Origin of the sequence: Faunimonas pinastri, from assembly GCF_900110915.1 — a bacterium.
Lineage (GTDB): Bacteria > Pseudomonadota > Alphaproteobacteria > Rhizobiales > Afifellaceae > Faunimonas > Faunimonas pinastri.
Map to the genome: position 1 here is coordinate 166,578 of NZ_FOFG01000006.1, position 43,143 is coordinate 209,720.

A 43,143-nucleotide genomic window follows, 5' to 3' on the forward strand; every position below is an offset into this window, starting at 1 on the left:
CCGAGCGCGGCGGCCAGACCGACCATGAAGAGCAGGAACGGGAATATGGCGAAGACGAGCGAGTAGGCGATGGCGCTGGCGACCATCAGCCCGTCATGCTTGTTCAGCCCCTCGTAGGATTCGTAGCCCACATCCCAGACAGGCTTGATGAAGCGCCAGGCCTGGCGGAGAAGGCCGCGCCCACCGGTACGATGATCAGGCTGGACGTCGGACGTGCTCATGCGGGGCTAACGACTCATCGAAGCGGCCGGTTCCGGGATCCGCCCTCTCATCGCCGTGATGTCATCACAGTCCCGCCGGAGAGGTAAACGTCGGCCCTCGCCCGAAATCGGCCATTGACCGCCGCCGGTGATGCGCCCCTCGATCCTTGGCCCCTCGACCCTTTGCCTGTCAACCATTGGCCCCGTCACCCATTCGCCATGTACTGCCCGCCATTGACGGAGAGCACCGCGCCGGTCACGAACGAAGCCTGATCGGAGGCGAGATAGGCGACGAGGGAAGCGACCTCATCGGCGGTGCCCAGCCGCCCGGTCGGGATCGTGCTGAGGATCTGCTCCAGCGCCCGCTCCGGCACGCCGGCCACCATCTCGGTCTCGATATAGCCGGGACAGATGCAGTTGACCGTGACCCCGTTGCGCGCGCTTTCCAGCGCCAGCGCCTTGGTAAAGCCGATCATGCCCGCCTTGGACGCCGCATAATGGGCCTGTCCGATCTGCCCCTTCTGGCCGTTGATGGAGGAGATGTTGACGATCCGTCCGAAGCCCCGGTCGCGCATGCCCTGGATCACCGGTCGCGTCATGGCGAAGACGGAATCGAGATTGGTGCGCATCACCTCAGACCAGGTTTCCGCGCTCATCTTGTGGAACCAGCCGTCGCGGCTCACCCCGGCATTGTTGACCAGGATCTCCACCGGCCCGAGATCCGCCTCCACTTCCGCTATGCCGCGGGCGGACGCCTCGAAATCGGCGGCGTCCCAGCGATAGACCGGGATGCCGGTTTCGGCGTGGAAGGCCCCGGCCCGCTCGGCATTGCCGACATAGGTCGCCGCCGTCCGGTGTCCCGCCGCCTGCAGGGCCATGGCGATCGCCGCGCCGATCCCCCGCGTGCCGCCGCTCACCAGTGCAACCTTCGTCATCTTGTCATCCGGCGGTCCGCGCCGCCGGTCCTCCCTGCTCAGGCCGAAGCGCTTCTTCTATCCTCGTGCGACGCACATTGCGATGCCCATGCCGCCGCCGATGCAGAGGGTAGCCATGCCTTTTCCGGCATCGCGCCGCTTCATCTCGTAGAGCAGCGTCGTCAGGATACGGGCTCCGGATGCGCCGATCGGATGGCCGATGGCGATCGCCCCGCCATTGACGTTGACCCGCTCCGGGTCCAGCGCCAGCTCCCGGCTGACGGCGCAGGCCTGGGCGGCAAAAGCCTCGTTGGCCTCCACGAGGTCGAGATCGCCGACGTTCCAGCCCGCCTTCGCGAGCGCCCGCCGCGCGGCCGGGATCGGCCCCGTTCCCATCAGCGCGGGATCGACGCCGGCCGTGGCCCACGACGCGATGCGGGCCAGCGGCTCCAGCCCGCGCCGCGACGCCTCCCCCGCCTCCATCAGCACCAGCGCGGCCGCGCCGTCATTGATGCCGGACGCATTGGCCGCCGTCACCGTCCCGTCGGGATCGAAAGCGGGGCGAAGCTTCGCCACGCCTTCCAGCGTGGAACCCGGGCGGATATGCTCGTCCTCGATGACTCTCTGCTCGCTTTTCCGGCTCGTCACCAAGATCTCGACGATCTCGTCGCGGAAGCGCCCGGCGGCGCGCGCGGCACCCGCCTTGGCGTGCGAGGCCACGGCGAAGGCATCCTGCTCCTCCCGCCCGATCCGCCACTTGCGCGCGACGTTCTCCGCCGTCACGCCCATGTGGTAGCCGTTGAAGGCGTCGATCAGCCCGTCCTTCAGCATCGTGTCGACCATGGTGAAGTCGCCCATGCGGTGGCCGGTGCGAAGCTGCGCCGCATGGGGAGCCCGCGACATGGATTCCTGCCCGCCCGCCACGATCACCGAAGCATCGCCGGCGGCGATCTGCTGCATGCCGACAGCGACGGCGCGAAGTCCCGAGCCGCACATCTGGTTGAGGCTCCAGGCGGTCCGTTCCGCCGGAATGCCGGCCGCCATGGCCGCCTGCCGCGCCGGGTTCTGTCCCTGCGCCGCCGTCAGCACCTGGCCGAGGATCACCTCGTCCACCTCGCCCGGTTCGATCCCGGCGCGCACGAGCGCCGCCTCGATCGCGGCGGCGCCCAGACGATGCGCCGCAACGGACGACAGGGCGCCTCCGAACGAGCCCACCGGCGTGCGGGCGGCGCTGACGATTACGATCTCGGCCAAGAGGGGCTCCGTGCAGCATCGAGCGGTCGTTTCGCGCCGGAAAAGGTTTTCAGCGGCGTCGGACTTTTGCGTCCGCTCAATTCCATGATGGTCCAAAACATAGGCATCTGCAAAAATGCTGGCCAGCCGGTCCGGTTCTTCCTATCCTCCGGCGATCTTGCTCTTCTGGTGGGCGGGAGGGTGGAGTCTGGCTGCCAATGCCGAGCGACAATCCTATAATCATCAAGAAATATGCGAACCGCCGCCTCTATCATACAGGAACCTCGGCCTATGTGACCCTGGAAGATCTGGCCCGGCTGGTTAAGAACGGGGAAGACTTTCTCGTTCAGGACGCCAAGACCGGCGAGGACATCACGCGCTCGGTGCTTGGGCAGATCATCTTCGAGCACGAGAACCGCGGCAACAACGGCAGTCTCCTGCCCATCGCCTTTCTCCGGCAGCTGATCCAGTTCTACGGCGACAGCATGCAGGCGATCCTGCCGAGCTATCTGGAAAGCTCGCTGGCCACCTTCACCCGCGACCAGGAGAAGCTTCGCGAGCATCTTTCCAAGTCGCTGCAGGAAAACCCGCTTGGCCTCATGGAAGAGCAGGCGCGCCGAAACATGGAGCTTTTCTCCGAGGCCATGCGGATGTGGATGCCTTTCCCGCCCAAGCCCGAGGGTTCGCGCCCCGGCACCTCCGAGCGAAACGGCAAGGATGGCGGGAAGACCCAGCGCGCGGATACGGAAAAGCGCGAGGCCGAGCGCGACGGCGAGATCGAGGCGCTGAAGAAGCAGCTCCAGGATATCCAGAAGACCCTTGAAGGCATCGCCGGCCGGCAGAAGGCCTGACCCGCTCCCCTCAGAGTTCGCGATCATCGACGGAGCCGTGCCCACCCTGAGCGCCGCCCAGAGCGGTCACCGGAGCGGCCAGGGACGCGGCCGCCGGTGCGGCCACGGGCCTGCCGGTGTGGAACCCCTGGAGATAGTCGATCCCGAGTTCTGTGAGTTCGCGAGCGCTGGCCGCGTCCTCCACCATCTCCGCCACCGTTTCCAGGTCGAGGCTGCGCGCCAGTTCGTGCAGCATCTTGACGAAAAGGCGGTCCTTTTCCGTGCTCGCCAGCTGGCGGATGAAGCTGCCGTCGATCTTCAGGATATTGACGGGGAGCAGCTTGAGATTGCGGAACGAGGTATAGCCCGCGCCGAAATCGTCGATCGCCACCCGGCAGCCGAGACGGCGCACGCGCAACACGAAATCGCGCACCGCATCGATATCCTCGATCAGGCTGGTTTCCGTGATCTCGATGATGATGCGGTCGGCCAGTTCCGGCGAGCGCTGCAGGTTCTGCTCGAAGGCGGCGACCCAGCCGGGCTGGCGCGTGCTTTCGGCCGAAAGGTTGAAGGACAGCGTCGTCCCGCGCTCCCGGCGCAGGATCTCGAAGACCATGTCCTGCACGCGGAAATCAATCATCCGCATCAGGCCCAGCGATTCCGCCACCGCGATGGCGTCGCCCATGGGAATCAGCGTGCCCTCCTCGTCCACCAGCCGAAGCAGGCATTCCTCGAAGGCGATGCTGCGGTCGCGCGAGCGCACGACGGGCTGGCGCACAAGGGTGAGGGTGTTCTCGTGCAGCGCCTTGGACAGCAGGCGCGCGATCGCCGCCTGCCCCAGTTTTTTCCGATGCTGGCTCTGCCGTTCGGTGTGGATCACGAAGTGGCCGGAGCCCTTCAGCTTGGCGCCCCGCTGGGCCTCGCGCACCAGCGACAGCGCCTCGTCGACGCTGCGCGCGGCCGTCGGGATCATCACCGCGCCGGTGGAAATGCGCGGGCTCGCGGGACCGGCAGCCGTCGCGAAATTCTGCTGCGCCAGGATCGTGGTGATACGACCGATCGCGGCATTCGCCTCCGGCTCGTTGGCGACGCGCAGGACCAGGCCGAGCTCGCCGTCGGAAATCCAGCCCGCGACATCGCCACTGCGCAGTGACGCGGTGAGCGCACGCGCCAGCGCGGCCTCCACCTCCTCCTCCGCATCGGCATCATAGACCTCGGAGATGGAGGTCAGGTTGTCGATGGACAGAAGCGCGAAGACGTAGAGCGAATGATAGTGGTGGGCGACCGCAAGCGTGCCTTCCAGGAGCTTCAGGAACTCGCGGCGTCGCGGCAATGCGGCGCCGGACTTGGGCAGGATCAGAGCCGGACGGTTGCGCTCGGTGCGGATCACCCCGCGCGCCAGATAGGGCGTGCCCTGCGCATCGCCGTACCAGATGCCGCGATCGTTCACCCAGACGGTACGCTGGTCGGAATTGGAGGGAAGGCGAAGGCCGTAATCGATATCGAAAGCGACGCCGCGACCGTAATCGACGCCGAGGCCGTTGCGCACGGCCTGGTTTCGGTCGGTCAGGCTCTGCGGATCGACGCAGGCCTCGAAGCCCGCGCCGGTTTCGAGCGGGGCGATATCCGGCAGTCCGAAGATGTCGGCGGCATTGGCGGCCCAGCGGATGCGGTCCGTCTCCAGATCCCACTCGTACATGGTCTCGCCGACCGCGCTGAGGATCGTGAAGGCGCTGGCGCCCGGCTGCTCGGCGCGCTCCGACCGGTCGCCGGCAGCGAGAACCGGCGTCAGATCCGGGACGTAATCCTCTTCGGGCACGGGTGACACGGCCGACGCCTCAATCAAGTTCCCAGGCCCCTCTTTGCATGAGCCCTTTGCGAATCGCTCGCCTTCTAGGTTCTCCCACCAGTCATGAAAGCAATCTTAACGTCGCCCAGAAATGGCCGGAAGCGTTAACGGCTCAGAACGAGTGATGGCTGACCGAGACGTCGCGGGTCGCGGAACGGAGCGAGACGGCGACGCCGCAGCAGACGTCCAGGAGCGCGATGATCGTGAGGATCAGGAACGTGCCCGTGGCTGCCGCCGGCACCAGCAGGAATTCCACGACATAGGCGAGGAAGACCAGCATGGAGAGAATCTGGTCCACGATGGTCGCGGCGCCGAGACGGGTCGATTTCACGATTTCCACGAAGAGGAAGACGAGCGCCAGGACGACGAGCAGCGCGCCGATCGTCAGCGTGAAGCTCGCGCCCGACACCATGGGAACGCTGAACACCGTGGACTGACCGAACTCCGCCCCCGAGCTGAGGATCAGGAACGCGAAGACATCGTAGATGACGAAGGGGATGATCAGAAACGGGATGTTGCGCATGGGTCGCCTCGCCGAGAACCGGGACGGCGATCCGTATCAGCGAAACGCCGGAAACGAAAAGGCCGGCTCAGCGGCCGGCCTCAATTCGAAAAGAGGAAACGGTCAGACCGTCTCCTTCGGCTCCAGAATCTGGCGACCGCGATACTTGCCGCTCTTCAGGTCGACGTGGTGCGGGCGGCGAAGCTCGCCGGAATCCTTGTCTTCCACGTAGGTCGGCTGCTTCAGGGCGTCGGCGGAACGACGGAAGCCGCGCTTCATCGGCGAAGTTTTTCTTTTAGGGACTGGCATCTCAAGCTCCAACGGGTACACAGTCGCGGGCATAGCCCGTCGCGTCCGCCGCTTGGAGCAGCAGACCTTTCGCGCGGCATATAGCCCTTTCTGACAGCCTTGGCCAGTGCGAAGTGGGAAATCGGCGTCGGACTACTTCAGGACGCAGCCGACATAGGGCTGCATGGTGGCCGCCCGACGGGCGATCTTGTTGGCCATGCCGCGCATCCGACGGCTGGGATGGGCGGGATTGCGGGCGAGCGGATTGGGCAGCGTCGCGGCCAGTCCCGCCGCCTGCGCGGCCGAAAGCTTCGCTGCCGCGACGCGGAAATAGCCCTGCGACGCCGCCTCCGCACCGTAGATCCCCTCGTCCCATTCAACGATGTTGAGATAGATCTCCATGATCCGCCGCTTGGAAAGGACAAGGTCGGCATAGAGGGCCAGAGGGAACTGCATTCCCTTCAGCAGCCACGATCGGCTGGTGGAGAGAAAAAGATTCTTCACGACCTGCATGGTGATGGTGCTGGCGCCGCGCATCCGGCCATGGCGGTCGGCGGTGTCCAGCGCGTTCTGCATCTCCGTCCAGTCGATACCGTTATGGCTGCAGAAGCGCTGGTCTTCCGAGCCGATCACCGCGCGAACGAGATTGGGCGAGATGTGGGAGAGGTCGCGCCATTCCTTGTGGATGCCGTTGCCGCCCACCGCCTTGAACAGCATCACGGTGGTCACCGGCGGGTTCACGAAGCCGTAGAGCGGCAGCAGCACCAGCGGCAGAAGGAGCAGGACGGCGGCGACGAGCAGGACCGGCCGGATCAGGCCCGCCACCGGCAGACGTCGCGCAAGCTTCATGGACTTCCCCGCCTCCCCGGCTCCGCATCACGAGGCCGGAACCCGATTGCGCCCGAAACCTGCGGGAATGCTGATACCACGAGACACCGCCCAGCCGCCATTGTCTCGGGCCCGCCTCAAACCCGCCGAAGAAGGATGGCGCGGAAATCGTTGACATTGGTCAGCGTCGGACCGGTCACCACCAGTCGGCTGAGCGCCGCGAAGGCGGTATAGGCGTCGTTGGAGGCGAGCGCCGCCGCGAGATCGACGCCCCGTCCCCGCGCCTCGGCAAGCAGGCCGGCATCGAACCACGCCCCGGCATTGTCCTCCGAGCCGTCGATGCCGTCGGTATCGCAGGCGATCGCCGAGATGCCCGACCTGCCGCCCACGGCCAGAGCAAGCGCCAACAGGAACTCCGCGTTGCGCCCCCCGCGCCCCTTGCCCCGCACGGTCACGGTCGTCTCGCCGCCCGACAGCAGCACGCACGGGGGTGCGACGGGGACGCCATGCTCGGCGGTGGAACGGGCGATGCCGGCCATCGCCTTGGCAACCTCCCGCGCTTCGCCCTCGATGGCATCGCCGAGGACCAGCGGCGTCAGGCCGAATTCCCGCGCTTTGTCGGCCGCCGCGTCCAGCGCCATTTTCGGCGTGGCGAGCATTTGGATTTCCGGCGCGGGCACGTCGGCGGGGATGACGTTGGCGCGGATCGCCGCTTCCACATGGGCGGGAACGGCGATCCCATAGGCGCGCAGGATCGCCAGCGCCGCCTCCGGTCGCGCGGCTTCGGGAATGGTCGGACCGGAGCCGATGACGCCGGGATCGTCTCCCGGCACGTCGGAGATCAGATAGGTGACGACGCGGGCGGGCGACGAGGCTGCCGCGAGCCGCCCGCCCTTGATGGCGGAAAGCGCCTTGCGAACCACGTTCATCTCGCCGATGGGCGCACCGGACTTCAGGAGAGCGCGATTGACCTCCTGCTTATCGCGAAGCGTCAGCCCCGGCGCGGGCAGCGTCAGGAGCGACGAGGCGCCGCCGGAGATGAGCGCGATCACGAGGTCGTTGGGACCGGCGGATCGCGCCAGCTTCAGGATACGTTCCGCCGCCGCCATGCCGGCTTCGTCCGGCACGGGATGCGCGGCTTCCACCACCTCGATCGATCGCGTCGGCGCACCGTGGCCGTAGCGGGTGACCAGGAGGCCTTCGCAGGGATGCGGCCACGCCGCCTCGAAGGCCCCGGCCATCCGGGCCGAAGCCTTGCCGGCGCCCAGCACGATCGTCCGGCCGCCAGGCGCGGGAGGCGGCGGCAGCCGCCCCCCGAATTTTCCATCGGGCAAGGCGGCCACGAGCGCCGACTGAAACAGCGCCCGGAGAATGGCCTCCTCGGTCATGGCGACGGCCCTGCCGATCGGAGCAGCCTCAACCCTGGATAAAGGTCTGCTGCTGCTCGCCGAGGCCCTCGATGCCGAGCCGCACGACGTCGTTCGCCTTCAGGAAGACCGGCGGCTTCTGGCCGAGACCGACGCCCGGCGGCGTGCCGGTGGAGATGACGTCGCCCGGCTGCAGGCTCATGAACTGCGAAAGGTAGGAGACGAGGAACCTGACGCCGTAGACCATGGTCGCCGTCGTGCCGTCCTGATAGCGGTGGCCGTTGACCTCCAGCCACATCTTGAGGTTCTGCGGGTCGGCGACCTCGTCGCGCGTCACCAGCCAGGGGCCGAGCGGCCCGAAGGTGTCGCAGCTCTTGCCCTTCGTCCACTGGCCGTGCCGCTCCTGCTGGAAGGCGCGCTCGGACACGTCGTTGGTCAGGCAATAGCCCGCCACGTAATCCATCGCCTCGTCTTCCGAAACGTATTTCGCGGGCTTGCCGATGACGACGCCGAGTTCGACTTCCCAGTCTGTCTTCTCGGACCCGCGCGGGATCTCGACATTGTCGTTCGGGCCGACGATGGCCGACGTCGCCTTCATGAAGATGATCGGTTCCGGCGGCACGGTGGCGCCCGTTTCGGCGGCGTGGTCGGAATAGTTGAGGCCAATGCAGATGATCTTGCCGGTGCCGGCGACGCAGGGGCCGAGGCGCGGGTTGCCATCCACAACCGCGAGGCTTTCCGGATCGATCGCCGCGATGCGCCGCAGCCCTTCGGGATAAAGAACCTCGCCCCGGATGTCCTCGACATGGGCGGAGAGATCCCGGATACGGCCCTGGGCATCGAGAAGGCCGGGCTTTTCCTGGCCCTTCGGACCGTAACGCAGAAGTTTCATACCGTTTCACTCCCTGAGATTTCTGTGAGCCGCATTCTCGTTCCGGGCTCTCAAATCGGGCGAGGACGGTAAGGAGTGCTGACCGTTTGTCAATCAGCGCCGGCATCGGCTAGGGATATGCCGCGCGGACGCGAGACGCGCCCGAGAGCAGGGACCGAAAGCCGTGACCGCCACCGACAGCATCGAGATCATCCGCCCGGACGACTGGCACCTCCACCTGCGGGACGGCGCCATGCTGAAATCCGTGCTGCCGGCGACCTCCGCCGTGTTCGCCCGCGCCATCATCATGCCGAACCTGAAGCCGCCGGTGCGCACGCTGGCCGATCTCCGGGCCTATCGCGAGCGCATCCTCGCGGTGCTGCCGGAGGGCCATGACTTCACCCCGCTGATGACGCTTTATCTCACCGAGGGAACCGACCCGGAGGAGATCCGCGAGGGCAAGCGCTCCGGCGAGGCGACGGCGGTGAAGCTCTATCCCGCCGGCGCCACCACCAATTCCGATGCGGGCGTCAGCCACATAGACCGCGTGAGCCACGTCTTCGAGGCGATGCAGGAGGTCGACCTGCCGCTCCTGATCCACGGCGAGGTGACCGACCCGGCCGTGGATATCTTCGACCGCGAGGCCGTCTTCATAGAGCGCGTGCTGCAGCCGATCCGCCACCGCTTCCCGGAACTTCGCATCGTGATGGAGCACATCACCACGAAGAACGCCGCCGACTACGTGCGCGCGGGCGATCGCTTCCTGGGCGCGACGATCACCCCGCACCACCTGACCGTGAACCGCAACGCCCTCTTCCGCGGCGGCATCCGTCCGCACATGTACTGCCTGCCCATCGTCAAGCGCGAGGAGCACCGACAGGCGCTGGTCGAGGCCGCGACGTCCGGCGACAACCACTTCTTCCTGGGCACGGATTCCGCGCCGCACCGCATCCACGACAAGGAAGCGGAATGCGGCTGCGCCGGCATGTTCAACGCGCCGACCACCCTCTCCTGTCTGGCGCAGGTCTTCGAGGATGCAGGGGCACTCGACCAGTTGGAAGCCTTCACCTCCCGCCACGGCCCGGCCTTCTACAAGCTGCCGGTGAACACCGACAGTATCCGGCTGAAGCGCGAGGCGCCCGTGGTGCCGGACAGCCTCGCCATCGAAGGCGAAGAGGAATCGGTGAAGGTCTTCCGCCCGGATGTCGATCTCCGCTGGTCCATCTGTTAAGCAGCAGCCCGCAACCCCCGACAAAGGCAGGACCAGTGGCAGACTTTCCCGACAAGGCCGTGATCGCGGATCTCACGGCCCGCGCGCTTCTGGAGGTGAAGGCCATCCATTTCCGCGCCGACGAGCCGTTCAAGCTCACCTCCGGCCGCATGAGCCCGGTCTATATCGACTGCCGCAAGCTGATCTCGTTTCCGCGCCTGCGCAACACGCTGATGGATTTCGCGGCCTCCACGATCCTTCGCGACATCGGCTTTGAATCGCTGGACGGCGTGGTCGGCGGCGAGACGGCGGGCATCCCATTCGCCGCCTGGATCGCCGACCGCCTGTCGCTGCCGATGCAATATGTGCGCAAAAAGCCGAAGGGCTTCGGCCGCAATGCGCAAATAGAGGGCCACTTCCGCGACGGCGACCGCGTCATCCTCGTGGAGGATCTGGCTACCGACGGCGGCAGCAAGCTCACCTTCTGCGAGGCGCTGCGCAGCGCCGGCCTGCAGGTGAACCACACCTTCGTGGTGTTCTATTACGACATCTTCCCCGAGACCAAGCAGGTGCTGACCGATGCAGGCGTCCAGCTCCACGCGCTGGCGACGTGGTGGGACGTGCTGAAGTTTGCGCGCACCAACAATTACTTCGACACGAAGACGCTGGATGCCGTGGAGGCCTTCCTCCACAATCCCAAGCAATGGTCGCTCGACCATGGCGGCGTCGAAACGCCGAAGGCGTAACCGCTACCCGGCAGCCGCCCGGCTCGGCGCGGCTGCCCGGTTCTCCGCCAGAGCCAGATCTCGAAAGCGAGTAAGCACGGCGGCGGCTTCCGGCGTCCGCTGGAGCGAGGCCCGCGCCGCTTCCACGTCGGCGCCGGCATCCGCCAGCGGCCCGTGAATTTCCTCGATGATCAGGCCGACCATCTCCGGGTCGAATTCCGGGTGAAACTGCACACCCCAGGTGCTCGGCCCGAAGCGCAGCGCCTGAATGCCGGAGGCGCCTTCCGCCAGCACGGTCGCGCCTTCCGGTGCAACGGTCGCGGTCTGGAAGTGGGCGGACTGCGCCTTGAAGGTCTTGCCGGCCGGGCCGGCCGGGCCGAGCAGCGGATCGTCGTCGGCCGCCTCGGTGCTGCGGATCTCGACCGTCCCGTATTCCGGTCCGATGGCGTTGGGCGCCACCGTGCCGCCAAGGGCGTGCGTCAGGAGTTGATGACCGAAGCAGATGCCGAGGAGAGGCACGCCTGAAGCATGTGCCTGCCGCAGCCATTCGGCCGTCTGGGCAATCCAGGGCAGCGGATCGCCTACCATCGCCGCCGCGCCCGTGACGATCGCACCGGCGATCTCGCGCGGGTCCGGCAACGCCTCGCCGGAACAGACGCGCACCACCTTCAGCCTGTCTTCCCCAAGCGCCAGCGCGCCCCGAAAAATGCCGTCCATCTCGCCCGTGCGGGCGCAGATCAGCGGCGATGCTTCCGCGAAAATCTCGCACTGGATCAGCAAGAGCGGTCGGGGAGCTTGAATTTCGGGAGATTCGGGCAAGTGCGGGATCCTCGACGGGCTCGCGCATTGTTCACGCCCTCGCCTTCCCCGGCAAGAGCGGCCGGCGCATCTCAGGGACGCGCCGGCCAAAAGCTTAAAACATCAGTGCCCTAAAGCATGGGCCGCCCGCCGGTGACCGGCACCATGGCACCCGTGATGTAGCTCGCGTCGGCCGAGGCGAGGAAAACATAGGCCGGGGCGAGTTCCGCCGGCTGGCCGGCGCGGCCGAGCGGCGTGTTTTCGCCAAAGGTCTTCACCGCATCTTCCGGCATGGTGGAGGGGATCAGCGGCGTCCAGATCGGCCCCCGGCGCGACGCAGTTCACGCGGATGCCCTTGTCGGCCACGAGCTGGGCAAGGCCGGCTGTGAAGTTGGCGATCGCGCCCTTGGTGGTGGCATAGGCCAGCAGCTTCGGGCTCGGGTTCTTGGCATTGATCGACGTCGTGTTCACGATGGCGCTGCCCGGCTTCATCTTCGGCACGGCCGCCTTGCAGAGATAGAACTGGCTGTAGATGTTGGTGCGGAAGGTGACGTCCCATTCTTCCGCGCTGATGTCCTCGATGCTCTCGAAGGTCTTCTGGTGCGCGGCGTTGTTGACGAGGATGTCAATACCGCCGAGTTCCTTCACGGCGCGCTCGACGAGGTCGCGGCAATGGGCTTCTTCCTTGATGTCACCGGCCACCGCCAGCGCGCGCCGGCCGGCCTTCTCGACCCACTTCACCGTTTCCTTCGCGTCCTCGTGCTCGTTGTAATAGGAGATGAGTACGTCCGCGCCTTCCCGCGCGAACGCGATTGCGACCGCACGGCCGATGCCGGAATCGCCACCGGTGATCAGCGCCACCCGACCCTCCAGCTTGCCGCTGCCCTTGTAGCTTTGCTCGCCATGGTCGGGCTTCGGATGCATCTCGGCTGTCGTGCCCGGAGGCTCCTGCTGCTGGGCGGGCTGCGGCGGCGCGGGATATTCGGTCTTGGGATCAGACATGGGTCCTCCGATGAACTCGTTAACCACTGCCGCAGCAACGGAGGGGACGGGCTCGAGTTCCGCCGGATCGAGCCCGTCGGGAGGGTCAAAGGCCCAGCATGGCGATGGTCTCCCCGCGTTGGCGGATTGTCTCGGCATAGCTCGCGCGGACCTGTTCCAGCACCCCGGCCGGCGCGGTTTCCGGCGAGCCGGCATCGAAGGGCGGAGCGGGGGCGTATTCGATACCGAGCTGGATCGCTTCCGCCTGCGCCCGGTCGGTCAGTTCCGCCACCACCGCCAGCGCGAAGTCGATGCCGGCGGTCACGCCGCCGCCGGTGATGAGGTTGCCGTCCCGCACGATGCGCTCCTTCACCGGGACCGCGCCGAGCAACGGCAGCAGATGATGCGAGGCCCAATGGGTCGTCGCGCGACGGCCCTTCAGGAGCCCGGCCGCGCCCAGCACCAGCGAACCCGTGCAGACGGAGGTGACATAGCGGGCCTTGGCCGCCGTCTCGCGCACGAAGGCGAGGACCTCGGCATCCTGCATCAGCGCACTCACGCCGGAGCCGCCTGGAATGCAGAGCACGTCGAGCTCGGGGCAGTCCTCGAAGCTGGTGTCCGGCGTCAGCCACATGCCGGAGGAGGAAGCGACCGGCTCGCGCGACTTCCAGATCAGATGCAGTTCGCGATCCGGCAGTGAGCCGAACACGTCGTAGGGACCGGTGAGGTCGAGTTGCTGCACGCGTGGAAAAACAAGAAAGCCAATTCTGATCGTCATTGCGCCTCTCCCAAGCTGGACAGGCCTATTCTAGCCCGGCATTGTCTGGCGGATATGACAAATAGCCCTCGCATTCCGCCATTCACTCCGCGCCGGATCGAGATCCTGGCCTTTCCACGGGCGCAGCTTCTCGACATCGCGGGACCGTTGCAGGTCTTCGCCACGGCCAACGCACTGGCCGGCGACGAAACCGCGCCATACGAGACGCGGGTGATCGCCAAGGAGCCCGGCAGCATCACCGTGTCCGCCGGGTTGACGCTTGCGACCGAGCCGCTTCCCTCGGTCGGGACGCCGGCCGACACGCTGATCGTCGCCGGCGGCAAAGGCGTCCATGACGCGGCGACGGATGCCGCGCTCGCCGATTGGCTGCGCCAGCGCGCCGGCCATGTCCGCCGCCTCGCCTCCGTCTGCACCGGCGCTTTCCTGCTCGGCGCCGTCGGACTTCTCGACGGAAAACGTGTCGCGACGCATTGGGACAGCTGCGCGCGGCTGGCCGAGGCCTATCCGGCCGCGAAGGTGGAGCCGGAGCCGATCTTCATCGAGGATGGAGCGCTCTGGACCTCGGCGGGCGTCACCGCCGGGATCGACCTCGCGCTCGCCATGGTGGAACGCGATCTCGGCCGCGCGCCTGCGCTGGCCATCGCGCGCGATCTGGTCGTCTTCCTGAAACGGCCCGGCGGTCAGGCGCAGTTCAGCACGGCACTTGCCTTGCAGCACGCGGAAGGCCGCTTCGGCGACCTCCATGCCTGGATGATCGACAATCCCGATGCGAACCTGACCGTCCCCGCACTCGCCGGGCGCGCCGGCATGAGCGAGCGGACCTTCCTCAGGCGTTACCGGGAAGAAACCGGCGCCACGCCGGCACGCGCCGTGGAGCAGCTGCGTATAGAGGCCGCGCGCCGGCTGCTGGAGGATACGGCGACACCGGTCAAGCGGGTTGCCGCGCAATGCGGCTTCGGCTCGGAGGAAACGCTGCGCCGGACCTTTCTTCGCCACCTCGCCGTATCGCCGCAGGCGTACCGCGAGCGCTTCGCTGACGCCGGTCAGTGATCGCGGCGCTGCAGGAGGCCGCGATAGATTTCCTCGTCGTCGCAGAGGCCGGCGAGGCGGCCGAGTCCGTCCACCAGCAGGATCGGATGATTGGTCTGCCGCTTCAGCGCGATCGCGGTGCGGAGCTTGAGGTCGACCGGTGCGACGATGACGTCGCAGTCGCCGTCCACCGTGCCCTCTTCCTCGTCGCAGACGCCGAGCTTGCCGCCGCCGCCATTGATGCGCACGCCAACCGGGCAGCCCGCCTTGTCGAGGTCGAGCCGGATCTGCCCGGCCTGATCGAGCAGCACCGCGCCCTGATCGCGTCGCAGCGCCGCGACGGGTCGCATGACGCTGCTGCCGCGCAGGACGTTCAGCGGGTTCATGTGCTTGACGAATTCCGCGACATAGGGCGTCGCCGGGTTCAGCACGATGTCCTCGCCCGTGCCCTCCTGCACGATACGGCCGTCCTGCATGATGGCGATCTTGTTGCCGAGCTTCATCGCCTCGTCGAGATCGTGGCTGACGAAGAGGATGGTCTTCTGGATCGACTTCTGCAGGTCGAGGAGCTCGTCCTGCAGCTTGGAGCGGATCAGCGGATCGAGCGCGGAAAACGGCTCGTCCATCAAGAGGATATCGGCGTCGGTCGCGAAGGCGCGGGCAAGGCCGACGCGCTGCTGCATTCCGCCGGAGAGCTCGTGGGCGTATTTGTCGGCCCATTTGGAAAGCCCGACCATCGCGAGCTTCTCGTCCACGATCCGGCGCCGCTCTTCCTTCTTCATGCCCTGCAATTCCAGGCCGAAGCCGACATTCTCGCGAACGGTGCGCCAGGGGAGTAGGCCGAACTGCTGGAAGACCATGGAAACGGTGTGGGTGCGAAGGTCGCGGAGCGTACCGTCGTCGCAGCTCGCCACGTCGACCGGCTTGCCCTTGTGCTGGACGAGGACCTCGCCCCGCGCGACCTCGTTCAGCCGGTTCACCGCCCGCATGATGGTCGACTTGCCGGAGCCGGAGAGCCCCATCAGCACGCAGATCTCGCCGGGTTCGACGGTGAGGTTCACCCCCGCCGCCCCCAGCACCGAATCCGTTTCGGCAAGGATCTCGTCGCGCGTCCGCCCCTCGTCGATCATGGCCAGCGCCCGCTTCTGCCGGTCACCGAAGACGATGTCGACGTTCCTGAACTCGACTGCGGTCATGGCTCAGCTCCGTTTGCTACGCCTTGGCTCGGGACTTTTGCAGACCCGATCCAGGATGATGGCGAGGACAACGATGGCCAGCCCGGCTTCAAACCCCATGCCGACATTCATCGAGCTGAGGGCGCGCAGGATGGGAGTACCGAGACCCTCCGCCCCAACCAAGGCAGCGATAACCACCATGGAAAGGCTCAGCATGATGCACTGGGTCACGCCGGCCATGATCGTCGGCAGTGCGTGCGGAAGCTCGACCTTGTAGAGGAGTTGACGTTTGGTAGCGCCGAAGGCCTCGCCGGCTTCATGAAGCTGTTTCGGTACTGAGGAGATGCCGAGGTAGGTGAGCCGGATCGGTGCGGGGATTGCGAACACCACTGTCGAGATAAGGCCCGGCACGGCACCAAGGCCGAAGAGCACCAGCGTCGGGATCAGATAGACGAAGGTCGGAATCGTCTGCATCAGGTCGAGGAACGGCCGGAGTGTCTGGTAGAACCAGGGTCGGTGCGCGGCCGCCACGCCGATCGGCACGCCAAGCAGAACAGAAGCAAACGTTGCCCAGAAGACGAGAGAGAGTGTCTGCATGGTCGCTTCCCAGTAGCCCAGGTTGATGACCAGAAGCAGCGAGGCGACGATGAAGACGACTAGGCTGATGGAGCGGTGAAGAAAGTAGGCCCCGATCGCTACGGCCGCGACCAGGAGAAGCGGCGGGCACCAGATCAGGCCGGAAGTGAAACCGTCCACGAGCGACGCAATGACCGAGGAGACGAAGTCAAAGAAACCCTTGTGACCGTTCAGCCGGTCAGTGAAGAGAGTGATCCATCTCCCCAAAGGGATCTTGTGTTCCGTCAGCCAGTCGTACATGGCGCAGCCCTTGCAGGATCGGATATGCTTTGGAGTGAACCCGGCCGGCCTCAAGGCCGGTTCCGGCGATTCAGCGAGTGGGCTAGAGGCCCAGGCTCGCTTTCACGGCAGGCATGGCAGGCTTGCCATCAAAGGTCGTCACACCGTCCAGCCATGGCGTCCAGACCTCAGGATTCGCCTTGAGCCACTTCTGCGCAGCGGCCTTCGGCTCCATCCCATCATCCAGGATGTACCCCATGACCGTGTTCTCCATATCGAGGGAGAACTTCAGGTTGCTGATGAACTTTCCTGCATTCGGGCATTCCGTGTCATAGCCCGTCCGCTCGTTCGTAAAAACGGTAGCGCCGCCGAAGTTCGGCCCGAAGACATCGTCGCCGCCCTTCAAGTATTCCATGTTGTACTTGGTGTTCATGGGATGGGGCGCCCAGCCGAGGAAGACCACGGCTTCCTTTCTGGAGGTAGCACGCTGGACCTGCGCCAGCATGCCCTGTTCGCTCGATTCCACCAGCTGGAATCCGCCAAGGCCCATCGTGTTGTTCTTGATCATGTCGAGGACGTGCCGATTGCCGTCATTGCCCGGTTCGATTCCGTAGATCTTGCCGTCCAGCTTGTCCTTGAACTTGGCAATATCCTGAAAATTCTGCAGGCCGGCATCGTAGAGGTATTTCGGCACGGCCAAAGTGTATTTGGCGCCATCCAGATTAGCCCGCACGACCTTCACGGAGCCATCATCCACAAACCGTTTGCGGTCGCCCTCCTGACTCGGCATCCAGTTGCCGAGGAAGACGTCGATGTCCTTGTTCTTCATCGAGGCATAGGTCACCGGCAGCGCCAGCAGCTTCGTGGAAGGCGTGTAGCCGAACCCCTCAAGCAGGCGAGAAGCGACCGCAGTCGTCGATGTGATGTCGGTCCAGCCGACATCGGCGAAACGCACCGTCTTGCACGCGGCCGGGTCGGCGGCCTGCGCGGCCCCGATGCCGCCCGCGATCGCCAGCACGGCTGCCAGCAACGTTTTCTGAAAGCTTGTCTTTCCGGACATCAATCTCGTTCCCCTCGTTGAGATCAACCCATCGGCGCGGCAGTAGAGATGCGCGCGCCATCTTGCTTGACGGATCGCATCTTCCCCTCGCCCCATACAAGTCTTCGGCCTTTTCGGCCCTTTATTGAACGACCATTCAATTCCAATGATCAAGAATTGTCATGCGCAATCTTTGATCACAACTGAGGAATTTTCGCGCCAAGCGCGCTCTTGCCGGGATCGTGCCGGTTGAAGCATCATCGCCGCGGCAAATCGGCGGTCGATCTCCGAAGATCAGCGGCCATACTTGATTGAACGCTCAATCAAGTACGCCTAGTCTGGAGGCGGATTGAACGCGTGAAAAGGATAAGGCCCGATGCGGGAACCGGCGAGGCTCAGGACGGTAGGCGAGGACGATCGGCGGCGTCAGCTCATCGAGGCGACGATCTCGTGCCTGGCCGAGATCGGCTTCAACGCTTCCACCCTGGCGCAGATCGCCAAGCGGGCCACGGTTTCGCCGGGGCTGGTCGCGCATTATTTCGGCGACAAGGACGGCCTTCTGGAGGCGACGCTGCGCCATCTCTATGGCCGCGTCGCCGGGGCCGTGTCGCGCCGGCTCGCCCGCTCCCACACCCCGCGCCAGCGCATCCAGGCGGTGATCGACGCCAATCTCGCGCCGGAGGAATTCGATGCGGAAACCTGCACCGTCTGGCTCGCCTTCTGGGGTCAGGTGCTGCATTCCGCCCGGCTGAAGCGCATCCAGAACATTTACCAGCGGCGGATGCTCTCCAACCTCCGCCATGATCTGAAGCACCTGTTGCAGCCCGCCGATGCGGAACGGCTGGCGATCGCCGTGGCCGCGCTCATCGATGGCCTGTGGCTGCGTTCCACGCTTTCCGGCACGGGCGAGACGGACAGCCACGCCGCCCGCGAGATCGCCACCGCCTTCATGGACGCCCAGCTTGCGGCCGGCGCTCCGCTGGGTGCCGCACCCGGCGCACCCGGCGCACCTGGACGGATTTCCCGCAGCGTCGTGGGCAACCATATCGGCGGCGCGTCGGGCTCCGGCTCGGGCCGCGACACCTTCACCACGATCAATCCCGCGACCGGCGAGGTGCTGGCCGAGATCGCGATCTCCGACGAATCCGACATCGATCGCGCGGTGGATGCCGCCCGCACGGGACAGGCGGAATGGGCGGCGATGACCGGGGCGCAGCGCGGTCGCGTGCTGAAGCGCGTCGCCGACATCCTGCGCGAGCGAAACGACGAACTGGCCCGGCTGGAGACGCAGGACACCGGCAAGCCGATCCAGGAAACCTCCGTGGTCGACGTGATCTCCGGCGCAGAATGCCTGGAATATTTCGCCGGTATCGCGGCGGGGATCACGGGCGAGCATGTGGATCTTGGCCCCGGCGCCTTCGGCTATACGCGCCGCGAGCCGCTGGGCATCGTCGCCGGCATCGGCGCCTGGAACTACCCGATCCAGATCGCCTGCTGGAAATCCGCCCCAGCGCTTGCCTGCGGCAACGCGATGATCTTCAAGCCGGCGGAGCTGACGCCGCTGACCGCCGTCAAGCTGGCGGAGATCATGACGGAAGCCGGCCTTCCCGACGGCGTCTTCAACGTCGTGCAGGGCTTCGGCGAGACCGGCCGGATGCTGACGCGCCATCCCGAGATCCGCAAGATCTCGCTGACCGGCGAGGTCGGCACCGGCAAGAAGGTGATGGCTGATGCGGCCGGCACGCTGAAGCAGGTGACGCTGGAGCTCGGCGGCAAGTCGCCGCTGATCGTCTTCGAGGATGCCAATCTCGACGACGCGGTATCCGGCGCTCTGCTCGCCAATTTCTATTCCGCCGGCGAGGTCTGCTCCAACGGCACCCGCGTCTTCGTCCACCGCGCGGTGAAGGACGCCTTCGTGGAGAAGCTCGCGGAGCGCACGTCGCGCATGGTGATCGGCGATCCCATGGACCCGGCGACCCAGGTCGGCGCGCTGATCTCCGAGGATCACATGAACAAGGTGCTCGGCTATATCGACGCCGGCAGGCGAGAAGGCGCGCGCGCCATCACCGGCGGCGGCCGGGTTACGGACGGCCTGCTGGGCAAGGGTTTCTTCGTGGCGCCCACCGTCTTCGACGGTTGCTCGGACGAGATGACCATCGTGCGCGAGGAGATCTTCGGCCCGGTCATGACCGTGCTCGCCTTCGACGACGAGGACGAGGTGATCGCGCGGGCCAACGACACGGATTTCGGCCTCGCCGCCGGGCTCTTCACCCGCGATCTCGCGCGCGGCCACCGCGTCATCGCGCGGCTGCAGGCCGGCACCTGCTGGATCAACCATTACAATATCACGCCGATCGAGCTGCCCTTCGGCGGGGTGAAGCAATCCGGCCTCGGCCGCGAGAACAGCCGCGCCGCCATCGAGCACTACACGCAGCTGAAAAGCGTCTACGTCAATCTCGGCCCCGTCGAAGCGCCTTATTGAGGGAACCGGCCATGGCGCGCGAGGCAGGGGAATTCGACTATGTGATCGTCGGCGCGGGCTCCGCCGGCTCGGTGCTGGCCGACCGCCTGACCGAAGACGGCCGGAACAGCGTCCTCGTGCTGGAATATGGCGGCTCCGATCGCTCGGTGCTGATCCAGATGCCGAGCGCGCTTTCCATCCCGATGAACATGCGGAAGTACAATTGGGGCTTCGAATCCGAGCCCGAGCCGCATCTGGGCGGTCGCCGCATGAACACGCCGCGCGGCAAGGTGCTGGGCGGCTCCTCCTCCATCAACGGCCTCGTCTATGTGCGCGGAAATCCCGGCGATTTCGACCGCTGGGAAGAGGAAGGGGCTGACGGCTGGGCCTATCGCGACGTCCTCCCCTATTTCCGCCGCGCCGAGACGCGGCAGGAAGGTGCCGACGATTATCGCGGCGGCGAGGGGAAGCTCCACACCCGCTACGGCACGCTGTCCAACCCGCTCTATCGCGCCTTCGTGGAAGCCGCCCGGCAGGCGGGCTATCCCGTGACCGACGACATCAACGGCCGCCAGCAGGAAGGCTTCGGCCGCATGGACATGACCGTCCATAACGGCCGGCGCTGGTCCACCGCCAACGCCTATCTCCGGCCCGCGATGCGGCGGCCGAACCTGCGGATCGAGATCCACTCGCTCGCATCCCGCATCGTCCTGGAAGGACGCCGCGCGGTCGGGGTCGTCTTTTCCCGCGGCGGCGCGGAGCAGATCGCCCGCGCCCGCCGCGAGGTGATCGTTGCCAGCGGCCCGATCAATTCGCCGAAGCTCCTGAAGCTGTCCGGCATCGGCCCGGCGGCGGAACTGAAGTCTCACGGCATCGAAGTCGTGCACGATCTGAAGGGCGTCGGCGAGAACCTGCAGGATCATCTGGAGTTCTATTTCCAGGTCGCCAGCAAGGAGCCGATCACGCTCTATTCGTCGATGCGGCCCCTCGCCAAGGCGCGGATCGGCATGCAGTGGGTGACGACGAAGGGCGGCCTCGGCGCGACCAATCATTTCGAGAGCTGCGGCTTCATCCGCTCGCGGCCGGGCGTGCCGTTCCCGGACATCCAGTACCACTTCCTGCCGCTCGCCGTGACCTACGACGGCAAGGGATTGGCCTCCGAGCATGGCTTCCAGGCGCATGTCGGACCGATGCGCTCGAAATCGCGCGGCTGGGTAAGGCTCGCTTCCGCCGATCCGCAGGACGCGCCGAAGATCACCTTCAACTATATGAGCCAACCCGACGACTGGACGGAAATGCGAGCCTGCGTGCGGCTGACACGCGAGATCTTCGCGCAAGGGGCCTTCGACCGCTATCGCGGCCGCGAGATGCAGCCGGGCGCCGATGTCGTCACCGACGAAGAAATCGACGCCTTCGTGCGCCAGCATGTGGAAAGCGCCTATCATCCGTCCTGCACCTGCAAGATGGGCTCGCCGGACGATCCGATGGCCGTGGTCGATGCCGATACGCGGGTGATCGGCATGGAGGGCCTGCGCGTCGTCGACAGCTCTATCATGCCGTCGATCACCACGGGCAACCTCAACGCCCCGACCATCATGATCGGGGAGAAGGCCGCCGACCACATTCTCGGCAAGCCGCGCCTCGCCGCCGCCGATGCCGATTACTACCGCGCGGAAAACTGGCGAACGGCGCAGCGCTGAGCTAGCGCGGCGCCGGCCCAAGAGCGCCGATGCGGCGGAGGTAATCCACGACGGCGCGCGCGGCCTCGTCGGGCGAGGGATCGACCAGCACGTCGCCGCCGGCCTTGGCCGTCTCCGTCGCGGCCTTCAGGCGCTCCGCCGCGCTGCCGCCGCCCTGCCCGATGATCCTGGCGCGGGGTCGATGCGGGCGCTCCTCCAGATCGCGGGGAGCGACTGGCGCGGCAATACCGGGCCTCTCATCGGCCCGTCCGCGACGCATGGCGGCGAAGACGAAGGGCAGCGGCGGCGGTGCGGCGGAATGCACGGAAACAAGCGCCGGGAGGCCGATGGCCGAGCGGCGTCGGACGCCTTTCGGCAGTGCCTGATCCACCACGATCCGGAAGCCCTGCCGCATGAGCCCGGCGGCATCGGCGGCAAGGGGCAGGCCGAGATCGCGGGCGACCTGATACGGTACGAGCCCAGTCTCATCCGCACCCTGGCTGCGGCGCCCGGCGAGAACCAGATCCGGCGCGAGATCGGCCAGCGCCGCGCTCAGGCTGGGCACAGGATCGTCGCCGTCGGCGATCCGGCAGCAGATCATCCGGTCCAGCCCGTAGCCGAAAGCGTCCGCGACGCGCGAAGGATCGGGACCGGCATGGAGGCCGAGGATTTCATCGCCCGCATCGTCCATCAGGCTGCGGCCGAGGCGGATAGCCTGCGCTTCCAGCCTCTGCAGGACCGTGCGTCCGGAGACCGGATGCAGGCCCGCGGAGAGCAGGACGACGATCCTCATGCCTGCCGCTCCTCTTCCGCCAAGAGCCGGAGGATCGCCGGCATCACCGCCTGCGCGTCGGCGACGATCGCCAACTCGGCGCGCTCGATCATCGCGGCATGGAGGTCGGTGTTGACGGCCACGACATGGCGGCAGCCGGCGATACCCTGCAGATGCTGCGGCGCGCCGGCGATCCCCAGCGCGAGGTAGCAATCGGCGGACAGCACCGTGCCGGACGCGCCGACCTGCGCGGCGCGCGGCATCAGGCCGGCGTCGCAGACCATGCGGCTGGCTCCGGGCGTCGCGCCGAGCGCGGCCACGAGCGATCGGAACGCCTCGAGATCGCTGATCCCGTTGCCGACGGCGGCCACGAAATCCGCTTCCGCCAGGGACAGGCTCGCGGCATCAGGACGGATGCGTTCGGCAGGAGTGACCATCGCCCCGGGCCAGCGGACATCGACCTCCAGCGGCCGCGCCTCATGCGCGATGCCGGAATGCGGGGCGACCATGTCCGGCTCGACGGTGACGATGCGCGGCGGCATGGCACGCTGGTCCACCTGCCGTCCCCGAACCCTTCGGACGAGGCCGCGCGGGGAAACCTGCTCCGCCCCGGCGAAGAGCGGCTCTCCCAGCCGCACGGCCAGCCGCCGCGCCAGATCGCCGCCATCGGCCGTTTCCGGCAGGATGACATGGCGCGGCTGCAGGAGGCCGACCAGTTCTTCGAGCGCGACCGCCCGTGTCTCCGGGTCGCTGAGCCCGGCGGGGGCGGTGATCAGCCGGTCGGCTCCCGCCCTGCCAGCGACCTCGGTCAGGGCTTCCGCACAGAGGACGACCCCGCCTTCTCCGCCCGCCAGCGCCCGTGCCGCGCCGAGCGCCTGCCGATCAACCGCCGACAGCGTGCCGTTCTCGATGGGGTCCGCGATGACGAGGACAAGAAAAACCGGGTTTTCGATGATCCGCACCGAGGGCGCAGCGGCTGCCGCTTCCCGTTGAGGCAAAGGCTGGGCCATGCCGGAGGGTCGCGCCCGGTCGAGTCGCATGCGGCCCGCGTCGGCTACCATCAGCTCCGCCCGCTCCCGCCGGGGATCGCGACGCGGGCGCCGGCTCACTCCCACCGGCTTGGCCGCGAGGTCGAAGCGCGAGCGGCCGACCGAAATGACCCTGTGCGCTTCACGCGCCTGGCGCGGATCGATGCGAGGCCGCGTCATGCCGCGCCCTCCACCGCGCGCAGCAGGAGTTCGGCGACATCGAGCACCTCCGGCCGCTCGCCGGTGACGCCTTCCAGCATGCCGGTGCAGGTCGGGCAGGCCACCGCGACGATTTTCGCCCCCGTGGCGCGGGCCTGCGCCATGCGGATATCCGGAATGCGCCGCTCGCCGGGAATATCGCTGACGGGCGCGCCGCCGCCACCGCCGCAGCACATGGAGCGTCTGCCGTGCCGCTCCATTTCGACGCGCGCCAAGCCGAGCCGGTCGAGCAGCCGGCGCGGGGCCTCCGTCTCGCCGTTGTAGCGGCCGAGATAGCAGGGGTCGTGATAGGTGACGCTTGCCCCTGCGGCGATCGGGGCAGCGGCCAGCTTGAGCCGCCCCGCCGCCACGAGTTCGTCGAGGAAGGCGGTGTGGTGGATCACCTCGTAGCTGCCGCCGAAGGCCGGATATTCGTTCCGAAGCGCGTGCAACACATGCGGGTCGGCGGTCAGAATACGACGAAAGCGATGACGGCCGAGCGTCGCGATGTTGTCGCGGGCGAGCCGCTGGAACGTCGCCTCGTCGCCAAGCCGGCGCGCGAGATCGCCGGTGTCGCGCTCCTTTGCCCCGAGCACGGCGAAATCCACCCCCGCGAGGGTCAAGAGCTTCACCAGCGCGCGCAGCGTGCGGCCGACGCGGAGGTCGTAGGCCCCTTCGCCCAGCCAGAGCAGCACGTCCGTCTCGCCGTCTTCGGACAGAACCGGCAGATCCATGCCGGCGGCGAAGTCAGTGCGGCGGGCAAGCGCGCGGCCGCCCGGCTCGTCCGCTCCGCGCAGGTCGGAAAGCGGCAGTTCGGCCTTTTCCGGCACCGCGCCGCGCTCCAGCGTCTGGAAACGCCGCAGGCCCATGATCGCGTCGACATGCTCGATGGTCATCGGGCATTCCTCGACGCAGGCGCGGCAGGTCGTGCAGGACCACAGCGTGTCCGGATGGATCATCGCGTCCGCTCCGATGATCGCGCCATGCGGCGAGCCCACACCCGCCACATCAGGCGCGTTCGGGTAGCCACGTCCGGCATAGGCGGCATCGTTTCCGGGCGCGAGCGCGGCGGCGAGATCCTGGATCAGCTTCTTCGGATTGAGCGGCTGGCCGGCGGCGAAGGCGGGACAGGCGACCTCGCAGCGCCCGCACTGGATGCAGGCATCGAAGGAAAGCAGCCGGTTCCAGCCGAAATCGGCCGGCGTCTCGATCCCGAGCTTCGGTTCGTTGAGGTTCAACGGCGCGAGCGCCGTCTCCCGTTTTCCCTCGAAGCGGCCGGGACGCGGATGGGCGACGAGATGCAGCGCGCCCGTCACGGCATGGCGCATCGGCCCCTGCCCCAGTTGCAAAGCGAGGCCGAAGCCCCCCACGGCAGCCAGAACGAGCCCGGCCCAGCCGAGAGCCGGCAACGGACCGATCGCGGCTGAGAGAGCCACGAGGAAAGCGCCGAGCGCGTAGCCCGTCAGCAGGAAAGGCAGCCGCTGGAACGTGCCGCCGGACAATCTCGGCGGCTTCACCGGATAACGCCGCCGGCCCACGAGAAAGCCGCCGGCTAGCATGATGGCGAAGATGAGCGCCACGAGCGCCCAGTAGAACCGCGCGTGGCCGAGCGGCGGAACGATCCCGAGCGCCGCGAGGGCCGATCCCGCGACGAGGCCCCCGGCCACCAGCATGTGCATGCGCGAGGCCTGCCGGTCGCGCGCCACGATGTGGTGCACGTCGACGAGATATCGCCGGGGCAGCGCCTTGAAGCCGCTCGCCCAGTCCACCGGCACTGGCTGACCGACCGTCCAGAGCCGCGCGCGGTTGAGGATCAGGATCGCCGCGGCGATGAGCGAGAGCCAGACCACCAGCGCGAGGGCGACTGTCGCGCTCATGGCGGACCGGTCCGCTCAGGCCGCGCCATCAGAGATCCTTGCAGAGACGGAGCGAGTCGTAGAGCGCGGCGTGGATGTTGCGCCCGGCCAGCGCGTCGCCCACCCGGTAGAGCGCGAAGCCGTCGCCATCCGGCCAGGGTTGCGGCCGGCCGGCGACGATCGCGTCCTGATCGACCTGCCCGCCATTGACCGAGCGCGCCTTCAGGGACGTGTAGAGCGCATCGACCGGCAGCGTGCCGCGTTCCACGATCACGCGGTCGACGACGCGTTCCTCCTCCGCGTCCGTATAGGTGTTGCGGAGCGCCACGATCAGGCGGTTGCCCTCGGGGTAGATCTCGATGAGGTCCATGTTCGGCGTCATCACCACGCCGAGCTTATAGAGTTCGCGGAGATGGATCGGCTGGTTGGTCGTGCCGATCTCCTCGCCCACCATGCGGTCATGCGTCACGATCTCCACGAGGCAGCCGCGCTTGGCGAGCGTTTCCGCCGTGGAGGCGGCATTGTGCTGGCCCATCTCGTCGAAGAGCAGCACGGACCCGGTGGGCTCGACGGTGCCGGTCAGGACGTCCCAGGTGCTGATCGCGTGTTCCGCGCCCTTGGCATGGCCGAGGCTGGGCAGGCCGCCGGTGGCGACGATCACCACGTCCGGCGCCTCGGCCATGATCGCCCCCTCCGTCGCCTCCGTGCCGAGCCGGAGATCGGCGCCATTCTTCGCCGCCTGCGCGTGCAGCCAGCGCGGAATGCCGGAAAGCGCCTCTCGCCACGTCGCTTTTGCAGCGATGTTGATCTGCCCGCCGGCGAGCCGCTCCTTCTCGAAGAGCACGACGGAATGACCGCGAGCGGCGGCGACCCGCGCCGCTTCCAGTCCGCCGGGACCGCCGCCGACCACCACGACCTTGCGCGGCTTTTCGGCCCTGGCGATCACATGCGGCATCGTCGCCTCGCGGCCCGTCGCGGCGTTCTGGATGCAGAGCGCGTCGCCGCCGACATAGATGCGATCGATGCAATAGCCTGCCCCGATGCATTGCCTGATATCGTCGGCGCGGCCTTCCTGCAGCTTCCGCACGAGATGCGGATCGGCGATATGGGCGCGCGTCATGGCGATCATGTCGACATGGCCCTCGGTGACGGCGCGGGCGGCGGTGGCGAGATCGGTGACGCGCTGGGCGTGAAAGACCGGCACGTCCACCTCGCGCTTGATGGCGCTCGGCAGATAGAGAAACGGCGCGACCGGGAAAGCCATGTTGGGCAGCGAGATCGCATGGGCGATGTGGTCGCGCGCATGCCCGCCCAGCACATTGATGAAATCGACGAGCCCGCGCCGGGAATACTCCACCGCGATGGCGATCTGGTCTTCCTGCGTCAACCCGTCGGCGATCAGTTCATCGCCCGACATGCGCATGCCGATGACGTAATCGTCACCGACTTCCGCGCGCATGGCCTCCAGCACCTCGATGCCGAAGCGCATGCGGTTTTCCAGCGAGCCGCCGTATCTGTCGGTGCGCGCGTTGACCGAGGGCGACCAGAACTGATCCAGCAGATGCCCGTGCGCGCCGGAAATCTCGCAGCCGTCGAGCCCGCCCTCCTTGCAGCGCCGCACCGCCTGCGCGAAGCCCGCGACGATACGGGCGATGTCCTCGTCTTCCGCTTCCTTGGGGATGGTGCGGGACGCGGGTTCGCGGCGCGGCGAGGGCGCAACCGTCGGAAACCAGTTCTCCGTGTCCCACTTGGTGCGCCGGCCCATATGGGTCAGCTGGATCATCAGCTTGGCGCCGTGGCGATGAATGCGATCGGAGAACTCGCGAAAGAACGGAACGACGCTGTCGTCGGCGACCGAGATCTGGTTCCACGGCGCGGCCGGGCTGTCGAGCGCGACGGAGGACGAGCCGCCGAACATCGTGAGGCCGATGCCACCCTTGGCCTTTTCCTCGTGGTAAAGCTGGTAGCGCTCCTGCGGCTTGCCGTCCTTGCCATAGCCCGGCGCGTGGCTCGTGGACATCACGCGGTTGCGGATCGTCAGGCCCTTGATGGTGAGCGGCTTCAGGAGAGCTTCGGCATTGGCGATCATGGCGTGTCCTGGGCTGATCCTGAGGGCCGCGACGCTTACGGGATGCTCGGAGATACGGATGAAGCGCCCGTCTCGGAGGGCGCGCCCTTGCCGTTCCGCTCCGCGCGCGGCGAATGACCGAAGCGGCGGCGATAGGCGGCGGAGAAATGGGCGGCGGACTGGAAGCCGCAGGCGAGCCCTATATCGGTAACGGAAAGCTCGGAGAGGCGCAGCAGCTCGCGCGCCCGGTCGAGCCTCAGCGTCACGTAGAACTCTCCCGGCGACGTCGCGAGATGCAGCTTGAAGAGCCGCTCCAGCTGGCGCGGCGAGAGACCGATGCGCTGCGCCACAACCGTCACGGACAACGGCGCGTCGATGGTCCGGCGCATCAGGCCGGCCGCGCGCTCCAGTTCGGGATGGGTGACGGCGAAGCGGCTGCGGGCCGGTGGATGCTGCGGCTCTCCGGCATGGCGCACCCGGTCCACGATGAACTGGTCGGACATGCGGACGACCGCGTCGCGGCCAAGCCGCGCTTCCACGAAGACCGCCATCATGTCGAGCGGGGCGATGCCGCCGGTGCAGGTGAAGCGGTCGCGGTCGATCACGAAGAGGTCCTCGGTGAACTGGACATCCTCGAATTCCTCCCGGATGGAATGGAGGTTTTCCCAATGGATGGCGCAGCGATAGCCGTCGAGGAGATCGGCTTCCGCCAGCGCGAAGGTGCCGGTGCAGAGCGCGCCCAGCGCGATGCCGCGCCGGTCGAGGCGGCGGAGTTCGTCCTTCAGGCGCCGGTCAACCGCGTGCCGCACATTGATGCCGCCGCAGACGAAAACCACGTCGAGCGGACCGGCATCGCCAAGCACCACGGTGGGTGACAGCGCGAAGCCGCTGGAGGACGGCGCCGGCATGCCGTCCAGCGTCAGCGCCGTCCAGGAGTAGACGGCCTCGCCCGCGATATAGTTCGCCATGCGGCAGGCCTCGATCGCCGCCGAGCAGGCGATCATGGAATAATTGGGCAGGGTCAGGAAGCCGAACCGCGTCAGCGAACCGGGATCAATGGAGCGGGTGCCGGTGGAGCGGGCCCCTGCGGGGTGGGTCACTGTGGAGCGGGTCACGGTGGGGGCCATTGCTACCGGTCGATCACCAGGTCGGAGAGCGGCTTGGCGCAGCAGATCAGGATCATGCCCTGATCCACCTCGCGCTGGCGGATGCCGCCCTGATGCGTCATCGCCACCTCGCCGGACAGCTTCTTCGACTTGCAGGTGCCGCACATGCCCTTGGTGCAGGAGGACGGCAGCCGCATCCCCGCCGTGCGGGCCGCCGTCAGGATCGGCACGTCGGCGGGGCATTCGACCACCCGCTTCGATTTGGCGAACTCGACCCGGAAGGTCTTCGTCGCGGGCGCTTCCTGCTCCAGCACCTCTTCCACGACCGCCGGTGACAGGTCCTCGAAGGAGAAGCTTTCCTCGTGGTAGCGGGCCATGTCGAAGCCCGCCTGCCCCAGCATCGCGCGGACGGCGGCCATGTAGGGCGCGGGCCCGCAGGTGAAGATCGTGCGCTCCGCGAAATCCGGCGCGATCAGGCGCAGCATGTCGAGGCCGAGGCGGCCGTGCAGCCCATGCCAGCGCTCGCCTGACCCGTCCGTCTCGCAGACGGGCGCGAAGCGGAAGGACGGCGCGTTCTTCGCGATCAGCTCCAGTTCCTGGCGAAAGATGATGTCGGCCGGCGACCGCGCATTGTGAACGAAGACGATGTCGCGCGGCTCGGCCAGATCATGGAAGGTGCGCGCCATCGACATCAGCGGGGTGATGCCGCTTCCACCGGACAGGAACAGGTATTTCGGCGCGGGATGGTCGAGGCAGGTGAACTCGCCCATCGGCCCGACGGCCCGCACCATGTCGCCGGCCCTGAGATTGTCGTGCAGCCAGTTCGACGCCGGGCCGCCGGGCACGCGCTTCACCGTGATCGACACGGTGCCCGGCCGGGTGGGCGCGGAGGAGATCGTATAGCAGCGGTTCACGATCTCGCCGCCGATCTCCAGATCGAGCGTCAGGAACTGGCCGGGAAAATAACGGAAAAGCGACGGCGATCGCGACTGGAAGACGAACGTCTTCACGTCATGCGTCTCGACGCGCACCTGCCGGCAGACGAGGAGGTCCTCGCAATCGGCATCCCAGAGCGGAAGATCGCCGAGGAAGCGGGCCGCCGGTTCGTCCAGCAGGGCGACGGCCGGCGCGTTCAAGGCTGCACCAGCCCCGTCTCGGCCGCCATCCGGCCAATGTACCAGTTGCAGAACTTCTCCACGAGGAACTCGGTATAGGGCGAATACGGCCCGATCTGGTAGGCCGGGCTCGTCGCGCCCTGCTGGCAATAGGCGACGAGATCGCCGTCCTGCTGGTTGGTCGCCGTCCAGACGCCCGTCAGGTTTTCCAGATCATAGTCGACGCCTTCCACCGCATCCTTGTGAACCAGCCACTTGGTGCGCAGCAGCGTGCGGTCCGGCCCGAGCGGGATCGCCGCGAAGGTCACGACGTGGTCGCTCATGAAGTGGTGCCAGGAATTCGGCTGCGTCCAGAAGGACAGCGCGCCGTGGCGGGCATGGGTGAACTTGCCGAGAAGCTTGCGGCAGGCGGCCTTGGTGTCCATCGTGTGCGCCTCGCCCGCCCCGTCCAGCGGCAGGCGCTGCGTGCGGAAACCGGTGGCGCGGTCGTCGAGATGATCGATCTCACGGGAGGGGATCCCCTCCTTCTCCCATTCCAGGCTGGAATCGTCGACCAGACAGGAATAACGCGCCGCCTGCTCGCGGTCCTGCTCGTCCAGCTGCTCGGGCGAAAAGCCGAAGCCATAGGCGAAGAGCGGCACGGTCAGCTCCGGATGGTTGCCGGCGCAATGGTAGCACTCGCGATTGTTCTCCATCGTGAGCTTCCAGTTGCCGCGCTCGATCAGGTCGCTTTCATAGGCGACCTTGCAGTTCCTGAGATCGTGCGGGGCAAGGTAGGGCGCCATGGTGGCGGCCATGTCTTCGAAGTCGGCCGGCGGTTCGTCGGCGAGGCAGATGAAGAGCAGCCCTTCCAGCGAGCGGAGATGCACCGGCTTCAGCCCGTGGCAGCCGGGATCGAAACTCTCGCCCATATGGTCGGCGTGAATGAGCTGGCCATCCGTGTTGTAGGTCCAGGCATGGTAGCGGCAGACGATGTTGCCGACCGTGGCCTTGGGTTCCAGCACCAGCCGCGCGCCACGGTGGCGGCAGACATTGTGGAAGGCCTTCACCGCGTTGTCGTCGTCGCGCACGATCAGCACGGAGTTGCGGCCGATATCGATCGTCATCGTGTCGCCCGGCTCCGGCACGTCGGGCTCCACGCCGACGAAGATCCAGTGCCGCTCGAAGATCGCTTCCATGTCGGCGTCGAAGATCTCTTGGCTCGTGTAGAACGGCGCCTCGAGGCTGTAGCCGGGCAGGCGGCGGCGGAGCAGGGACGACAGCGGCGTTTCGACACGGTGGAGCATCTGATGTCCTCCCGCCCACACTGTCACGTGGGCGTCATGACCGAAGTGTCGAATGGTTCAAAAGTAGAAACTTATTTGCAAGCGACATTTACTTCGCTTTTCGCGACATGGCTGAAGAAACAGCGTCGCGACTGCTTTTTAGTCAAAGACCCGGCCGCCCGCGAGCTGGTGCCGCGATGGCGGTTCGGGCCTCTCACGGGCCACAGCGATGGCGCGCCGCGCGAGACCGCGAACATCGGACGGTGACACGCCGTGGGCGGCCTTGAAGTGGCGCGAGAAGTGCGCGCAATCGGCGAAGCCCGCGTCGAGCGCGATCTCAGTCACCGGGCGATCCGTCGTGTCGAGCAGGAAGGCCGCGTAGCGCAGGCGCAAGCTGCGGTAGAGCTCCGCCGGCCGTTGCCCCAGCACGGAAGCGAACAGCCGTTCCAGCTGGCGGGTGGAAAGGCCGAGCCGCGCCGCGATCGCGGCGATCGGCACGGGTTCGGCGAGGTTCTGCTCCATGACGATCAGCGCGCGGCGCACCCGGTCGTCCGCCACGGCCGGGGCGAGCGGCGGATGCGGCTGCGATTGCGATCCCTCGCGCGCCCGCTCCAGGAGCAGGACATGGCGGCTCTTCTGAGCGGCGGAGCGACCGATATGCTTCTCGATCAGCGTCGTCGCGAGATCGGCGACCCCGCCGCCGCCGGCGCAGGTGATGCGATCGCCGTCGATCAGGAAGAGCCGGTCGGAGACGCAGTCATGACCGGGAAAGGCCTCGGCGAAATCGGCGTGGTGGTACCAGCTGACGCAGCAGCGCCGCCCCCGCATCAACCCGGCGCGGGCAAGCACGAAGCTGCCGGTGCAGAGCCCGACCAGCGCCACGCCCGACGCTGCGGCATGGCGGAGATATTCGACGGTGGCGTCGTCCACCGGCCGTTCGCCGCCGAGAAGGCCGCCGACGACGACGATGTAGTCGAAGTCGCGGGGATCGCGCAGCGAAGCCGTCGGCTGGATGGCGATGCCGCAACTCGCCTGCACCGGCCGGGCGGTCGAAGCCATGATCTCCCATTGCGCGAGGATCGGCCGGCTGAGATCGCCCTCGTCCGCGGCAAGGCGAAGCTGGTCCACGAAGAGGGAAAAGGCGGAGAGCGTGAACCGGTCGGCGAGGACGAAGCCGACGCGCAGGCTCGCAGTCTGCGCCATCGCCCTGGCCGTGTTCCCCTTGACGCTCATCCCACGCTCCCCCGCCCGAACGGGGAGCCTAGCAAGGCGCGTGCCGGTCGTCCCCTGCGAAATCCCGAGGGCGCGGCCTACAGGAACTCCCGCCGGGCCTCTTCGAGGAACTGCCAGACGTAAGCCGCGAAGGAGCGCCAGGCATCGACGACGAAGCGGGTTTCGACGGTGCGACGGAGCACGATCTCGCTCTTGGCGAGCACGGTGCGCGTGCACATGCCGACCGGAAAAGCCTGAAGCGAAAGATCGAGCGGGCAGCCGGCATTCAGCACCGCTGCCGCCTCGGGTCCCTCGACCGTGAAGGCGACACTGCGATGGCTGACATCGACGAGCGAGTGCGGCAGGTCCGTCAGCGCCCCTTCCAGCGTGGCGAAGAGCGTATCCGGATCGCCGGAGGCGAGGAGCATCCACTCGTCCGGCCCCAGCCAGAGCGCCGCTCGTCCCCCACCGGAAGAGAACCGGCAGGCTTCACGCGGCAACGCAACGCCGAAGCCCTCGGCGGCGCGGGCAATGGCCGCTTCGTCGCGGGCGCGGAAGGAAAGCCGCACGCCCGGCGGCACCAGGGCCATGCGCACGGCGGGACGGGCGCGGGCATGGGATGCCCGCTGGTCCAGCGGACCGATCGGGCGGGCGGGTGGGAAGGCGACGGTCTCAACCATGAATGCGCTCCCCTTCCTTGTCGAAAAATACCGGCTCCACCACGTCCACCGCGATCGCGCCGCCCGGCATCGGCACATGCAGCGTTTCGCCGATGCGCCCCCGCCCGCCCGCCACCATGCCGATGGCGATGGAGCGGCCGACGACAGAACTCGCATAGGACGAGGTGACGTGGCCGAGCGCCTTCATCGGCAGCGGCGCGTTGGGGTCGGCGACGATCTGCGCGCCTTCCTCCAGCACGGTGGCGGGATCGCTTGTAAGGAGCCCCACCATCTGCTTGCGGTCCGGTCGCTGCATCTGCGGTCGCGCCAGCGAGCGCTTGCCGACGAAATCGCGCTTCGCCTTGCCGACCGCCCAGCCGAGGCCGACATCGTCGGGCGTGTTGGTGCCGTCCGTCTCCTGCCCGACGATGATGTAGCCCTTCTCGGCGCGCAGCACGTGCATCGTCTCCGTGCCGTAGGGCGTGATGCCATGGGGCTGGCCGGCGGCGAAAATCGCGTCCCACACCGCGCGGCCGTAATTGGCGGGCACGTTCACCTCGAAACCGAGCTCGCCGGTGAAGGAAACGCGGAAAAGCCGGGTCGGCACGCCACAAATATGGCCGGTACGCACGCTCATATGCGGCATCGCCTCGCGGGAGAGGTCGATTCCCTCCACCAGCGGCTCCAGCACTTGGCGCGCCTTCGGCCCCTGCACGGCGATGACCGCCCATTGCTCGGTCGTGGACGTCAGCCAGACCTCCAGGTCCGGCCATTCCGTCTGGAGATAGTCCTCCATGTGGTTGAGGACGCGCGGCGCGCCGCCGGTCGTGGTCGTGACGTGGAAGCGATCCGGCGCCATGCGGCCGACCACGCCGTCATCCATGACGAAGCCGTCCTCGCGCAGCATCACGCCATAGCGCAGGCGGCCCGGCTCCAGCTTCGCCCAGGCGTTGGTGTACATGCGGTTCATGAACTCCGCCGCGTCGCGCCCGACCACCTCGATCTTGCCGAGCGTCGAGCCGTCGAAGATGCCGACGCTTTCGCGCACCGCCCGGCACTCGCGCGCCACGGCTTCGTGCATGTCCTCACCACCCTCGGGGAAATAGCGGGCGCGCTTCCAGATGCCGACATCCTCGAAGACCGCGCCGTGCTCCGCCGCCCAGTCGTGGATCGGCGTGGTACGGACGGGATCGAAGAGTTCGCCTCGCGCCTGCCCCGCGAAGAGGGCGAAGGTCGTCGGCGTATAGGGCGGGCGGAAGGTGGTGAGGCCGACTTCCGGCACGGACTTGCCGAGCGCGTCGGAAACGATGGCCAGCGCATTGATGTTGGAGGTGCGGCCCTGGTCGGTCGCCATGCCGGTCGTGGTGTAGCGCTTGACGTGCTCGATGGAGCGGAAGCCTTCCTGCGTCGCGAGCTTCACGTCCTTCGCGGTGACGTCGTTCTGGAAATCGACGAAGGCTTTGACCCGCGAAGCGTCGCGACGGTGCGGCGTTATCCCGCGATGGCCGGAATGGCCGAGTTCTTCCGCATCGACGGTGAAGCGTCGCGCAGCGCCGTCGGACGCGCCTTTCCCCGCCGCCGCCACACCCGCCGCGTGACCGTCGGCGAGCACCTCGGCGAGACCGTAGATGCCTCGACACGCGCCGACGGAACGTTCGCGCTCGACCGAAACGCTGGGCACATAGGCCTCCAGCGCCTCGTCCCACGCCATCTTGCCGCGCGACTGAGAGAACAGCGACAAGGTTGGCGTGAAGCCGCCCGACATCAGCAGCAGGTCGCAGGGAACCGTTTCCGTCGCGCCGCCGACCACCGCCCCGAGCGAGGCACTCCTGATGCGCAGGCGACCGCTCGTGCCCTGCACCGACGTGCCCGGCAGGACGCGGATGCCGTCAGCCCTCGCCCGCTCCACGACCGCACCAGTCGGATCGGGCCGGAGATCGGCAATCGCCGCGATCTCGACGCCGGCGGCCTTCAGGTCTAGCGCGGCGCGATAGGCACTGTCGGAAGCGGTGAAGACAACCGCGCGATTGCCGGGCTTCGCGCCAAAGCGATTGGCGTATATCCGCGCCGCCTCGGCCATCATCACGCCGGGCCGGTCGTTTTCCGGGAACACGAGCGGCCGCTCGATGGAGCCGGCGGCGATCACCACCTCGCGGGCGCGCACTTGCCAGAGCCGCTCGCGCGGCAGGTCGGAGCCCGGCGCAGCCAGGTGATCGGTGACGCGCTCGGCCAGCCCGACGAGATTGTGAGGGTAATAGCCAAAGGCCGTCGTTCTGGTGAGGAGCCGCACATTCTCGCGCGAGCATAAGGTGGCCACGGCCTCGGCGACCCACGCTTCCGCATCCCTGCCGTCGATCACGGTATCGCGTTCGTGCAGCAGCGAGCCCCCGAATTCCGCCTGCTCGTCGCAGAGGATGACGCGGACGCCCGTCTCCGAAGCGGCCAGCGCGGCGGCGAGACCGGCGGGTCCGGCGCCCACGACCAGCACCTCGCAATGGGCGTAGCGCTGGGTATAGCGGTCGGTATCCGCCGCCTGCGGCGCACGGCCGAGCCCGGCGGCGCGGCGGATCACCGGCTCGTAGAATTTCGCCCAGGCCCCCGCCGGCCACATGAAGGTCTTGTAGTAGAAGCCCGCCGGCAGGAAGCGGCCGAGCCCGTCATTCACCGCGCCGACATCGAAGGCGAGCGACGGCCAGCGGTTCTGGCTTTCCGCCACCATGCCGTCGGTGATCTCCACCTGCGTGGCGCGGAGGTTCGGCGTGTAATGCGCCTCGTCGCGACCCACGCCGACCAGCGCGTTCGGCTCCTCGCTGCCGGCCGTCAGGATGCCGCGCGGGCGGTGATACTTGAAGGAGCGGCCGACGAGATGGACGCCGTTGGCGATCAGCGCCGAGGCCAGCGTGTCCCCGGCAAAGCCTTCGTAGCTCTTGCCGTCGAAGGTGAAGCGCACCGGCTTGGCCCGATCGATGCGTCCGCCGACGGGAAGGCGGAATTCAGCGCTCACCGGCGCCTCCCGTACTGGCGGAAGCCACGGCCCGTGCCGGCACATCGGGCCGGGGTTCACCCACTTTGTAGGTCGCCAGGAAAAAGTCGGTCGTCGTGTCGCGGATGGCGTTGAAGAAGCGGCCGCAGCCATGGAAGTGCCGCCAGCGCTCGGCATAGGGCCCGCGCGCATTGGTGCGATTGTAGAGGAATTCGCCCCAGGGATCGGCCTCGACGCCGGACGGATCCTCGGGCCGGGCGATATGGGCCTCGCCGGCATAGCGGAATTCGAGTTCCGGGCGCGGGCCGCAATAGGGACAGGTGATCAGCAGCATGGTCGCTTTCCCGCCCGTCAGTGGGCAACGGCCGCGGCGGCGGCCTCGTCGATGAGCACGCCGTCGCGGAAGCGCTCGATGGTGAAGGGCGCGTTGATCGGATGCGGCTCGTCGCGCGCGATCGTGTGGGCGAAGACGTTGCCGGAGCCGGGCGTCGCCTTGAAGCCGCCGGTGCCCCAGCCGCAATTGACGTAGAGGCCCGCGACCGGCGTCTTCGCCAGGATCGGCGAGCGATCCGGGGTCACGTCGACGATGCCGCCCCAGTTCCTCAGCATCCGCATGCGCCGGAACTGCGGGAAGAGCTCGCAGATCGCGTCCAGCGTATGGGTGGCGATGTGGAGCCCGCCGCGCTGCGTATAGGACGTATAGGCGTCGGTGCCCGCCCCGATCACCAGCTCGCCCTTGTCGGACTGGCTGATATAGGCGTGAATCGTGTTGGACATGACCACGCAGGGGAAGACCGGCTTGATCGGCTCCGACACCAGCGCCTGCAGGGGATAGCTTTCCAGCGGCATGCGCACGCCGGCCATCGCCATGACCACGCTGGTATTGCCCGCGGCGACGACGCCGATCTTCGGCGCTCCGATGAAGCCCCGCGACGTTTCCACGCCCTGCACCGCGCCGTCCGGCCCGCGCCGGATCGCCGTCACCTCGCAGTTCTGGATGATGTCGACGCCCCGCGCCGAGGCCGCGCGGGCATAGCCCCATGCGACCGCGTCGTGCCGCGCCGTGCCCCCGCGCCGCTGCAACGCTCCGCCCAGCACGGGATAGCGCATGCCGGGCGCGATGTTGAGCGGCGGGCAGAAGGCCTTGCACTCTTCCGCCGACAGCCATTCGTTGTCGACGCCGGCGATGCGGTTGGCGTGGACGTGGCGTTTGAAGCTCTGCACGTCGTGGACGTTGTGGGCCAGCATCAGCACGCCGCGCGGCGAGTACATGACGTTGTAGTTGAGATCCCGCGACAGCCCTTCCCAGAGCTTCACCGCATGGTCGTAAAGCGCCGCGCTCTCCTCGAAGAGGTAGTTGGAGCGGATGATCGTGGTGTTGCGGCCGGTGTTGCCGCCGCCGAGCCAGCCCTTCTCGATGACCGCGACATTGGTGATGCCGTGCTCCTTCGCGAGGTAGTAGGCGGTGGCGAGGCCGTGCCCGCCGGCACCCACGATCACCACATCGTAGGCGGCCTTCGGCTCGGGCGAGCGCCATTGCGGCTCCCAGCCCTTGTGGCTGGAAAAGGCTTTGGCGAAGAGGGAAAGACCGGAAAACTTCTGCATCGCGACCGAACCGAAGGAATGAAGGAGCTTCTCCCCAAACCTCAGGACGCGCGAGCACCTTTCCGCCGCTTTGCTTGAACGGAAGCGACATCGGCGATTTTGTTTCCGACGTGAAAAGGGCGGCCCCACTGCCGCGGGACCGCCCTGATCGACGTCAGATGTGCGTGAGCCCTAGAGGCCGAGCGCCTTGTGCACCGCCGCCTTGGCGTCGCCGCCATCCATGGTGGTCACGCCCTCAAGCCAGCTGTCGACGAGCTTCGGGTTGGCCTTCAGCTGCTTCATCGCCGCCTTTTTGGGATCGGCGTTGTCGTCGAGGATCTGCGACATGATGGTGTTCTCCATGTCGACGTTGAAGGTCACCTGCGACAGGAGCTTGCCGACATTCGGGCATTCCTTCTCGTAGTTCTTGCGCTCCACCGTGTTGACCATCGCCGCGCCGAAGTTCGGGCCGAAATATTTGTCGCCACCAGCCAGATAGGTGAGCTTGTACTTCGTGTTCATGGGATGCGGCTCCCAGGCGAGGAACACGATCCACTTCTTGGCCCGCTCGGCGCGTTCGACCTGCGAAAGCATGCCCTGCTCGGAGGATTCCACCAGCTTCCAGTCGCCCAGGCCGAACTCCTTGGCGGTGATCATTTCCTGGATGTGCTGGTTGGCGGGCGCGCCGGGCTCGATGCCGTAGAAGGTCTTCTCGAATTTGTCGGCGTTCTTGGCGAGATCCGCGAAGTTCTTCACACCGGCATCGGCGACATAGGCCGGCACCGCGAGCGTGAACCGGATGCCCTGCAGGTTGGTATGGACGGAGACGAGGTCGCCCGTCTTTTCGAGCGGCTCGACGAAATGCGCCTGCGCCGGCATCCAGTTGCCGAGGAAGGCGTCGAGCTGGCCGTTCTTCAGCGCCTGGAAGGTGATGGGAACGGCGAGCGAATCCACCTTCTGCTTGTAGCCCAGCGCGTCCGCCACGATGCCGAACATGGCGTTGGTGGAGGTGATGTCCGTCCAGCCGGGATCGGACATGCGGATCGTCTTGCAGCTCGCAGGCTCCGCGGCAGTCGCGACGGCCGGCAGCAGGGCCGCGCTCGCGGCAATTGCAAGGCACCCAAGCACATGTTTCATGGTTTAACTCCCCTCTCCAGGATCGGCGTATTGGTGTGGCCGCTCGGACCCGCAACCCGGGGAAAGCGCGCTTTCGCCTCCAGATCGTCGAGATCCATGTGGTTGCGGATATATTGCCGGCTCGCATCGCGAACCGGCTGGTAGTCCCACGGCGCATGCGCCCCCTGCGACAGGGCCGACGTCACGAGTTGCCGCCGCCGCTGGCTGTCGCGCACCTTCTCGTCCAGCGCCTGCAGGTCCCAGCGCGCCTCGATCTCCGCCCGGAATCTGGCGACCGTGCCGGCGTGCTCGGGAGAGCCTGCGAGGTTGACGAGCTCGCGCGGATCGCTGGCGAGATCGTAGAGCTGGTCGGGATCGGCCGGGGAATGGACGAATTTCAGGTCGCCGCGCCGGATCATGATGATGGGCGCAACCGCGCCTTCCGCCAGATATTCGCCGATCACCTCGTCATGGCCGCCATTGTCCAGGAGGTGGGGCAACAGGCTGCGGCCGTCGATCTCGCTGACATAAGGCGTCTCGCCCTGACCGCTCGCGATCTCCACCAGCGTCGGCAGCACGTCGACCAGCGACACGGACCGGGAAACGCGGTGCGCCGGAAAGGCGGCGGGCGCATGGACGAGCAGCGGCACGCGGGAGGCTCCCTCGAAGAAGCTCATCTTGTACCAGAAACCGCGCTCGCCCAGCATCTCCCCGTGATCGCTGGTGACGATCACGACCGTGTTCTCGTCGAGGCCGGCCGCCTTCAGCGTCTGCATGATGCGGCCGACATTGTCGTCGACATAGGAGATCGCGCCGTAATAGGCCCGCCGGGCGTTGCGGATGTCCTGTTCGGTGATCTCCGCGCCGTCCATGTCGCAGACGCGGGAGAGCCGCTCCTCGTGCGGCGTGCGAGGAACGTCACCCGGGCCCACAGCCGGCAGGTCGATCTCCTCGTCCTTGTAGAGGTTCCAGTACTTCTCCGGAATGGCGAAGGGATCGTGCGGATGGGTCAGCGACACGACCATGCAGAAGGGTCGCTTGTCGGCGGAGCGCACGTGGTCATAGATCGCGCGCTCGGAGGCGAAGATCACCTCGTCGTCGAAATCGAGCTGGTTGGTGCGCACGCAGAGCCCGGCATCGGTCACCGAACTCATGTTGTGATACCAGCTCGGCCGGTCGTGCGGGTGGTCCCAATCCGGCGTCCAGCCGAAATCGGCGGGGTAGATGTCGGTGGTCAGCCGCTCCTCGAAACCGTGCAGCTGGTCGGGTCCGCAGAAATGCATCTTGCCGGACAGGATCGTTCGATAGCCCGCGCCGCGCAGATAGTGCGCGAAGGTCGGGATATCGGAGCGGAACTCGGAGGCATTGTCATAGGCGCCGGTGCGCGAGGGCAGGCTGCCGGACATGAAGGCGGCGCGCGACGGCGAGCAGAGGGGGCTGTTGCAATAGGCGGCGTCGAACACGACACCCTCCTCCGCCAGCTTCGCCATGTTGGGTGCCTTGACCAGCGGATGGCCGTAGAAAGGCAGGGCCGCAGGCGCCATCTGGTCGGCCATGATCAAAACGATATTCATGCCACGGGAACTCAAGGGATCCTCTCCGGTCACGTGTCCCGGCTGCCAATGTGCTAGGCAAGGAGCATGCCAGCAAGCAAAACATTCATCTTGGCAGCCCCACTCGAAGAATGCTTATCTCTTCATATACCCATGAGCAGGGTTCATGCGAAGGCGCGAAACTCACATTCTGCTGAACGAGTTGTCCGTGTTCGAGCTGGCGGCCCGGCACGGCAGCTTCAGCGAGGCGGCGCGTGAACTCGGGATAACGCAGTCCGCCGTCAGCCACCAGGTGGGGCGGCTGGAGCGCGAGCTCGGTACGGTTCTCTTCGAGCGCGTCTGGCGCGGCGTGACGCTGACGGAGGCCGGCCGCGTCCTCAGCGATTCCGTGCGCGCCAGCCTCGACCTCCTGTCGCTCGGCGTCGACGCGGCCAGGTCCCTGGGCAACGGCCAGCGCATCACCGTCGTCACCGATTTCGGCTTCGCGGCCTATTGGCTGCTGCCGCATCTCGATGCGCTGAAGGAGGTGCTCCCGGAGATCGAGGTGCGGATCACCACCACGCAGAGCAGCGCCAACGTGGACTTTTCCGCCGGCGATCTCGTGATCGCCTTCGGCGTGGAGGCGCCGGCCGGCTGGGAATCCGTCCGCCTGATCGACGAAACCGTCGTGCCGGTCGCAAATCCCGTGCTGGCGGAAAGACTGGCCCGGGGCGAGCTTGCCCGCGTGCCCCGGCTTCACCTGTCCCTGCCGGAAACACCGCCGCCCAGAAACGCCGCGCCCGCCGCGTCCAACGAGCGCTGGATGGGGTGGCCCTCCTATCTCGCGGGGCAGGCGACGACCTCCACGGGCGGGGCTTGGGAAAGCGCCGGGCCGGATCTCACCTTCAGCAACTATCCCCTCGTCATCCAGGCCGCCATGGCGGGACAGGGCGTGGCGCTCGGCTGGCGGCCGCTGGTGGATACCCTGCTGAACCAGGGCCTGCTGGTGCCGGTCCTGCCGGAGCGGACGACGCCGTCGCGCGGCTACGACCTGCTGCTGCCGCCCTTTCGCGGCGGGCGCTCGCACGTCCATGCGCTGAAGGACTGGCTGGTCGGCCAGTTTTCCGCCAGCCGCCGCCAGAAGAACGAGGAGGACGAAACCGCCTAGGTCACATTCCGCTCTCGCCTCGCGCGCAACGCGCGTTAGATCCTGCTCCACAGGGAGAGCGCCGGCACCCGTCCCGCCGGCGGAGGAACAAGCATGCAGAAGAAGCGGATCGTTTTCACCGGCGGCACCGGCAAGGCCGGCCACCACGCCATCGCGCACCTCGTGGAACACGGCTACGACGTCCTGAACCTCGACATCGCCCCGCTGGACATGGCCGGTGTCAACACGCTCATCGCCGACATCACGGATTCCGGACAGGTCTTCAACGCGCTGTCCAGCCATTACCGCTTCGAGGACCTGGAGACCGGCGCGGGCGTCGAGCCGATCCACGCGGTCGTCCATTTCGCCGCGATCCCGCGTATCCTGATCAAGCCGGATAACGAGACCTTCCGCACCAACGTGATGGGGACCTACAACGTCATCGAAGCGGCGATGAAGCTCGGCATCCGCAAGGTCGTCATCGCCTCGTCGGAAACGACCTACGGCGTCTGCTTCGCGGAAGGCGACAAGGATTTCCACTCCTTCCCGCTCGACGAGAACTACGACGTCGACCCGATGGACAGCTACGGGCTTTCAAAAGTGGTCAACGAAAAGACCGCCCGCGCCTTCGCCATGCGCTTCAAGGCCGACATCTACGCCCTCAGGATCGGCAATGTCATCGAGCCGCACGAATATGCACGGTTCCCGGAGTTCGTGGCCGATCCCATGTCGCGCAAGCGCAATGCCTGGAGCTACATCGACGCCCGCGACCTCGGCCAGATCGCCCGCCGCTGCATCGAGACGGACGGGCTCGGCTTCCAGGTCTTCAACGCCACGAACGACACCATCACCACAGACCAGCCGACGGCCGAGTTCCTCGCGCGCTACTGCCCGGGCGTTCCCGTGACGCGGGAACTGGAAGAGTTCGAGGCGCCGCTTTCCAACCGCAAGATCCGCGACGTCCTCGGCTTCCGCGAGGAGCACAACTGGCGGAAATACGTACCGGGCGCCTGAGGCCCCCACACGCTCCGGAGCCGGCCTAGACGGGCTTCAACTCGGGGTCGAGCAGGCCGTCGTCCACCAGTGCATCCCAGAAGGCGGCGGGAATGTCCGCGTTGAAGCCGTCGAGGTTGCGCTGGAGGTTCCTGACGTTGCTGACGCCGAGCAGCACGGTCGCGACCGCCGGGTGGGAAAGCGGGAACTGCTGCGCCGCCTCCGCCAGCGTCACGCCGAAGCGGGCGGCCACGGCCTGCAGCCGCTTCACGCGGTCGATGACGCCCTGCGGCGCGTCATCGTAATTGAACTTGGCGCCGGGCACCGGCCCTGTGGCGAGGATGCCGGAATTGAAGACGCCGCCGATCACCAGCGAGGCGCCGCGCTTCACGCATTCCGCCAGGAGCGGCTTCGCGCCTTCCTGCTCCAGGAGCGTGAAGCGGCCGGCGAGCAGAAAGCAGTCGAGATCGGCATGCCGGAAGGCGTCCAGGCAGACCGCGACCTCGTTGACGCCGAGGCCGATCGCACCGACGTCGCCGGACGCCTTCAACTCCTGCATCGCCTTGATGCCGCCATCCATCGCGATGGGAAACAGCCGGTCGTTCTCCGCGCCATGCGTGTCGCGACCGATATCGTGCATGTAGAGGACGTCGACCCGGTCGAGCCCGAGACGGTGCAGGCTCGCTTCGTGCGAGCGCATGATGCCGTCATAGGAATAGTCGTATTCCTGCTCGAAGGGCAGTGGATCGACGAACCCGTAATCGCCCATGGTGCGGCCCTTCAGCGGCGTCAGCAGCCGGCCGACCTTGGTGGAGAGCACGTAGCTGTCGCGCGGCTTGTCGCGCAGGAAATCGCCGAGCCGCCGCTCGCTGAGGCCGTGGCCGTAGCGCGGCGCCG

At 67.1% G+C, this 43,143-nt stretch carries 37 protein-coding genes and 1 pseudogene (1 of these 38 cut by a window edge); 8 read left to right on the top strand and 30 right to left on the bottom strand.

The window, feature by feature from the left end; translation table 11 throughout:
• From BMY25_RS10145 to BMY25_RS10155, 3 genes are all read right to left on the bottom strand, one after another.
• Nucleotides 1-221 carry the 5' end (the start) of a YihY/virulence factor BrkB family protein gene (locus tag BMY25_RS10145; protein WP_092496517.1) on the bottom strand. The gene continues 709 nt to the left of window position 1, outside the view, so the window shows 221 of its 930 coding nt (coding positions 1-221); it begins with the start codon at nucleotides 219-221; the stop codon falls past the left edge of the window.
• A 185-nt stretch (nucleotides 222-406) separates the two neighbouring features.
• Nucleotides 407-1,135 (bottom strand): acetoacetyl-CoA reductase, encoded by a 729-nt coding sequence (gene phbB / locus BMY25_RS10150; protein WP_092496518.1) that lies wholly within the window; start codon nucleotides 1,133-1,135, stop codon nucleotides 407-409.
• 57 nt (nucleotides 1,136-1,192) lie between these two features.
• Entirely contained in the window at nucleotides 1,193-2,368 is a 1,176-nt protein-coding gene (locus tag BMY25_RS10155; RefSeq protein WP_092496576.1) for an acetyl-CoA C-acetyltransferase, read from the bottom strand.
• A gap of 197 nt (nucleotides 2,369-2,565) precedes the next feature.
• Between BMY25_RS10155 and phaR the strand changes: the two genes are divergently transcribed.
• Nucleotides 2,566-3,198 carry a polyhydroxyalkanoate synthesis repressor PhaR gene (phaR, locus tag BMY25_RS10160; protein ID WP_092496519.1) on the top strand — a complete coding sequence of 211 codons (633 nt, stop codon included), beginning with the start codon at nucleotides 2,566-2,568 and terminating at the stop codon, nucleotides 3,196-3,198.
• A 10-nt stretch (nucleotides 3,199-3,208) separates the two neighbouring features.
• Here the strand turns inward: phaR and BMY25_RS10165 are convergent, their stop codons facing one another.
• The 6 genes from BMY25_RS10165 to BMY25_RS10190 form a co-directional block, all read right to left on the bottom strand.
• Nucleotides 3,209-5,005 (bottom strand): EAL domain-containing protein, encoded by a 1,797-nt coding sequence (locus BMY25_RS10165; RefSeq protein ID WP_143061930.1) that lies wholly within the window; start codon nucleotides 5,003-5,005, stop codon nucleotides 3,209-3,211.
• A gap of 133 nt (nucleotides 5,006-5,138) precedes the next feature.
• Nucleotides 5,139-5,549: a hypothetical protein gene (locus BMY25_RS10170; protein WP_092496521.1), complete on the bottom strand. Its 411-nt coding sequence runs from the start codon at nucleotides 5,547-5,549 to the stop codon at nucleotides 5,139-5,141.
• Between the two features lie 102 nt (nucleotides 5,550-5,651).
• Nucleotides 5,652-5,837 carry a 50S ribosomal protein L32 gene (gene rpmF / locus BMY25_RS10175; protein ID WP_092496522.1) on the bottom strand — a complete coding sequence of 62 codons (186 nt, stop codon included), beginning with the start codon at nucleotides 5,835-5,837 and terminating at the stop codon, nucleotides 5,652-5,654.
• 132 nt (nucleotides 5,838-5,969) lie between these two features.
• The gene (gene mtgA, locus BMY25_RS10180) at nucleotides 5,970-6,665 is read right to left on the bottom strand and encodes a monofunctional biosynthetic peptidoglycan transglycosylase (RefSeq protein WP_092496523.1); all 696 of its coding nucleotides are present in this window, start codon (nucleotides 6,663-6,665) and stop codon (nucleotides 5,970-5,972) included.
• Nucleotides 6,666-6,781: 116 nt separating this feature from the next.
• Nucleotides 6,782-8,032, bottom strand: coding sequence for a glycerate kinase type-2 family protein (locus BMY25_RS10185; RefSeq protein ID WP_092496524.1), 1,251 nt, complete (start codon nucleotides 8,030-8,032; stop codon nucleotides 6,782-6,784).
• A 28-nt stretch (nucleotides 8,033-8,060) separates the two neighbouring features.
• Nucleotides 8,061-8,903 carry a fumarylacetoacetate hydrolase family protein gene (locus tag BMY25_RS10190; RefSeq protein ID WP_092496525.1) on the bottom strand — a complete coding sequence of 281 codons (843 nt, stop codon included), beginning with the start codon at nucleotides 8,901-8,903 and terminating at the stop codon, nucleotides 8,061-8,063.
• A 163-nt stretch (nucleotides 8,904-9,066) separates the two neighbouring features.
• Here BMY25_RS10190 and pyrC point away from each other — a divergent pair, with 163 nt between their 5' ends.
• Both pyrC and BMY25_RS10200 read left to right on the top strand, forming a co-directional pair.
• On the top strand, nucleotides 9,067-10,113 hold the full coding sequence (pyrC, locus tag BMY25_RS10195; RefSeq protein ID WP_092496526.1) for a dihydroorotase: 1,047 nt from the start codon (nucleotides 9,067-9,069) through the stop codon (nucleotides 10,111-10,113).
• Nucleotides 10,114-10,148: 35 nt separating this feature from the next.
• Nucleotides 10,149-10,838 (top strand): orotate phosphoribosyltransferase, encoded by a 690-nt coding sequence (locus tag BMY25_RS10200; protein WP_092496527.1) that lies wholly within the window; start codon nucleotides 10,149-10,151, stop codon nucleotides 10,836-10,838.
• A gap of 3 nt (nucleotides 10,839-10,841) precedes the next feature.
• Here the strand turns inward: BMY25_RS10200 and BMY25_RS10205 are convergent, their stop codons facing one another.
• The 3 genes and pseudogenes from BMY25_RS10205 to BMY25_RS10215 all read right to left on the bottom strand — a co-directional run bounded on the left by BMY25_RS10205 (nucleotide 10,842) and on the right by BMY25_RS10215 (nucleotide 13,374).
• Nucleotides 10,842-11,636 (bottom strand): glutamine amidotransferase, encoded by a 795-nt coding sequence (locus BMY25_RS10205; protein ID WP_143061931.1) that lies wholly within the window; start codon nucleotides 11,634-11,636, stop codon nucleotides 10,842-10,844.
• Between the two features lie 110 nt (nucleotides 11,637-11,746).
• Nucleotides 11,747-12,617 (bottom strand): annotated as a pseudogene (locus BMY25_RS21135) (SDR family oxidoreductase).
• An 85-nt stretch (nucleotides 12,618-12,702) separates the two neighbouring features.
• Nucleotides 12,703-13,374 carry a DJ-1/PfpI family protein gene (locus BMY25_RS10215; protein WP_092496529.1) on the bottom strand — a complete coding sequence of 224 codons (672 nt, stop codon included), beginning with the start codon at nucleotides 13,372-13,374 and terminating at the stop codon, nucleotides 12,703-12,705.
• A gap of 54 nt (nucleotides 13,375-13,428) precedes the next feature.
• Here BMY25_RS10215 and BMY25_RS10220 point away from each other — a divergent pair, with 54 nt between their 5' ends.
• Nucleotides 13,429-14,424 carry a GlxA family transcriptional regulator gene (locus BMY25_RS10220; protein WP_092496530.1) on the top strand — a complete coding sequence of 332 codons (996 nt, stop codon included), beginning with the start codon at nucleotides 13,429-13,431 and terminating at the stop codon, nucleotides 14,422-14,424.
• Here the strand turns inward: BMY25_RS10220 and choV are convergent.
• From choV to BMY25_RS10235, 3 genes are all read right to left on the bottom strand, one after another.
• Nucleotides 14,418-15,599 (bottom strand): choline ABC transporter ATP-binding protein, encoded by a 1,182-nt coding sequence (gene choV / locus BMY25_RS10225; RefSeq protein ID WP_092496531.1) that lies wholly within the window; start codon nucleotides 15,597-15,599, stop codon nucleotides 14,418-14,420. The genes BMY25_RS10220 and choV overlap by 7 nt on opposite strands.
• 3 nt (nucleotides 15,600-15,602) lie before the next feature.
• Nucleotides 15,603-16,454, bottom strand: coding sequence for a choline ABC transporter permease subunit (gene choW / locus BMY25_RS10230; protein ID WP_092496532.1), 852 nt, complete (start codon nucleotides 16,452-16,454; stop codon nucleotides 15,603-15,605).
• A gap of 82 nt (nucleotides 16,455-16,536) precedes the next feature.
• On the bottom strand, nucleotides 16,537-17,493 hold the full coding sequence (locus BMY25_RS10235; RefSeq protein ID WP_092496533.1) for a choline ABC transporter substrate-binding protein: 957 nt from the start codon (nucleotides 17,491-17,493) through the stop codon (nucleotides 16,537-16,539).
• Between the two features lie 355 nt (nucleotides 17,494-17,848).
• Here BMY25_RS10235 and betB point away from each other — a divergent pair, with 355 nt between their 5' ends.
• Both betB and betA read left to right on the top strand, forming a co-directional pair.
• Entirely contained in the window at nucleotides 17,849-19,954 is a 2,106-nt protein-coding gene (gene betB, locus BMY25_RS10240; protein WP_092496534.1) for a betaine-aldehyde dehydrogenase, read from the top strand.
• An 11-nt stretch (nucleotides 19,955-19,965) separates the two neighbouring features.
• The gene (betA, locus tag BMY25_RS10245; protein WP_092496535.1) at nucleotides 19,966-21,633 is read left to right on the top strand and encodes a choline dehydrogenase; all 1,668 of its coding nucleotides are present in this window, start codon (nucleotides 19,966-19,968) and stop codon (nucleotides 21,631-21,633) included.
• A 1-nt stretch (nucleotide 21,634) separates the two neighbouring features.
• Here the strand turns inward: betA and BMY25_RS10250 are convergent, their stop codons facing one another.
• The 14 genes from BMY25_RS10250 to betC all read right to left on the bottom strand — a co-directional run bounded on the left by BMY25_RS10250 (nucleotide 21,635) and on the right by betC (nucleotide 40,148).
• Nucleotides 21,635-22,405, bottom strand: coding sequence for an electron transfer flavoprotein subunit beta (locus BMY25_RS10250; RefSeq protein WP_092496536.1), 771 nt, complete (start codon nucleotides 22,403-22,405; stop codon nucleotides 21,635-21,637).
• Complete coding sequence (locus BMY25_RS10255) at nucleotides 22,402-23,592, bottom strand: electron transfer flavoprotein subunit alpha/FixB family protein (protein ID WP_092496537.1); 1,191 nt, start codon at nucleotides 23,590-23,592, stop codon at nucleotides 22,402-22,404. The genes BMY25_RS10250 and BMY25_RS10255 overlap by 4 nt, the downstream gene beginning before the upstream one ends.
• Complete coding sequence (locus BMY25_RS10260; RefSeq protein ID WP_092496538.1) at nucleotides 23,589-25,487, bottom strand: (Fe-S)-binding protein; 1,899 nt, start codon at nucleotides 25,485-25,487, stop codon at nucleotides 23,589-23,591. Before BMY25_RS10260 ends, BMY25_RS10255 begins: the two co-directional genes overlap by 4 nt.
• A gap of 28 nt (nucleotides 25,488-25,515) precedes the next feature.
• Nucleotides 25,516-27,555 (bottom strand): oxidoreductase, encoded by a 2,040-nt coding sequence (locus BMY25_RS10265; RefSeq protein WP_092496539.1) that lies wholly within the window; start codon nucleotides 27,553-27,555, stop codon nucleotides 25,516-25,518.
• A gap of 35 nt (nucleotides 27,556-27,590) precedes the next feature.
• Nucleotides 27,591-28,649 (bottom strand): GlxA family transcriptional regulator, encoded by a 1,059-nt coding sequence (locus BMY25_RS10270; RefSeq protein WP_238858261.1) that lies wholly within the window; start codon nucleotides 28,647-28,649, stop codon nucleotides 27,591-27,593.
• 14 nt (nucleotides 28,650-28,663) lie between these two features.
• Complete coding sequence (locus tag BMY25_RS10275) at nucleotides 28,664-29,776, bottom strand: FAD-binding oxidoreductase (RefSeq protein WP_092496541.1); 1,113 nt, start codon at nucleotides 29,774-29,776, stop codon at nucleotides 28,664-28,666.
• Nucleotides 29,773-31,041: an aromatic ring-hydroxylating oxygenase subunit alpha gene (locus BMY25_RS10280; protein ID WP_092496542.1), complete on the bottom strand. Its 1,269-nt coding sequence runs from the start codon at nucleotides 31,039-31,041 to the stop codon at nucleotides 29,773-29,775. Before BMY25_RS10280 ends, BMY25_RS10275 begins: the two co-directional genes overlap by 4 nt.
• Before the next feature lie 138 nt (nucleotides 31,042-31,179).
• Nucleotides 31,180-32,253 (bottom strand): GlxA family transcriptional regulator, encoded by a 1,074-nt coding sequence (locus tag BMY25_RS10285; RefSeq protein ID WP_092496543.1) that lies wholly within the window; start codon nucleotides 32,251-32,253, stop codon nucleotides 31,180-31,182.
• 77 nt (nucleotides 32,254-32,330) lie between these two features.
• Nucleotides 32,331-32,912: a sarcosine oxidase subunit gamma gene (locus BMY25_RS10290; RefSeq protein ID WP_092496544.1), complete on the bottom strand. Its 582-nt coding sequence runs from the start codon at nucleotides 32,910-32,912 to the stop codon at nucleotides 32,331-32,333.
• The gene (locus tag BMY25_RS10295; RefSeq protein ID WP_238858262.1) at nucleotides 32,905-35,895 is read right to left on the bottom strand and encodes a sarcosine oxidase subunit alpha family protein; all 2,991 of its coding nucleotides are present in this window, start codon (nucleotides 35,893-35,895) and stop codon (nucleotides 32,905-32,907) included. Before BMY25_RS10295 ends, BMY25_RS10290 begins: the two co-directional genes overlap by 8 nt.
• Nucleotides 35,885-36,208 (bottom strand): sarcosine oxidase subunit delta, encoded by a 324-nt coding sequence (locus BMY25_RS10300; RefSeq protein ID WP_092496546.1) that lies wholly within the window; start codon nucleotides 36,206-36,208, stop codon nucleotides 35,885-35,887. The genes BMY25_RS10295 and BMY25_RS10300 overlap by 11 nt, the downstream gene beginning before the upstream one ends.
• Before the next feature lie 17 nt (nucleotides 36,209-36,225).
• Nucleotides 36,226-37,479, bottom strand: coding sequence for a sarcosine oxidase subunit beta family protein (locus tag BMY25_RS10305; RefSeq protein WP_092496547.1), 1,254 nt, complete (start codon nucleotides 37,477-37,479; stop codon nucleotides 36,226-36,228).
• 171 nt (nucleotides 37,480-37,650) lie between these two features.
• Nucleotides 37,651-38,595, bottom strand: coding sequence for a choline ABC transporter substrate-binding protein (gene choX, locus BMY25_RS10310; RefSeq protein ID WP_092496548.1), 945 nt, complete (start codon nucleotides 38,593-38,595; stop codon nucleotides 37,651-37,653).
• Complete coding sequence (gene betC, locus BMY25_RS10315) at nucleotides 38,592-40,148, bottom strand: choline-sulfatase (RefSeq protein WP_092496549.1); 1,557 nt, start codon at nucleotides 40,146-40,148, stop codon at nucleotides 38,592-38,594. Before betC ends, choX begins: the two co-directional genes overlap by 4 nt.
• 145 nt (nucleotides 40,149-40,293) lie before the next feature.
• On the opposite strand from betC, the gene BMY25_RS10320 reads away from it, so the two are divergent.
• Both BMY25_RS10320 and BMY25_RS10325 read left to right on the top strand, forming a co-directional pair.
• Nucleotides 40,294-41,274, top strand: coding sequence for a LysR family transcriptional regulator (locus BMY25_RS10320; RefSeq protein ID WP_092496550.1), 981 nt, complete (start codon nucleotides 40,294-40,296; stop codon nucleotides 41,272-41,274).
• Nucleotides 41,275-41,367: 93 nt separating this feature from the next.
• Nucleotides 41,368-42,267: an NAD-dependent epimerase/dehydratase family protein gene (locus BMY25_RS10325; RefSeq protein WP_092496551.1), complete on the top strand. Its 900-nt coding sequence runs from the start codon at nucleotides 41,368-41,370 to the stop codon at nucleotides 42,265-42,267.
• A gap of 25 nt (nucleotides 42,268-42,292) precedes the next feature.
• Here BMY25_RS10325 and BMY25_RS10330 read toward each other — a convergent pair.
• The coding region (locus BMY25_RS10330; protein ID WP_092496552.1) for an aldo/keto reductase at nucleotides 42,293-43,143 on the bottom strand (851 nt) is incomplete at its 5' end.

Coding starts and splice junctions, on each gene's coding strand:
- BMY25_RS10320 (WP_092496550.1), top strand. CDS start 40,294: ATGCGAAGGCGCGAAACTCACATTCTGCTGAACGAGTTGTCCGTGTTC.
- BMY25_RS10265 (WP_092496539.1), bottom strand. CDS start 27,555: ATGATCGCCAATGCCGAAGCTCTCCTGAAGCCGCTCACCATCAAGGGC.
- BMY25_RS10235 (WP_092496533.1), bottom strand. CDS start 17,493: ATGTCCGGAAAGACAAGCTTTCAGAAAACGTTGCTGGCAGCCGTGCTG.
- mtgA (WP_092496523.1), bottom strand. CDS start 6,665: ATGAAGCTTGCGCGACGTCTGCCGGTGGCGGGCCTGATCCGGCCGGTC.
- choW (WP_092496532.1), bottom strand. CDS start 16,454: ATGTACGACTGGCTGACGGAACACAAGATCCCTTTGGGGAGATGGATC.
- BMY25_RS10185 (WP_092496524.1), bottom strand. CDS start 8,032: ATGACCGAGGAGGCCATTCTCCGGGCGCTGTTTCAGTCGGCGCTCGTG.
- betB (WP_092496534.1), top strand. CDS start 17,849: ATGCGGGAACCGGCGAGGCTCAGGACGGTAGGCGAGGACGATCGGCGG.
- BMY25_RS10170 (WP_092496521.1), bottom strand. CDS start 5,549: ATGCGCAACATCCCGTTTCTGATCATCCCCTTCGTCATCTACGATGTC.
- BMY25_RS10305 (WP_092496547.1), bottom strand. CDS start 37,479: ATGCAGAAGTTTTCCGGTCTTTCCCTCTTCGCCAAAGCCTTTTCCAGC.
- betC (WP_092496549.1), bottom strand. CDS start 40,148: ATGAATATCGTTTTGATCATGGCCGACCAGATGGCGCCTGCGGCCCTG.
- phbB (WP_092496518.1), bottom strand. CDS start 1,135: ATGACGAAGGTTGCACTGGTGAGCGGCGGCACGCGGGGGATCGGCGCG.
- BMY25_RS10255 (WP_092496537.1), bottom strand. CDS start 23,592: ATGACGCGGCCTCGCATCGATCCGCGCCAGGCGCGTGAAGCGCACAGG.
- betA (WP_092496535.1), top strand. CDS start 19,966: ATGGCGCGCGAGGCAGGGGAATTCGACTATGTGATCGTCGGCGCGGGC.
- BMY25_RS10285 (WP_092496543.1), bottom strand. CDS start 32,253: ATGAGCGTCAAGGGGAACACGGCCAGGGCGATGGCGCAGACTGCGAGC.
- rpmF (WP_092496522.1), bottom strand. CDS start 5,837: ATGCCAGTCCCTAAAAGAAAAACTTCGCCGATGAAGCGCGGCTTCCGT.
- BMY25_RS10220 (WP_092496530.1), top strand. CDS start 13,429: ATGACAAATAGCCCTCGCATTCCGCCATTCACTCCGCGCCGGATCGAG.
- choX (WP_092496548.1), bottom strand. CDS start 38,595: ATGAAACATGTGCTTGGGTGCCTTGCAATTGCCGCGAGCGCGGCCCTG.
- BMY25_RS10290 (WP_092496544.1), bottom strand. CDS start 32,912: ATGGTTGAGACCGTCGCCTTCCCACCCGCCCGCCCGATCGGTCCGCTG.
- BMY25_RS10300 (WP_092496546.1), bottom strand. CDS start 36,208: ATGCTGCTGATCACCTGTCCCTATTGCGGCCCGCGCCCGGAACTCGAA.
- phaR (WP_092496519.1), top strand. CDS start 2,566: ATGCCGAGCGACAATCCTATAATCATCAAGAAATATGCGAACCGCCGC.
- BMY25_RS10325 (WP_092496551.1), top strand. CDS start 41,368: ATGCAGAAGAAGCGGATCGTTTTCACCGGCGGCACCGGCAAGGCCGGC.
- BMY25_RS10260 (WP_092496538.1), bottom strand. CDS start 25,487: ATGAGCGCGACAGTCGCCCTCGCGCTGGTGGTCTGGCTCTCGCTCATC.
- BMY25_RS10250 (WP_092496536.1), bottom strand. CDS start 22,405: ATGAGGATCGTCGTCCTGCTCTCCGCGGGCCTGCATCCGGTCTCCGGA.
- choV (WP_092496531.1), bottom strand. CDS start 15,599: ATGACCGCAGTCGAGTTCAGGAACGTCGACATCGTCTTCGGTGACCGG.
- BMY25_RS10190 (WP_092496525.1), bottom strand. CDS start 8,903: ATGAAACTTCTGCGTTACGGTCCGAAGGGCCAGGAAAAGCCCGGCCTT.
- BMY25_RS10280 (WP_092496542.1), bottom strand. CDS start 31,041: ATGCTCCACCGTGTCGAAACGCCGCTGTCGTCCCTGCTCCGCCGCCGC.
- BMY25_RS10215 (WP_092496529.1), bottom strand. CDS start 13,374: ATGACGATCAGAATTGGCTTTCTTGTTTTTCCACGCGTGCAGCAACTC.